Source organism: Pseudomonas sp. ANT_H12B (assembly GCF_008369325.1).
GTDB lineage: Bacteria > Pseudomonadota > Gammaproteobacteria > Pseudomonadales > Pseudomonadaceae > Aquipseudomonas.
Genome location: NZ_VOBI01000024.1, coordinates 1 through 55,735, shown reverse-complemented (window position 1 = coordinate 55,735; position 55,735 = coordinate 1). Strand labels below are relative to the sequence as shown.

Here is a 55,735-nt window from a genome sequence, read left to right as displayed (position 1 = left end):
ATATCGATGGTGTCGCTCAGGGCCCGGCGAGTCAGGCGACGTGACAGGGGTTGATTGCGGATCAAGTGTGCGATGGGGCGACGGAAGCGCAGGATGAACAACCCCGTCGAGATCGCCGCCAGCACGTTGGCGAAAGTCGACGCGGAATGAGCAAGGTGACTGCCGAGGCTGGTGACCAGTCGCGGATCGCTCAGGGCTTCACCGAAGGCTGCGAAACTGCCGATCAGCCACAACGGTCGAAAGGCCTGATGCCGCAGGATATACAAGGCGCGGTGGCGGTGCGGGCCGTCGAGCACGGAAAAGGCAATCACGCAGATTGCCGAAAAACAGGTGCCGACCACCAACGCATAAGCCAGCACCATGGCCAGGCTTTTGCCCAATGACGAGGGCAGGGCATAGCTCATGTAGACCGTGATCACCAAGGCAATCAGCCACGGCCCGAGTTTGCGCAGGGCAAAGCGCAGCATGTCCAGAGCTTTGGGGTGTTGCGGCAGTTCTTCGGTCAGGCCGAAGCGCATCCGTACCCGGTGGCCGAGCCAGATCAGCGCGGCCGCCAGCAGGCTCCAGACCATCAGAATCATGGCGAAAGCAAAGATGATCGGCAGCCATTCATTGGCCGGCAGCACCAGTGCCGACAGTTCATCCTTGGCCAGATCGAATTCATTGGACCAGCGCGTGATAGGGCTGTCGGCGCCGGAAAACTGCTTTTCGAAATTGGCCAGCGTGCCGCCAATCAGACCCAGCACACCTTGTTCGGCGATCGGCTGGGCTTTTTTGGTGACGTCGCGCAGCCTCTTCAAGTCTGCCAGCAGTTGGGTGCGTTGCTGATCGTTTTCCAGCGACTTGATCACTTCATCCAGGGATTGCCCCAAGGGTTCCTGCGCTTCCGGCTGGGTTTTCGCTGAGCCGTTGAGCAAGCTCGGCAGGCCGGCCGCCTGGGCAGGCGGCATCGGCAGCAGCATCATCATGAGGCAGGTAAGGAAGAAGCACGGCAGGGTAAGAAGACGAGCGAACACTAGGCGGTCAACCTCGGGATGAGCGGATCGATCGAGTGTACGAGCCCGTCAAAATCAATGCGAGCCAGGGCTGAGGATTTATTCGTTGAGTTTGGCGAGGATCTTGAACACCACGGTGGCAAGGATCATCAGCATACCGACCCACATCGCGAACACACCGGCGTTCTTGTCACGAAAATTGAAGCCGATAGCCAGCATGATCATCCCGGCGAGAATGGGGATCAGCATGGCGTGAAACGAGGACATCGAGATCATGGCGACTGCCTTGTCGTAGGGGTAACGTAAGTCTAGGTGACTTTTGGGCGACCGGTGGTGAGGTGTATCAGAAATGAATCACCGCAATCATAAAATTTGTGTTGCTGGAACTGACGCCATCGCGGGCAAGCCCGCTCCCACAGGGTTTCGCATTAACCTGTGGGAGTGGGCTTGCTCCGGGCGGCGATCCGACGATGCTCTTCAGGAACTACGGCAACTCGCGGCAGGTGTAAAACGCGCTCAGCACTTTGACCAGGTGTGCCAGGTCATGGCTGCCACACAGCTCGCGGATCGAGTGCATGGCGAATGTCGGTAAGCCGATGTCCACGGTGCGCACGCCCAGGTGGCTGGCGGTGATCGGGCCGATGGTCGAGCCGCAGCCCATGTCGCTGCGTACCACGAAGCTCTGCACCGGCACTTCTTCGGCCATGCACAGATGGCGGAAGAACCCGGCGGTTTCGCTGTTGGTGGCGTAGCGCTGATTGCTGTTGACCTTGATGACCGGGCCGGCGTTGAGTTTCGGGCCGTGGTTGGCGTCGTGCTTGTCGGCGTAGTTGGGGTGCACGCCGTGGGCGTTGTCCGCCGAGACCAGCAGGGATTTCTGAATGGTCCGTACGAATTCATCACCTTCGGGCAACAGGCGACGCAGCGTTTGTTCGAGCATCGGGCCATCGGCACCGCAAGCCGAACAGGAACCGACTTCTTCGTGATCGTTGCATACCAGCACGCAGGTTTCGTCGGTTTCGGTGGTTAGCAACGCTTGCAGGCCGGCGTAGCACGACAACAAATTGTCCAGGCGCGCACCGGCGATGAAATCGCCATGCAGGCCGATGACTGCAGCGCTTTGGGTATCGTAGAAACTCAGCTCGTAATCGAGCACCACGTCGGCGTTCAAGCCGTGTTCGCGGGCGAGCTGGTCGGTGAGCACGGCGCGGAAATCTACGCGCTCGTCACCGGCAAATTGCGCGAGGATCGGCGGCAGTTCGGTCTGGGCATTGATCGCCCAACCCATGTTGGCTTCACGGTTGAGGTGGATGGCCAGGTTCGGAATCGTGGCGATCGGCGCCTTGAAATCGATCAACTGGCTTTCGACCTTGCCGTCACGGCGGAAGGTCACGCGGCCGGCCAGGGACAGGTCACGGTCGAACCACGGCGCCAGCAGTGCGCCGCCATAGACTTCGACGCCCAGTTGCCAAAAACCCTGGCGTTGCAGTTCCGGCTGGGGCTTGACCCGCAGGCACGGGCTATCGGTATGGGCGCCGACCAAACGAATGCCGCCGTGCAGCGGTGAGTGACGGCCCATCTTGAACGCAACGATGGATGAATCGTTGCGGGTGACGTAATAGCGACCATTGGCTTCGGTGGTCCACGGCTCGCGCTCGTCGAGGCGTTGATAGCCCGCCGCTTCCAGCCGCTGAACAAGGCTGGCAGTGGCATGGAACGGGGTAGGGGAGGCCTTGAGGAAGTCGATCAGGCCTTGGTTCAACTCTTCGCGCATAAAAAACTCCAGACAGCAATGGCGCAAGTTTACCGTATTGGCCACAGAATTGGCGGTGGACTGGGGCTGAGGTTGCCCCCGAGATAATGTCCGGAAAAGATCCCCTGTGGGAGCTTGCTCGCGATAGCAGACTCACATTCAACATTAATGTTGGCTGATACACCGCTATCGCGGGCAAGCCCGCTCCCACAGGTTATGTGTGTTCCGCCTAGAACGGTGCCGGGCACTCGAAACGCAAACGTTCACCGGTCTGGGGATGGGTGAAGCTGAGCATGCTGGCGTGCAGGCACAGTCGTGGCCAGGCAGCCAGTGCTTGCTCATGGGCATAGAGCCCGTCACCCAGCAACGGGTGGCCGATGGACAGCATGTGCACGCGCAACTGATGGGAGCGGCCGGTGATCGGCGTCAGTTCAACGCGGCACCAGTCGCCGCAACGCTCCAGCACACGCCAGAAGGTCAGCGCATGTTTGCCGAATTCATGGTCCACCACGTGGCGTGGCTTGGTCGGCGGATCGTAGCGTAATGGCAGATCGATGCTGCCGCTATCCAGTTCCGGCTGACCCCAGCACAGGGCGGTGTAGGCCTTTTCGGTTTCGCGGTCGTGAAATTGCCGAGACAGCTCGCGATGAGTGTCCGGGTCACGAGCCAGCAGGATGATGCCGGAGGTCTCCCAATCCAGTCGATGGACGATTCGCGCTTCCGGGTAGCCGTTTTCTTGCAGGCGGGTGATCAGGCAGTCCTTGTTGTCGTCGGCCCGGCCAGGGACGGAGAGCAACAGGGTCGGTTTATCCACCACGAGTACGGCGGCGTCCTGATGGATGATGCGGATGTTGGACAGCGGCATTAAAACAGCCTCGTAACAAACGCCAACGGCGGCTCAGAACCCTTCCAGTGGCAGAAGGGCCCTGAGCCGCCGTGGCTCCAGCCGAGTCGACTAGCGATCTGGCAGGGTGATATTGAGTTCCAGAATCGAGCAACTGCCCTGGTTTTCAAGAGCGACGTGCACGTCATCGGACCCGATATTGACGTACTTGCGGATCACCTCGACCAGTTCCTTCTGCAAGGCTGGCAGGTAGTCCGGCGTACTGCGTTGGCCGCGTTCATGCGCCACAATGATCTGTAGACGCTCTTTCGCTACCGACGCGGTGCTGACTTTTTTGCTGGCACGAAAGAAGTCGAAAAGATTCATTATCTACCTCCAAACAGGCGCTCGAAGAAGCCCTTCTTCGTCACATCGAGGAAACGATGCTCCACGGTTTTGCCCAGCAGACGATCGACTGCATCGCTGTATGCCTGACCGGCATCGCTCTGGTCGTCGAGAATCACGGGTACGCCCGAGTTGGAAGCTTTAAGTACCGCTTGGGATTCCGGAATGACACCCAACAGGGCGACTGCCAGGATTTCCTTGACGTCTTCGACGCCAAGCATTTCGCCGTCACTGACGCGTTGCGGGTTGTAGCGGGTCAGCAGCAAGTGTTCCTTGATCGCTTCTTCGCCTTTTTCAGCGCGGCGCGATTTGCTGGCCAGCAGGCCCAGCATGCGGTCCGAGTCACGAACCGAAGACACTTCCGGGTTGGTCACGATGATCGCTTCGTCGGCGAAGTACATGGCCAGGTGGGCGCCTTTCTCGATGCCCGCCGGCGAATCGCAGACCACGAATTCGAAGTCTTCTTTCAGCGCCATCAACACTTTTTCCACGCCTTCGACAGTCAGCGCGTCTTTGTCGCGGGTCTGACTGGCGGCCAGTACGTAGAGGTTTTCCAGGCGCTTGTCTTTGATCAGGGCTTGCTGCAGGTTCGCTTCGCCGTTCACAACATTGACGAAGTCATACACCACGCGACGCTCGCAACCCATGATCAGGTCGAGGTTACGCAAACCGACGTCGAAGTCGACGATGACTGTTTTGTGGCCACGCAGAGCGAGGCCGGTACCGATAGCGGCGCTGGTGGTGGTCTTACCCACACCACCCTTGCCGGATGTAACCACGAGAATCTTGGCCAAGGTGTTTCACCCCTAAGGAAAAAGGACATTTAGCCCCTGAAAAACATCTCTTGAAAAACTACTGCAGTCGGACAGCCTTGGCTGGAAGCCGGTTCTGAGCGGCGCTTACCCCCGGTAAACACTGCTTTTTGCCTTTTTCCTACTTCGTTTGAGCCGTTTTCGCTACGTTTTAGAGATGCTTGGAAAATGCGGCAGTATCCGTTAAAGGCGAATGATGTTCAACACATCGCCCGACAAGCTGACCTGTACACCCGCGCCCCACAAGGGGTCGCGACGCAGATCTTCGGAAACCTTGTAATGCCCTGCGATAGAGACCAGTTCAGCGCTCATCTGCTGACAGAAAATCCTGGCTTTCGTGTCGCCTTTGACGCCGGCCAACACACGACCGCGCATCGGGCCGTATACATGGATGTTCCCATCGGCCAGAAGTTCCGCCCCCGGGCTGACCGAGGAGATCACCACCAGATCGCAACCCTGCGCATAAATCTGCTGGCCACCACGTACTGGCGACGTGATGATCTTGGTCGGTTTAATGGTCGGCTCAGGCGGTTTTTCCGGTTTTTTCTTCACCTCGCCTTCGTGCAGGTCCAGCGGACGTTCCCGCGCGCCCGACGGCGGCAGCACCGGCAGGTCGACGGCGATCGCCGCGGCGATGTCTTCAATTCGGCTGGCACGGATCGCCAGGGTGCGCAGACCATGCTGGCGGCAAACGCGCATCAGGCCTGGCAGGTCGACTGCGCCTTCGCTGGCCGGAAGTTTGTCCAGGGCCAGCACCAGCGGCGCGTTACTGAAGAAGTTAGGCGCCTGGGCGACCTTGGCGGCCAGTTGACGATCGAGGTTGTCGAGGTCGTTGCGGGCCAGTTCCAGCACCGTAATGGCGAGCATGCTGCCCTTCAGCTGGAACACGGGATCTTGGTCTAGCGGTTCGGTTTGGCTCATGTCGGCATACAACGGCTTGTCACTAAAAGTGCCGAGACTTATAACGAGAACGCCCGCAAGCCGCAAGCCGGGTCGAACGATGTAGAATGCGCGGCCATTGTCTTTCCGGAACCTTTAATGGATCGCCCGCGTTTTCGAACAGCATTTCTTTCTCCGCGTTTCTGGCCGCTGTGGTGTGGCTTGGGGCTGTTGTGGCTGATTGTTCAGTTGCCATATCCGGCGTTGCTGTTTATCGGTCGACTGCTGGGTGCATTGATGTACCGGGTAGCGGGCGACCGACGGCGCATTGCCAAACGCAATCTTGAACTGTGTTTCCCTGAAAAATCCGCTGCCGAGCGCAAGCGGCTGCTAAAGGAAAACTTCGCCTCCACCGGCATCGCTTTCTTCGAAATGGCCATGAGCTGGTGGTGGGCGCGCGAGCGTCTGGCCAAGCTCGCCCATGTCGAGGGGCTGGAGCATCTGAAAAAGGCCCAGCGCGACGGCAAGGGTGTAATTTTGATGGCCGTGCATTTCACCACGCTGGAAATCGGCGCGGCGTTGCTCGGTCAGCAGCACACCATCGACGGCATGTACCGCGAGCACAAGAACCCGCTGTTCGATTACATCCAGCGCAGTGGCCGCGAGCGGCATAACCTCGACTCGCTGGCGATCGAGCGCGAAGACGTGCGCGGCATGCTCAAACTGCTGCGAGCCGGTCGGGCAATCTGGTACGCACCGGATCAGGACTACGGCGCCAAGCAAAGTATCTTCGTGCCGCTGTTCGGAATTCAGGCCGCTACTGTCACTGCCACCAGCAAATTTGCGCGACTGGGCAAGGCGCTGGTGGTGCCGTTCACCCAAGAACGCATGGCGGACGGCAGTGGCTATCGTCTGATGATCCACGCGCCGCTCGAGAACTTCCCCGGCGATAGCGAAGAAGCGGACTGCCTGCGGATCAACCAATGGATCGAAGGCGTCTTGCGCGAATGCCCGGAGCAATACCTCTGGGCCCATCGCCGGTTCAAAAGCCGTCCGCCGGGCGAGCCGAAGTTGTACAAAAAACGCGGTTGAATCACTGATCCCTTTAAGCACCATGGAGTGTTGCGATGAGTTCTGCTGAACCGGTTACAGGATTGATTCTTTCCGGTGGCGGGGCTCGGGCGGCCTATCAGGTAGGCGTGCTGGCGGCGATTGCCGAGCTGTTACCGGTGGGCTCCAGCAATCCGTTCCCGGTGATCGTCGGCACCTCGGCCGGCGCGATCAACGCGGTCAGCCTCGCCAGTGGGGCGATGGATTTTCGTGGCGCCATCGAGCGTCTGACAGCCTTCTGGCAGGGCTTTCGCAGTCATCTGGTGTTGCGCAGCGACTGGCCGGGCGTTATCCATCAGGCCAGTCGCTTCGTCAGCCACAGCTTGCTGGGCATTGGCGCTCAGGTGCCGGTGGCCTTGCTCAACAGTTCGCCGCTGCGCGGATTGCTCAACGACAAACTGCAGATGACCGGCATCGATGAGGCCATCGCTCAAAAACAGTTGCAGGCTGTGGCGGTCACGGCGTTCGGTTACGAGTCCGGTCAGGCCGTCACGTTCTATCAGGGCGGCGGCGCTATCGACGCCTGGTTGCGTCATCGACGTATTGGCGTTCCGACCCAATTAAGCGTCGAACATCTGCTCGCCAGTTCCGCCATTCCATTGCTGTTCGCTCCGGTGAAAATCGGCGAGGAGTATTTCGGCGACGGCGCGGTACGCCAATCGGCACCGATCAGTCCGGCCCTGCACCTGGGTGCCAACCGCGTTTTGGTGGTGGGCGTCAGCGGCAACCCTCGCGGCGTCGACCCCGAACAACCGCTGCAACGCGCTTACACCGGTCAGCAGCCGACCCTGGCGCAAATCGGCGGGCACATGCTCAACAGTACGTTCATCGACAGCCTGGAAAGTGACATCGAGTTGCTGCAGCGTCTGAATCAGTTCAGTCATCTGCTGCCCGATGGCACGCCGACCCGTGCACTTGGGGTTGCGCCAGTGGAAGTACTGGTGATTTCGCCGAGTCAGCCTATCGATGAAATTGCGGCGCGGCACCGGCAGGAATTGCCAGCAGCGCTGCGCCTGTTTCTGCGCGGGCCGGGGGCGACCAAAACGAGCGGGGCGGGGGTATTGAGTTATCTGCTGTTCGAGGCGGGGTATTGCAGCGAGTTGATTGATCTGGGACGGCGGGATGCATTGGCCAAGCGCGGGGAGCTATGCCGGTTCCTCGGGTTGGCGGAGACTGTGGTTTCGGCTTGAGATTTTTTGTGTTGCGGCCATTCGCGAGCAGGCTCGCTCCCACAGTTGAAATGCATTTCAATGTGGGAGCGAGCCTGCTCGCGATGGCGTCCTTACAGACGCCGCCAGATCAGAAGTGAACCTTGACCAGGAAGCTGGTCACGCTCTGATCAGTCTTGAAACCCTGGCTGTCTTCGATGCCGTACTTGTTTTTCCAGTAGTCATACTCGACGCCGACGTACAACTGCTTTTCGCCAAGGTTCAGCGCCTTGCCCAAGTCGTATTTGACCTGCGGATTGAAGTGCAGGTTGGCGTGGTATTCGCCTTTTTTGTTGACGTCGTTGTCGACCACCCAGTCCATGAAACCGTCGATCAGGATGTTCGAATCACCCACCGGGACGGTGTAGGACCAGACCGGCGTGACCTGCCAGATATTGTCACCGGGGCGGTCGCCTTCGGTATGACGGTTGTAGAAGTTCAGCTGGAAGTAATCGAAGCCCGGGATCGCCAGGTCAAAAGCAGGGCCGATCAGGTACGACTCGGTATCGTCTTCACCGAACTCGTACGTCATGGCCAGCAACACGTCTTTGATCGGGCCGAACGCGAGTTTTTGATCGAAGATCTTGCCGAACGAAAGGCGCGGGCTGATTTCACCGTAATAGGTGTTCTCACCGGCGAAGGAATCTTCCTTGCCGTTGTAGAAGATCTTGTCGACGAACACGAAGTTGTCGCCATATTTCCAGCCATCGGCATGTTCGAAGGTCACCGTCTGCTGAATGCGCGGGTTGACCTGGAAGTCCTTGCCATACAGGTAGGTCAGGCTGTTGTTCTGCCATTGCAGCAAGTCGCCGGCCATGGCCTGGCCCCCGGCCAGCAAGGATCCCGCCAGCATCAGGCTAGTGCACGTACGTTTCATTCGGTTGCTCCCAAAAAGTAGGTGTTCCACGTTATTTTTTTAAGGTCGGCGCTCTGGTGTGGCGCCTTTTTCTGTAGCTGTAAAAAATCATCCAACCGGTCAGCTTCAGTGCTGTTAGCAAGAGCTGCGCCAAGGCTTTTAAAAAACAAAAAAACTCCCGTTCGGCTGCTCGAAAGCAGTCGATTGAGAGGGGTTTTGGAGTGCCTTGGTACTGTCCAGAGCCGGGATAAGTTGGCTTTCTGGTCAGGAATTAAATCCGGGCTTTTTTTTAGACCAGATTCGGGCGGCCGCGGAGAATACTGACTCCTTGGCCAGGTCTCAAGTGCCCCGCAACAGCGCATCGACGACAGGTTTGAAGCACGGTTGCGGGCCATCTTAGAAATGCACCTTCACCAGCAGGCTGGTGGTGTTTTCATTGGTGTCGAGGTTGCCGTTGTTTTCGATGCCGTACTTGTCTTTCCAGTAGCTGTATTCGACGCCGACGTACACCTGTTTCTCCCGCCAGCCCAAGGCCGTGCCCAGGTCATATTTGATCTGCGGGTTCACGTGCAAGTTGGCGTGGTAGGTGCCCTGTGAGTTCTGGTCGTTATCCACGACCCAGTCGATGTAGCCGTCGATCAACAGGTTCGAGTTGCCCAATGGCAGGGTGTAGGACCAGGCCGGCGTGATCTGCCAGACATCGTCGCCGGGGCGCGAACCTTCGGTCTGGCGATAGTAGAAGTTCAAGGTGAAAAAATTGAAGCCCGGTACTGCGAGGTCGAAACCGGGGCCGATCAGATAGGCCTCGGTGTCGTCTTCGCCATTCTCGTAGGTCATGGCCAGCAACACATCCTTGATCGGGCCGAATTCGAAACGGCGGTCGAGGATTTTGCCGAAGGAGAGGCGCGGACTGAACTCGCCGTAATAGGCGTGAACGCCCTTGTTCCGGTCTTTGTCGCCGTTGTAGTAGGTGCTGTCGACGAACAGGAAGTTGTCGCCGTACTTCCAGCGGTCGGCGTGCTCAAAGGTTATCGTCTGCTGGATCGACGGGTTGACCGCGAAATCCTTGCCATACAGATAGCTCAGGCTGTTGGTCTGCCACAGCAGTAAATCGCCGGCCATGGCCTGACTGGCGGCCAATAGACCACCGCCTAACAGCATGTTGGTTTGTGTCCGAATCATCTGTTGCTCCCTCTTGTTTTTATTGTTTGAGGCGCAGGGGTTTCCACTGTGGGAGTGAGCCTGCTCGCGAAGGGGTCATCGGTTTCAACATCACTGTTGACTGATAAACCGCTTTCGCGAGCAGGCTCGCTCCCACAGGTTTTTGTGGCTTTAGTGTGTTAGTGCGGGTGGGCGTGGCAGTCGTTGATGGCCGCGCGTTCGGCGCCGCCGAGGATGTTGAACAGCAGGTTGAGCGACAGCGCACTCAGCGTGGCCATGGCGATTCCACTGTGGGTGATCGGGCTCATCCACATCGGAAGGTGGGCGAAGAATTCCGGACGGACCACCGGGATCAGCCCCATGCCGATGCTCACCGCCACCAGCAACTGGTTGCGACGGTCACCGATGTCGGCTTCCTGAAGAATCTTGATGCCGGTGGCGGCGACCATCCCGAACATCGCAATCGCCGCGCCGCCCAGTACGGCGGGTGGAATCGATGCCACCAGAAACGCCGCTTTCGGCAACAAACTCAACACCACCAGCAAACCGCCAGCAACGATGGTCACCGAGCGGCAACGCACGCCGGTCATCTGCACGAGGCCGATGTTCTGCGCGAAAGAGGAGTGGGTGAAGGTGTTGAAGAAACCGGCGAAGAACGAGGCGCCGGCATCACACAACAAACCGCGACGCAGCATCCGTGGGCAGACGTCCTGGCCGGTGATTTTGCCCAGCGCCAGGAACATCCCGGTGGACTCGACGAAGATGATCACCACCACCAGGCACATGGACAGGATCGGTGCGAGCTCGAACTTCGGCATGCCGAAATGCAACGGGGTCACGAATTGCAGCCACGGCGCCTGAGCCATGCCGCTGAGGTCGACCATGCCGATCAGGCCGCAGACGATGTAGCCCAGGCACATGCCGATCAGCACGGAAATGTTGACCCAGAAACCGCGCATGAAGCGATGGACCAACAGGATGGTTGCCAACACCAGCGCGGCGATGGCCAGGTAAATCGGTGAACCGAATTGAACGGCGCCAGCACCGCCGCCGGCCCAGTTAACGGCCACGGGGAACAGCGACAAACCGATCGAGGTGATGACCGTGCCAGTCACCAGAGGCGGGAAGAAGCGCACAACTCTGGACATGAACGGCGCGATGATCATGCCGAAGAACCCGGCGGCGATGGTCGCACCGAAGATCCCCTGCATACCGATGCCAGGCATGCCGGCCATGGCGACCATGCTGCCGACGGCGGCGAAACTGGCGCCCATCATCACCGGCATGCGGATGCCCATCGGGCCGATACCCATTGATTGCACGATGGTGGCGATCCCGGCAACCAGCAGGTCGGCGTTGATCAGGAAGGCGATTTCTTCACGACTCAGGCCAGCGGCCTGTCCGATGATCAGCGGCACCGCGATGGCTCCGCCGTACATCAGCAGAACGTGTTGCAGACCGACCAGGATCAGTTGCAAAAGGGGCAAGCGTTGAATAGCGGGTGCGTCGGGGATGCGTGCTTCGGATAGCTCGGACATGCAACACCTCGGATCTTTTTTATTCTTGTGATTTTGTGCGTCAGGTAGACCGCAGCGCGGCCAATCGCGGGCAAGCCCGCTCCCACAGGGATCACCTAAAACCTGTGGGAGCTGGCTTGCCTGCGATGCTTTTCAACGATTAATTGGTGGGAGCTCCCTGAACAATCCACGCCCCGATCAGATCACGCTCCTGCTGGGTCATCTGGGTGATGTTGCCCAATGGCATGATCTGGCTGGCAACGGCCTGGGCCTGAATGCGCGGGGCCTGGAGCTTGATCTGCTCGGGGGTATCGAACATCACGCCAGCTGGCGCAGCACTGAACAGCGGGCTGGTTGGTTTGGCCGAATGGCAGACCGAGCAACGTTCCTGGATCACGCTGTGCACCTTGTCGAAACTCGGACCGGCGTTGGACGCCTGGGCCGGTGCGGCTGATGCCTGCGCAGGTTTGGCTTCGGCCGGTTTCAGACCACCGCCCAATGCGGTTTCCGGCTGTGGCTGGTATTCGATCTTCGCTGATGCGCTGGCCACTTCAGGGGCGCTGGACATCGGCTTCGGACCGGATACGTAAGCCAGGCAAATCATGCCCACTGCGGCCACGGGCAAGGTCCAGGCATACTTGTGGCTGTCGTGACGGGTGTTGAAGTAGTGACGCACCAACACCGCCAGCACCGCGATCCCGGCCAGGATCAGCCAGTTGTATTGGCTGCCGTAGGTGCTCGGGAAGTGGTTGCTGATCATGATGAACAGCACCGGCAAGGTGAAGTAGTTGTTGTGACGCGAACGCAGCAGGCCTTTGGCCGGCAGTGCCGGGTCGGGCGTACGGTTTTCGGCAATCGCTGCAACCAGTGCACGTTGTGCCGGCATGATGATGCGGAACACGTTGCCGACCATGATGGTGCCGATGATCGCGCCGACGTGCAGGTACGCACCACGACCGCTGAACACTTTGCTGAAGCCGTAAGCGGCGCCAATGATCAGCACGAACAGGATAAAACCAAGCAGGGCTGGGCGTTTGCCCAGGGCCGAGTCGCAGAGGAAGGAGTAGACGAACCAGCCGACGAACAACGAGGCGATGCCCAGGGCAACACCTTCAGGGCCGGACAGGCTGCTGCCCGGTGCCAGCAGGTACAGCGTCGGGTTGGAGTAGAACACCACGCACAGCAGCGCGACCCCCGACAGCCAGGTGAAGTAGGCTTCCCATTTGAACCAGTGCAGGTTGTCCGGCATGGTCGGTGGGGCCAGTTTGTATTTTTCCAGGTGATAGATACCGCCGCCATGAATCGCCCACAAGTCGCCCGCCAGACCACTTTTCGGGTTGACCCGATTGAGGTTGTTTTCCAGCCAGACGAAATAGAACGACGCGCCGATCCAGGCCACGCCAGTAATCATGTGAACCCAACGCACGCTCAGGTTCAGCCATTCCAACAGATGTGCTTCCACAGTCTTTACCTCTCGCCTGTCACTCTGTTGTCGAGTGATCAGACCTTCTCTTATTGGTGGGGGGCGAGGATCAAACGCTCATCCTCTTTGAAAAAATGCTCATCGCAGTTATTGCCTGTGCCACTGCGATCAACCACCAGGAAGTCATCCCGCTTTTCGATCGTCAGCACCGGATGGTGCCAAACGCCGCGATGGTAATTAATGCCCTGCCTGCCGTTGGTGACGAAGGCGCGGACCAAGCCTGATACAGGTTCATCGCCAAGTGGCGCGACCACGATCAGAAAGGGGTTGCCGAGCAGCGGAATGAAAGCCTGGCTGCCCAGCGGATGACGCTCCAGCATGCTGACGGTCAGCGGCATGTCCTGCGCGTCGGCGCGGAAGATGCTGATGATCGCCTTGTCCTCTGGCGTGGCGGTTTCCACCGTCGCCAGTTTATGGAAGCGCATGGTCGAACCGTTGTTGATCATGAAGTGATCGCTGCCGTCGGTTTCGATCACGTCACCGAAAGGGGCGAAGGCTTCTTTGGTCAGCGGTTCAATCGTCAATGTGCGCATGCTGGTCTTCTTTTCCGAATTCTGTGTTGTTGGTTCTATTGCTATCGCTAGCAGGCTAGCTCTCACATTTGGAATGCATTTCCCTGTGGGAGCCAGCCTGCTGGCGATGGGGTTCAGCGCTTATTTAGCGACCTTGCCCAATACACGCAGGCGACTCACACCGCCATCCGGGAATACGTTCAGACGGATGTGGGTAATCGGCCCCAGCGCCTTGATCTGCTCGGCGAAGGTGTGTTCGGCGTGCATTTCCAGTTTCTGCGCCGGCAGCAGTTCGCGCCAGAACAGCGATTGGGTTTCGATCTGGCTGTCGGTGCCGCCCTTCACGAACGCGCCCTGGATCGAGCACGTATCCGGGTAGTTGCCCTTGAAGTGCAGGGTGTCGACGATGACTTTTTCGATCTCGCCGGCATGACCCAGCGCGACGATGACCCAGTCATTGCCTGGCGTGCGACGACGTGCAGTTTCCCAGCCGTCGCCCATGTTGATGCCACGGCCCGGGTTGAGGATGTTGCTCATGCGGCCGAAGTGTTCGTCGGAGCAGGCGAGGGCGCGGCCACCGTTCAGGGCTGCTGCCAGGTCAACTTGCTCGTTGTCGCCCACAGCGGACCAGTCGCGGAACGGAATACCATAAACACGCAGACGGGCCACGCCACCATCCGGGTAGATGTTGAAGCGCAGGTGACTGAACGCTTTGTCGTTGCTGATTTCGTGGTAGTGGTGGCTGTTGCCTTGCAGCTCGACGGCCGACAGCACTTCAGTCCACTGGGTGTTGTCGTCCGGCTCGCCCGAGGCCAGGAAGCACGCTTCCAGGGAGGCCGACGGCGGGAAGTTGCCGGTGAAGAATGAAGTGTCGATGTCCACGCCTTTGATCGAGCCCGGAACGCCCAGGCGGATCACGGCGCTGTCGTAGCCTTCGAAGCGCTTGCGGCGCGACTCCCAGCCGTCCATCCACTTGCCGTTGTCATCGAACACGCCCTCCTTCCACACAGCCGGGGTTGGCTGGAACAGGCGGTTGGCATCAGCGAACCAGTCATCGGTGACCGAGATGATCTTGGTGCCCAGGCGGGCGTCGGCCAGGTTGACGAACTTCTCGAAAGGTACGGCGTAAGCTTTCATTCTTCTTGTCTGCCTTTAATTAGTTGGCTTGGGATGCTTGCAGGGCCCTGGGCACTTCCGCGTTTGATGGTGCTCGGGCCAAGTTCGCTAGAGAGTCAGTAATCGGAACAGGGCGATCTTGTTGATCTCCGCCAGCGCGCACTTGAATTCGGTATCTGCCGGGTTGTGAATGCGCGTTTCGAACGCCGCGAGGATCTGATGCCGGTTGCTGCCTTTTACCGCCATGATGAAGGGAAACTTGAACTTGGCCTTGTAGGCGTCGTTCAGCTCGGTGAAGCGTTGAAACTCTTCGGCCGTGCATTGGTGAATACCGGCGCCAGCCTGTTCATTGGTGCTGGCTTCGGTTAGTTGGCCCTGGACGGCGGCTTTGCCGGCCAGGTCCGGGTGAGCGTTGATCAGGGCCAATTGGCTTTCGTGATCGGCGCTCAACAGGATGTCGCTCATGCGCTGGTGCAGGGTTTCGATCTCGTCGATCGAAGCGTCCTGGCCCAGGTCGAAGGCCTTCTCGGCCACCCATGGCGAATGTTCGTAGATGTCGGCGAAAGCGGCAACGAAGGTGTCGCGGCTCAGGGTCGATGGCTTCAGTGTCTGGAAGTGGCTCATTTTTCAGCCCCTTGGTACGGGTGGGTTTCATGCCAGTGGCGAGCGATGTCGACGCGACGGCTGAACCACACCTGTTCATGACTTTTAGCGTATTCGATAAAGCGTTTGAGCGAGGCCAGACGCGCCGGACGGCCGATCAGGCGGCAGTGCAGACCGATCGACAACATCTTCGGTGCCTCAGCGCCTTCGGCATACAGCACGTCGAACGCATCTTTGAGGTATTCGAAGAAATCGTCGCCCTTGTTGAAACCCTGGACCTGGGTGAAGCGCATGTCGTTGGTGTCCAGCGTGTACGGAATCACCAAATGCGGCTTGCCGGTCGGGTTGTTCGGTTCCCAGTAGGGCAGGTCGTCGTCGTAGGTGTCGCAGTCGTAGAGAAAACCGCCTTCTTCCATCACCAGTCGACGGGTGTTCGGACCGGTGCGGCCGGTGTACCAGCCCAATGGGCGCTCGCCCGTGATTTCGGTGAGGACGCGGATCGCTTCGAGCATGTGCTCGCGTTCCTGCGCTTCGTCCATGTACTGGTAGTCGATCCAGCGGTAGCCGTGGCTGCAGATCTCGTGGCCGGCGTCGACCATCGCGCGGATCACGTCCGGGTGGCGCTGGGCGGCCATGGCCACGGCGAAGATAGTCAGCGGAATGTCGAATTCCTTGAACAGTTTCAGAATCCGCCAGACGCCGGCACGGCTGCCATACTCGTAAAGCGATTCCATGCTCATATTGCGCGCGCCTTGCAGCGGCTGCGCCGAGACCATTTCAGAGAGGAAAGCTTCGGATTCTTTATCGCCGTGCAGGATATTGCGCTCGCCACCTTCTTCGTAATTGAGCACGAAGGACAAGGCGATGCGGGCATTGCCCGGCCAGTGTGGGTGAGGAGGGTTACTGCCGTAACCGATCAGGTCGCGTGGGTAGTCAGCGCTCACTGCAGTCTTCCTTCTTATTCGTGATGAACGGTTGTGTGGCGGCCTGGCGATCAGATGACAGGCTGGTGTCACAGCGATGGGCTAATTGTATACAACTTTATATCCACTTTGTAAGCCTGTTTTTTTGCATTTTTGATGAACTGTCATCTGCACCTGTTATTGCAAGAAATCTGCCTGATTGGTCAGCTAATGGATGAAAGGTCCGCAGATCTTATGGTTTGGCAGTAGATTCATTGGAAGTTCATGAATGACGGTTCAGGTCGCAAAAATGTCGTTTTTATTGTGTACAATTTTTACTAAAAGTGTCTTAATCAGTCGCTCGCCGCAGCGTTTCGTGCTTTGAAACGGTGCGGTCTCCTTTTCAACTGACTTCGGGAGGCGCGAGGTCTGACTGCTCCACGCAGGCAGGCGCGCAGAATCAATGGGACGTTTGACTACACACGTTTTGGACGCTGCACACGGTTGCCCGGGCAGCTCGATCAAGGTCGAGTTGTACCGCGTTGAAGGCTCGCAGCTGGAATTGGTCGCCAGCGCGATCACCAACGGCGACGGCCGTGTCGATGCACCGCTGCTGCAAGGCGATGACTACCGTTCCGGGGTCTATCAGGTTCAGTTTCATGCGGGCGATTACTACCGCGCCCGTGGCGTTCAGCTTCCTGAACCTGCGTTTCTGGATGTGGTGGTGCTGCGGTTTGGCATCTCTGCCGAGCAGGATCACTACCATGTGCCGTTACTGATTTCGCCGTACAGCTATTCGACCTACAGAGGAAGCTAGACTCCCCCAAGAATCTGCGCATAAAGCTTCTTTGGTCTTTTGCCCGCTCACGCTGCGGGCTTTTTTTGCCTTTGAGAAAGCAGGTGTCGGGTCTGGCGTCATCGCGGGCAAGCCCGCTCCCACAGCTTCTGTGAACGCCACAGTCCACTGTGGGAGCGGGCTTGCCCGCGATGCTTTTGTTTTTAGCGGCTCAACAAGGATGCTGCACCCGCACCACTGAACAACCCCGCACTCACCCGGTTAAACCAACTCTGCCCCTTGCCGCTACGCAGATACCGCGCCGCGCCATGGGCGCCCAGGCCATAAGCCAACTTGCACAGCAAATCCAGAACGGTCCAGGTCACGATCATTACCAGCAACTGCGGCAGGAACGGTTGTTCGGCACTCAAGAACTGCGGCAGGAAAGCGGCAAAGAACAGGATGTCTTTCGGATTGCTGGCGCCCAACACAAACGCGCGCCCGAACAGTGCACGAAAGCGTGGAACCGGCGCTGCCTGGGGTACTTCAGCGCCCACCGATGGCAGACGTGATTGCTGCCAGCTCTGCCAGGCGAGGTAGAACAGGTACAGCGCGCCGACGATTTTCAGTGCGCTGAACAACTGTTCCGAGGCTAGCAGCAAGGCGCCCAAACCCAGTGCCGACGCACTGAGCAAACAGATCGACGCAATCACGCCACCCAGAAACGCCGGGTAAGAACGACGCAAACCGTAATTCAGACTGTTGCTGATCATCAGCAAAGACAGTGGCCCCGGGATCAGGATTACCACCAGCGCAGCGCCGCTGAACAGCAGCCAGGTTTCCAGACTCATCACTTTCCTCCATTTGCACAAAAGCCTCACCCGACGGGGTGAGGCTGTTTTGAAACGTGTACCGCTTGAGGCTTACAAGAAAACAAACTTGGCGATGAAGATCGCGCAGAGCACCCACAGGCTGATGGAAATTTCCTTGTGCTTACCGGTGCAGGCCTTCAGCACGACGTAAGTGATAAAGCCCAGCGCGATGCCATCGGCAACCGAGAAGGTCAGCGGCATCATGATCGCGGTAACGATTGCCGGGATGCTGTCGGTCGCTTCGTCCCATTCGATGTGCTTCATGCCGCCCATCATCAGCATCGCCACATAAATCAGCGCACCGGCGGTTGCATAAGCGGGGATCATGCCAGCCAGCGGTGCGAAAAACATTGCGGCAATAAATAGCACACCTACGGTCACAGCGGTAAGACCAGTCCGACCACCTGCGGCGACACCCGCGGCACTTTCCACGTAGCTGGTGACCGGCGGAACACCCACCATCGCACCGAATACACTGGAAGCACTGTCGGCTTTCAGGGCACGGGAGAGGTTTTCGATCTTGCCGTCAGCGTTCACCAGACCGGCGCGCTGAGCGACACCCATCAAGGTGCCGGCGGTGTCAAACATGTGCACGAAGAGGAAGGCCAGCACCACGCTGATCATGCTGATATTGAATACACCGGCGACATCCATGGCCATCCAGGTCGGTGCCAGGCTCGGCGGTGCGGACATGATGCCCTCGTAATGCACCAGGCCCAGGCCCCAACCCGCCAGGGTGACGGTGATGATGCTGATGAGAATCGCGCCAAACACTTTGTGGTAGCTGAGTACGGCGATCATCAGGAAGCAGATGGCGGCCAGCAGCGGGCCAGGTTCGCGCAGGGAGCCAAGCTTGATCAGGGTGGCCGGGCTATCGACGACGATGCCGGCGGTTTTCAAGCCGATCAGCCCCAGAAACAAGCCCACGCCGGCGCCCATGGCAAAGCGCAAACTCACTGGAATGCTGTTGAGCAGCCATTCACGGATGCGCGAGAAAGTCAGAAACATGAACAACACACCGGAAACAAACACCGCGCCAAGGGCAGTTTCCCAGTTGTAGCCCATGGTGCCGACTACGGTGTAGGTAAAGAAGGCGTTCAAACCCATGCCCGGCGCCAGGCCTACTGGCCAGTTGGCGTAAAGGCCCATCAACAGACAACCCAGCGCGGCGGCGATGCAGGTGGCGACGAACGCGGCACCGTGATCGATCCCGGCATCGGCCATGATGTTGGGGTTAACGAAGATGATGTAAGCCATGGTGATGAAGGTTGTCAGACCGGCAATCAGCTCGGTCTTCACCGTGGTGCCGTGCAAGCTGAGTTTGAAGATGCGCTCCAGCCAGCCATTGCGTAATGGCGGCGAGAGTTCCAGTGGCGGGGCTTCGGATTTGCGGCTTTCCACAGCGAGTACTCCTCAAGAGTTTTATTTTTATTTCCAGGGCCGGACCCATGAGGGTGGCAGCGGCCCTTTGAGGCACTTGCGAATTTGTTGACCGCTTGGTCAGGAACTCGCACGAAATGGATTATGCTTTTGTATACAAATAAAGCAAATAATGTTTTTGATTTTGTAGACGAAAAGTTTGGCAATAGGGATATATCGGCTATAGCCGATCAGCTTGGAAAGACCTGGGCTTTACCCAGCGCCAGATTTACCGCCAGCCACCCATTCACCGCCGTTTCCCCGGCTTCGGCAAACACCCGCTCAAGCAATTTCACCTGTTCACGCCGCAGCGACTGCTCGAAACGCGCGCCATCGTCAGTCAGTTCCAGCAGCCGCTTACGCTTGTCAGTCTCGGACGCAACGCTGTTCACCAAATGCATTTCCACCAATTGGCGCAGCGGAATGTTCAGTGCCTGCTTGGTCACCCCGAGCAAGGCCAGCAGTTCCTTGACGCTCAGGTTCGGGTAACGGGCGATGAAAAACACAATGCGTTGATGCACCCGGCTCAAGCCTCGGCGCTCGAGCATTTCGTCGGCCTTGGCGGTAAAAGCCTGGTAGCCGAAGAAGAACGCTTCCATGGCTTGTTGCTGAGTGCCGGGATTTTTAAGGTCAAGCATATTGACGTATCCGTTCGGGCTGTCGTAATTTCGGTCAACCAGTTTGACTTATTTTTCTCAGGCTTTGCTACCGGTGATCCCCATGGCTTTTTCCGAACGTGTCTCGCGCCTTAAAAGTTCTTTGATCCGTGAAATCCTCGCCGCTGCCCAGCGTCCGCAAGTGATGTCGTTTGCCGGGGGTCTGCCGGCCGAAGCCATGCTGCCGAAAGTCGAGTGGGCTGACATGCCGCTGTCCATGGGCCAATACGGCATGAGCGAAGGCGAGCCTGCGCTGCGTGAAGCCCTGGCAGCCGAAGCCCGGGCGTTGGGTGTGCCATGCGAGGCGAGCCAGGTGCTGGTGGTCAGCGGTTCCCAGCAAACCCTCGATCTGGCGGCCAAGCTCTACATCGACAAAGGCACCGAGATTTTGCTTGAGGCGCCAACCTACCTGGCGGCGTTGCAGATATTCCAGCTGTTCGGCGCGGACTGCATCACCGTCCCGCTGCAAGCCGATGGTCCGAACCTGGCGGAGCTGCGCACCCGCCTGGAAAAACACAAACCCGCCTTCATCTACCTGATCCCGACCTTCCAGAACCCGTCGGCCGTGCGCTACAGCGTAGCCAAGCGCGACGCCGTGGCAGCCTTGCTCGATGAATTCGGTGTGACCCTGATCGAAGACGAGCCTTACCGCGAGCTGACCTTCGATGGCGGCAGCGCCACGCCGATTGTCAGTCGCTTGAAAAAGGCCAGCTGGATCTACACCGGCACTGTGTCGAAAACCCTGCTTCCGGGCCTGCGGGTGGGCTACCTGATCGCCAGCCCGGACCTGTTCGCGCATTTGCTGCGGCTCAAGCAATCGGCCGACCTGCACACCAATCGCGTGGGCCAGTGGCAAGCGCTGCAATGGATCGGCAGCGAGAAATTCCAGCATCACCTCAGCGAATTGCGGGACTTCTACCGGGTTCGTCGGGACGCGTTTCAGTCGGCCCTGGACACTCATTTTTCCGATCTGGCGGATTGGAACGTGCCTCAGGGCGGGCTGTTTTTCTGGCTGACGCTCAAGCAGCCGCTGGATACCCGCACATTGCTCAAGGCTGCTCTGGCAGCGGATGTGGCGTTCATGCCGGGTGAGCCGTTCTTCCCCGATCCGGATAATAATCATGGGCATCTGCGGTTGAACTTCAGTCATATCGACCCGGCGCGGCTGGACGAGGGGCTCAAGCGTTTGGCAGCGGTGGTGCGCCAGGCTCAGGCGGCGGAAGCGGCTTGAGGGGAGGGTAGAAACGAATAAACCGGCGCAAGCGCCGGTTTATTTTTGTCTGGAATTTGTGGTGTTTGATCTGGCCTCATCGCGGGCAAGCCCAGGCAACCCAAATGAATCAGGCCGCGGCGAACCGCTTATCCAGATAATCAATGATTACCTTGGACTCATACATCCACGTGGTCTGCCCATTCTCTTCAATGCGCAAGCAAGGCACCTTGATCTTGCCACCTTGCTCCAGCAGGGTCTGGCGATCCTGCTCGTTGTTCTTAGCATCGCGCAGCGCCACCGGCACATTCAGGCGGCGCAGGGTGCGGCGGGTTTTCACGCAGAACGGGCAGGCGTGGAACTGATACAGGGTCAGGTCCTTGGCGGCCGTCTCGACCTGAGCCTGAGCGGCGGCAGGGCGCTGCTTCTTGCTCGGGCGAGTGAGGAAGTCGATGAAGATGATCAGTTGGCCAAGGCCGACACGAAGCGCTTTTACGAACACGGTATAAGCCTCACGGGGCGAAAGAAGGCGCGCAGCTTACCTGATTTTTCGCGGACGAAAAAAAACCGGCGATGAGCGCCGGTTTTCTTCGTGCTGCGATTTACTTGATCAGGCTGAGAAACTCACTGCGAGTGGCAGCGTTTTCGCGGAACTCACCGAGCATCACCGAGGTGATCATCGACGAATTCTGTTTCTCCACACCGCGCATCATCATGCACATGTGTTTGGCCTCGATCACCACCGCAACGCCCAGGGCGCCGGTGACTTCCTGGACCGCATCAGCGATCTGGCGGCTGAGGTTTTCCTGGATCTGCAGGCGGCGGGCGTACATATCGACGATCCGCGCAACTTTCGACAGCCCCAACACCTTGCCGCTCGGGATGTAAGCGACGTGGGCCTTGCCGATGAACGGCAACAAATGGTGTTCGCACAGCGAGTACAACTCGATGTCCTTCACCAGCACCATTTCGCTGTTATCGGAGCTGAACAAGGCACCGTTGGTGACCTCTTCCAGCGTCTGTTCATAACCGCGGCAGAGGTACTGCATGGCTTTGGCGGCACGTTTTGGCGTGTCGAGCAGGCCCTCGCGGGAGACGTCCTCGCCCAATTGGCCGAGAATCGCGGTGTAATTCTGTTCCAGGGACATGAAACTACCTGTGGGATTTTACGCAAAGGGCAAGGGTACGGTGGCGGACACGGCGCTGCAAGCGTGAAGCGACGGGTTTACTCGTCGCGACCTTCCATCATGGTGCGTTTGAGCATCACATAAACCGCTCCGGCGCCGCCGTGTCTGGCCTGGCACGAGGTGAAGCCGAGCACCTGTGAATGCTGGCGCAGCCAGGTGTTGACGTGGCTCTTGATCATCGGGCGCTTGCCGTCCAGACGCACAGCCTTGCCGTGGGTGACGCGCACGCAGCGGATTTCGAATTTGGTCGCTTCAGCCAGAAAAGCCCAGAGAGTTTCCCGGGCCTTTTCCACGTTCATGCCATGCAGGTCGAGGCTGCCTTCGAACGGGATCTGCCCGATCTTGAGCTTGCGCATCTGGCTTTCCTGAACGCCGTCGCGTGCCCACATCAGCTCGTCTTCCGGGCCTACGTCGATAACGAATTGATCGGACAGCCCGTCGACAGTGGTGGCATCGGTGCGCACGGTGGCGGCCTGACGCAGCTTGGCGATCTGCGCGCGGTCAGCTTTGGGTTTGCCGGTTTCGGCGCGATCGTGCTTGATCGGCTTGACGCCTTGGATCGCGTTTTTGAACAGGGAAAAATCGTCGTCTTGCATGTCAGCCTCCGCGAAGGGCGGCCAGTTTACCCAACTCAAGACGAATCGGGCGCGAGAAAACGCGAAGTGTTCGGCTCAGTCGTGTTTTTTCATCAGGTGCGGGGATATGTTCAGCTCCCTCGACTGACGGGAACGGCGACGGCAACGACGCCACAACCACACGCCGATGTACAAAAAGAACAGGCCAACAGCCAAAATGATTGCCGAGCCCAGCGGGCTTGCATTCAATTCGCCTAGGGCCGGCGGGCGACCCAGCAGGCTGGCGGCACCGGCCATTGCAAGCAATACGCCGAACATCGCCAGCAACGCGGCAAACGCTGCGCCGAATCGAAAACGCCAGTTGCTTTGGCCTTTGGGCCGCAAGCGGCGAGCGTCAAATCCATCGGATAACTTCATTCCGACCTTCCTCAATGGGTATCGGCCCTTCGACCGGGAGTTGACCGGGATGTTCCTGAGGCTAAGACAATTACAGCAAATGAGAGGCCTTTGCGGATGAGCGGCGATATGGACCGCTCATCGCAGGTCGATCAGATCAACTCTTGCGTCAGGGCAACGACTGCAAAATTGTCCGCCATGATTGCCATTTCGGTCTGATGAACGTGCTCAGCGCTGAGGACACCACCTTTGTACGGCAAATCGCGGGTAGCGCAGGCATCTTCAACAAGGGTGCAGCGAAAGCCCAGGTTTTTTGCCGCACGCACGGTAGTGCTGACGCTGGAGTGGCTCATGAAGCCGCATACCACCAGATCCACCGAGCCCAGTTCTTCCAGGCGTTTTTTCAGATCCGTGCCATGGAAAGCACTCGGCAGGATTTTTTCAATTCTGATTTCGCCGGAAAGCGGCTCCAACCCGGGAATGAACTGCCCACGCTCGCCACGTGGATCGAACAGCCCACCGACGGTACCGAGATGGCTGACATGCACAATCGGCCGGCCGGCTGTACGGGCAGCGGCCACCAGTTGCTTGATGTTCGCGACGGCAGCATCCATGCCGCTCAGGGCCAGGGGGCCGCTAAGGTATTCTTTCTGGGCATCGATAATGACAAGGGTCGCATGGCTCAGTTTGGCTGCTGCATAACCGCGGCCGCTGAGTTGAAACATCGTTTGTGGAACGGGCATTCTGGGGCTCCTTCGGGTGGGGCTTTTGCGACATTGTCCTCTGGCTGAGCGCTTCTGTGAATCGCTACCATCGTAGGCGCCGTGATTGCTGGCGCGCAGCCTTGTCAATATGCCTGTTTTGTTTAACAACCATCCGTAAAAATAGAATAGTCCTACATCTGGTCCGGTATTTTTCCCGCGTCGTCGTAAGGCGTTTTGGCTGTTAGAATCGCCAGTCGTTTTTTCAGGAGTTTGCACCCGTGATCACTTCCCGACTTCGTACCCTGCGTGACCATATCCGTTGGGCCGTCAGCCGCTTCCATGGGGAGGATCTGTTTTTCGGCCATGGGACCGACAACGCCTGGGACGAAGCCCGTCAACTGGTGTTGGGTGCGCTGCACTTGCCGTGGGAAATTGCTGACAGCTACCTCGATTGCAATCTGGAAGAGGACGAACTGGTCAACGTGCAGCGCCTGCTCAAGCGCCGCATCGAGGAACGTATTCCTACCGCTTACCTGCTGGGTGAAGCCTGGTTCTGTGGCATGTCGTTCATTGTCGACGAACGCGTATTGATCCCGCGTTCACCGATAGGCGAGCTGATTGAAAAGCGCTTCGAACCGTGGCTGGGCGCCGAGCCTGCGCGGGTTCTCGACTTGTGCACCGGCTCGGGCTGCATCGGTATCGCCTGTGCCTACGAATTCCAGAACGCCGAAGTGGTGTTGGCCGACCTGTCGTTCGAAGCCCTGGAAGTGGCCAACCAGAACATCGAGCGCCACGGCGTCGATGAGCGGGTGTACACGGTGCAGGGCGACGGTTTCGATGGTTTGCCGGGTCAGCGTTTCGACTTGATCGTGTCGAACCCGCCTTACGTCGACGCGGAAGATTTCGCCGACATGCCGGACGAATACCAGCACGAGCCGGAGCTGGGCCTGGCCTGCGGTGATGATGGTTTGAACCTGGTGCGTCGAATGCTCGCTGAAGCGGCGGATCATCTGACCGAGAAGGGCTTGCTGATTGTCGAGGTGGGCAACAGCCAGGTTCACGTCGAAACGCTGTACCCGGAAGTCGACTTCGCCTGGCTCGACTTCGAGCGCGGGGGGCATGGTGTATTCATGCTGACGGCGGAGCAGTGCCGCGATCATCAGGCATTGTTCGCGTCCCGCGTTTAACCCGTAATGATCGTTCCCACGCTCTGCGTGGGAATGCAGCCCGGGACGCTCCGCGTCCCAAAAGCGGACGCAGAGCGTCCATTGAGGCATTCCCACGCGGAGCGTGGGAACGATCAAGAGCTGTTACCGGTGCGTAGCAATCCAGATCAGCAACCCCGCCTGAAACATCGCAAACGCCACCAGACACGTAATGGTAAAACGCAGCCCAGCGTCCTCACGCTTGTACTTGCTGACTTTTTCTTCGTGTTTCTTGAGTTTGACTTCCTGCTCGGCCAGATTCTGCTCGGCCTGCTGAAGCATCTGCGCCGCCTCAAGGATTTCCACAACCTGCAGTTTTTCGCTGTTCCAGTCACCCAGCAAGTCGCTGACTTGAACCTCTTTGACGCTACCCTTCAAATGCTGGGCGTCGGCGTAGACCACGTCAAAACCATGCATGCGCAAAAAGTGATCGCGGCGCAGGCGCGTGTCTTCGTTCAGCGCATCCTTGTTGTTCAGGTCGGTGCCGTCGACGGTGTAACCGGGCCATCTTTTCTTCGCCCAATTAACGCCCTGAGCTGCCATGAAGCGGCCGATGCCCCGGTTCATCGGCTCGATCTGCAGGCCGCTGTCAGGTCCGAAGCGAACGCGTTTGGCGGTGTGATCGACCCACACGTCCAGATGATTCTGTTCCTTGCGCACGCGCTGGCCGGGCAGCGAGATGCTCATGCGCATCAGGCTGTGTTTCTTGTCATTGCGTTCGGCATAACCGAATTCGACAAAGCGTAGAGGGCGTCCACCGGTGTTGCGGTCGGTCTGCAATGGCGCCAGACGGAGCATCTTGTGGTGCTCGACATGGACGTCCGCCCACGGCAGCTCAACCGCTGGCGGCGCCTCTTTTTCAGCGGTGGTGTCGGGTGAAGTCTGGGTATCAGTCATAACGGCGAGATCCTGTCCAAGCTCTGCTTGCCGCCAGTCATAGCGCTGGCGACAAAGGCTTATCGGCCGTTTTTTTCAGGACTGGAGGGCAAACAACGCTTAACTGGCGCGAAGTCCGTCAATAAACCCGAGGATTCGCGTGCCCAATTCGGCCGCCAACGGCAATTGTGGATCCTTATAAGAGGCCATTTGCCGTTTTACGTCGTTGGGCACGATGCGCATCACGTGGTTCATGCCTTCAATCAGCGCCAGTTCGGCGTCCGGTTTGGCGGCTTTCAGCATCTTGGCGTCCCCGACACCCACCTGGATGTCGTTACTGCCCTGGATGATCAGCGCCGGCATCTTCAACTTGGCGAACGCCGCCGCCGGGTCCTGGCGGAACAGCGAAATCAGGTATGGCTGCACGCTCGGGCGGAAAATCACCTGCAACTGCGGCGGCACGTTGTCGTCGGTTTTTCCGGCCTTGAGGCTGTCGAGCAATTCATTGCTGCGCAGCATCAGCGGTGGCGGCAGGCGATTGCTCAATTGCTGGCGCAACACTTGGTCGATCGGCCGGGCGCTGCCGGACATGGAAATCACCGCCGCCGCGTCGAGGTTCGGTGCCGCGAGGCTGGCGATCAGCGCGCCTTCGCTGTGCCCCAGCAAAATCAGCTGGCCGAAGCGTGGATCGGCTTTGAGTTTCTGACCCCAGGCCTCGGCGTCGGCCACATAAGCCTCCACCGACAGATTGCGTTCGTCCGGGGTCGCCGCAAGGCTCGCCGCCACGCCGCGTTTGTCATAGCGCACGCTGGCGATGTTGTGTTTGGCCAGCACCCAGGCCAGCCGCTTGAGGCTGTCGTTGCGTCCGCCGTCGGAGTTGTTTCCGTCGCGATCCGTCGGACCGGAGCCGGAAATGATCAGGACAACCGGTACCGGCGTGTCGGACTTGGGCAGCAGCAACGAGCCGAAAAGCTCCCCGGTGCCGGTATCCAAAGTGATCGGGCGTTGCAGGACAGTGGCCTGTACAAAACCGGTAAACAGGGTAAGGCTCAAGGCTAGAACTCGCAGCATCATCACGCCATCATGAACAAGATGCCGGTTGGACTCGCAGGCACCCATAAGGTTCGAGGATGAACTAGTTGGGTAGCCTGCGTATACTGGCGCGCATTACGTATTTGGTTCGATTTCACGGAGCGTCCTGCATGTCCGGCAATACCTACGGCAAGCTGTTCACTGTCACCACCGCGGGCGAAAGCCATGGCCCGGCGTTGGTCGCCATTGTCGACGGCTGCCCGCCGGGTCTGGAGATTTCTCTGGAGGACCTGCAACGCGACCTCGATCGCCGCAAACCTGGCACCAGCCGCCATACGACGCAGCGCCAGGAAGCCGACGAAGTCGAAATCCTCTCCGGCATATTCGAAGGTCGCACCACCGGTTGCTCCATCGGCCTGTTGATCCGCAACACCGACCAGAAGTCCAAGGACTACTCGGCAATCAAGGATCTGTTCCGCCCGGCCCACGCCGATTACACCTACCATCACAAATACGGCGAGCGCGATTACCGCGGCGGTGGTCGCAGTTCGGCCCGTGAAACCGCCATGCGCGTGGCTGCCGGTGCGATTGCGAAAAAATACCTGGCCACTCAGGGCATCGTCATTCGTGGCTACATGAGCCAGCTCGGCCCGATCGAAATCCCCTTCAAGACCTGGGATTCGGTGGAAGAAAACGCCTTCTTCAGCCCTGATCCGGACAAGGTCCCGGAACTGGAAGCCTACATGGACCAGTTGCGCCGAGACCAGGATTCGGTCGGCGCGAAGATCACCGTGGTCGCCGAAGGCGTGATGCCCGGCCTCGGTGAGCCGATCTTCGACCGCCTCGACGCCGAGCTGGCCCATGCGCTGATGAGCATCAACGCGGTCAAGGGCGTGGAAATCGGTGCCGGTTTCGCCAGCGTCGCCCAGCGCGGCACTGAACACCGCGATGAAATGACCCCGCAAGGTTTCCTCAGCAACAACGCTGGCGGAATCCTCGGTGGCATCTCGTCCGGCCAGCCGATTGTCGCGCACCTGGCGCTGAAGCCAACCTCAAGCATCACCACGCCGGGCCGTTCCATCGACATCCATGGCAACCCGGTGGAAGTCGTCACCAAGGGCCGTCACGACCCGTGCGTCGGCATTCGCGCTACACCGATTGCCGAAGCCATGATGGCCATCGTGCTGATGGATCACTTGCTGCGTCACCGTGGGCAGAACGCCGATGTGCGCGTTAGCACGCCGGTGCTGGGTCAGCTTTAATGGCTGACCTCACAGCCGCTGCGGTCTAAGGACAGTGGCGGCGCTCCCGTACTGGCGGCTCTCCAGTTTCTATCTGTTCTATTTCGCCTTGCTCGGTTCGACGGCGCCGTTTCTGGCGCTGTACTTCGATCACCTGGGCTTTTCCAGTGCGCGCATTGGCGAACTGGTGGCGATCCCGATGCTGATGCGCTGCGTGGCACCCAACATCTGGGGCTGGCTCGGTGACTACACCGGCCGACGCCTGGCCATCGTGCGTTTCGGCGCGGTCTGCACGTTACTCACGTTCTCACTGATTTTCGTCAGCAAGACCTACGCCTGGCTGGCGATGGTCATGGCCCTGCACGCATTTTTCTGGCACGCGGTGCTGCCGCAATTCGAAGTCATCACCCTGGCGCATTTGAAGGGGCAGACGTCGCGCTACAGTCAGATCCGCCTCTGGGGTTCAATCGGTTTCATCATTACCGTGGTTGCGCTGGGCCGGCTGTTTGATTGGCTCAGCCTGGACATTTATCCGGTGGCGCTGTTGCTGATCATGGCCGGGATTGTAGTCAGCAGCTTGTGGGTGCCGAATGCTCAACCGGTGCAGAGCGATCGGGTGACGGGGGAGGGTTTCCTCAAGCAATTGCGCAGCCCCGGCGTATTGGCGTTTTACGCGTGCGTGGCGCTGATGCAGATGAGTCACGGTCCGTATTACACCTTCTTGACGCTGCACCTTGAGCGACTCGGTTACAGCCGCGGGTTGATTGGCATGCTCTGGGCGGTCGGTGTGGTTGCCGAAGTGTTGATGTTCCTGGCCATGAGCAAGATTCTTGCGCGTTTCTCGGTGCGTCGGGTGCTGCTGGCGAGTTTCCTGTTGGCGGCGCTGCGTTGGTTGCTGCTCGGTTCGTTCGCCGAATTTCTCTGGGTGCTGTTGTTCGCCCAGATCCTGCACGCGGCGACGTTCGGTAGCTTTCACGCGGCTGCCATCCAGTTTGTGCAACGTAGTTTCGGCGCTCGCCAGCAAGGGCAGGGCCAGGCGCTTTATGCGGCGCTGGCCGGCACCGGCGGCGCACTGGGCGCATTGTATTCCGGCTATAGCTGGAACGCTCTCGGCGCCACATTGACCTTTAGTATTGCCAGCCTCGCAGCCTTCGCAGCAGCCGTTATCATTGCGACATGCATGCAAGAAGACCGGCCATGAGCCTGACCCGTGAGCCCCTCGCCCAGAAAATTATGAATTTTTGTTCGAGTGCGAGTTGAAGACGCGCTCCCTCTTGAACCGTTAAGGAGTTGCCGCCATGAGCAGCCTGTCCGTTTATCACCTCTCCAGCCCCGAAATACCCAACAAGGTGCTGACCCATTTCGAAGACATCGTTTCGACCCTGGCCGAGCAAGGCGTGGGTTTCGACCGTTGGCAAGCTACGGTGAAAATCCAGCCGGGTGCCAGCCAGGAAGAAGCGATCGCCGCTTACCAGGCGCAAATCGACCAACTGATGACCGAGCGCGGTTACATCACAGTTGATGTCATCAGCGTAAACAGCGATCACCCGCAAAAAGCCGAACTGCGCGCCAGCTTCCTCGACGAACACCGCTATGGTGAAGATGAAGTACGATTTTTCGTCGCTGGCCGTGGGTTGTTTAGCCTGCACATCGACGATTACGTCTATGCCGTGCTCTGCGAAAGAAATGACCTGATCTCGATGCCGGCCGGTACGAAGCACTGGTTCGACATGGGGGAGCATCCGTACCTTATTGCGATCCGGCTGTTCAAGAATCCTGAGGGAAGGGCGGCCAGCTTCACCGGCGATGACATTGCCAGCCGTTTCCCGCTTCTGGAGGATTGAGTCGGCATTGGCGAGCCACGATTGCGCGATTTCAGAAACAACTCAGGCCGTGAAGCGAAAGCTTTCACGGCCTGATCGTTTACAGCGAGTGACGATTTACAACGAGTGGTAAGTCGGCAAAGCAAACCGCTGCTGGCTTTGCAGCATGGAGATCTGCGGCAGTTCGCTGGCCTGTTCGGCGAGGTCACGGCGAATCGCGCTGATCACCCAGGACAACTGATCACCAGCATGCAATTGCTGGTAGGAAATCGAACGTTTAAAGACTTTGCCTTCGGTGCTGCACAGGGTCAGCAGGATGCCACCGTCAGGTCGGGCCTGGGTGGTCACTTCGAAGTTGGAAAACAGCGACGAAAATTTTTCTTGGATCAGGCTCATGTCTATCAGCTCCGTTAGCTCATGAAATGGCAAGCATGCAGAGGTAGTTGCAGTGATTGTGCCAGCACCTGATTTATTTAAAATCGTTATGAATCAATAAGTTAGTTTTATGGTCATTTTTTGTTTTCGTGCAATCTGCATGAATGGCCATCGTGCATCCTGCATTTTGCGTGGTCGGCCACAATTCGATGGAACCAATTGCCGGGTGCAGGTTCCCGATTTCCAGTGCCCTTGGCCGTGGATACAAAACATTTCAAAAACCGCGTGTACAGCTCAAGAACCGCTGACGTATTTTCGGGTTCAATCAACGCCGCCCGACAATAAAAAGATCGAACGGGAGCAACATGAGCCGCACGCCGAACGACACGATTACCTGGGGCATGATGCTCCGCAAGCTGCCTTCTATTGCCAAGGCCATTCCCCGAGTGGTCAAGGGCATGAAAGTCGCCAACGTCAAGGACCCGACCCAACCGTGTGGCCTGGGCTGGAGCTTCGAGCAAGCGACTTTGCGCAATCCCGATGGCCCGGCATTGCTGCAGGGCGAGGTGGTACTGACTTATACACAGGTCAACCAGTGGGCTAATCGCATCGCCCATCACCTGATTGCCCAAGGCATCAACAAAGGTGACGTGGTGGCGATCTTTATCGAGAACCGCCCGGAACTGTTGGTGACGATTCTGGCGGTGGCCAAGGTCGGCGCGATCAGTGCCTTGCTCAATACTTCACAGACCCGCGATACCCTGGCCCATAGCCTGAGCCTGGTGGCGCCAGCGGCGATCATTGTCGGTGAAGAGCTGGTCCCGGCGTTTTCAGCGGTCCGTGAGCGGGTGTCGATCGAGCCGTCGCGCACCTGGTTTGTCGCTGATCAAAACACCTTCGACCATCCGGGCATTTCGCCCGACGGTTTCATCAATCTGATGACCGCCAGTGTCGATGGCGCCAGCGATAACCCCACCAACAGCCAGCAGATTTTCTTCGACGATCCTTGCTTCTTTATCTACACCTCGGGCACCACCGGTTTGCCCAAGGCCGGCATCTTCAAACACGGCCGCTGGATGCGCAGCTCTGCGAGCTTTGGCATGATCGCGCTGGATATGCGTCCGGAGGATGTCGTCTATTGCACCTTGCCGCTCTATCACGCCACCGGGCTCTGCGTGTGCTGGGGCTCGGCCATCAGCGGCGCCTCGGGGTTTGCCATCCGCCGCAAATTCAGCGCCAGTCAGTTCTGGAGCGACGTGCGCAAGTACCGGGCGACCACCCTCGGGTACGTCGGCGAATTATGCCGCTATCTGGTGGATCAACCGACCAGCGCCGACGACAGTAAACACGGCGTGAAAAAGATGATCGGCAATGGCCTGCGTCCTGGTGCGTGGGCTGAATTCAAGACACGATTTGCGGTGGAGCACATTTGCGAGCTCTACGCCGCCAGCGACGGCAATATCGGCTTCACCAACATTCTTAATTTCGACAATACCGTCGGTTTTTCCCTGATGTCCTGGGAGTTGGCGGCATACGACCACGACAGCGGCGCGCCGCTTCGCGATGCCAAAGGCTTCATGCGCAAAGTCGCCAAAGGCGAGCAGGGGTTGTTGCTGGCGAAAATCGATGACAAGGCACCGCTGGACGGCTACACCGATCCGCAGAAGACCGAAAAAGTCGTGATCCACGACGTGTTCGAGAAGGGCGACCGTTATTTCAATACCGGTGACCTGCTGCGCAACATCGGTTTTGGTCACGCCCAGTTCGTCGACAGATTGGGCGACACTTATCGCTGGAAGGGCGAGAACGTCTCGACCACCGAAGTCGAGAACATCCTCCTGCAACACCCGAATATTTCCGAGGCCGTGGCTTATGGCGTGGAAATCTGCAACACCAACGGACGCGCCGGGATGGCAGCAATCACGCCAGCCGAGTCCCTGGCGACCCTGGATTTCAGCGAGTTGCTGGCCTTCGCCCGTCAGCAGATGCCAGCCTATGCGGTGCCATTGTTCCTGCGGGTGAAAGTCAAAATGGAAACCACCGGGACCTTCAAATATCAGAAGACCCGACTCAAGGATGAAGCCTTCGACCCGAATAAAACCGGCGATGATCCGATCTACGCCTGGCTGCCGGGTACCCAGACTTACGTGCAGGTCACCGAGCAGTTACTGGAGGACATTCACAGCGGCAAGTACCGCTATTGAATGTGGCTATGGCGCTCTATGAGAAAAAAGAAGTGACAGTTTTGGTACTGCTCGGGAAACTGTCGGCTTTGCGAATAACCGAACGTGGAGCACCCAATGTCAGACCAAAGCCACCAGATGACCCCCGAAGAAGCCGCTGAATTTGCCGAGCAGGTATTCAACAAAGCGCGCGAGGGCGATGCGGCCATGATGGCTGCGCTGCTGACCAAAGGCCTGCCGCCAAACCTGCGCAATCACAAGGGCGACACCTTGCTGATGCTGGCCGCTTACCACGGCCATGTGGAGACGGTAAAAGTCCTGCTCGAACACAAGGCCGACCCGGAAATCCGCAACGACAACGGCCAGAGCCCGATTGCCGGCGCGGCGTTCAAGGGTGATCTGGCGGTGGTAAAGGCACTGGTTGAAGGCGGCGCGCAAGTGGAAGGTTCGTCCTTCGACGGTCGCACTGCGCTGATGATGGCGGCGATGTTCAACCGCGTCGAAATCGTCGACTACCTGATCAGCAAAGGCGCGGATCCGAAAGCCAAGGACGCCAATGGCGTCTCTGCGCTGGACGCCGCCAAGACCCTGGGCGCCGTCGATACCACCGCGCAGCTGCAGAAATTGCTCGGCTGACAATCAGCCTTCGCGGGCAAGCCCGCTCCCACAGGGATTTGTGTCGGTCGAAAGTTATCGTCCCAGGCAAAATCCAAGGTGGGAGCGAGCCTGCTCGCGAATGGGCCAAACGCGATCAATGCGCTATCCTTCGCGCCCTCAAAATTCACTCGCTACAGGATCTGCCCCATGAAAGCCGCACTCGTCGAACTCATCAGCAAAATCAGCTCCGGGTGCATGAGCGATGACGAAATCCTGAACATCGCTGAAGAAGCGGCACAGGCCTACGCTGATCCCGAGGCTTTCCTGACGGCTAATCCAGACATCAACTACGACGACACCTTCCCGATGCCTCTGGGTGAATGGGTGGTGGTGGGAAGTTTGCCGGAGACCGTGTTGTTTCAGGCCGACACCTACATCGACCTGTTCGCGCAGATCGTCGCCTCATTCGGCCCCGGTGTTGATTTCAATATCAAACCCAAGCAACTGGCCAAGACCGAAGCCCTGACCGCGCTCAATCGCATTCAGGTGCAGATGAGCAGCATGAACAAGGAAAACGGCGGCTACGAGCTGGTGAATTTCAGTCAGTTGCTCGACGACGAACTGCAAGTGGTGCTGGTGTACGGCAACGACGTTCCACGCGTGCTCGAATTGTGCGCCGAAGTCGGCATCGCTGCCGCGCCATCCCTGGAAGCCCTGAAAGTGGCGATCCACGTCTGAAGCCTCCAGGGGCGTTAATAAAACGGAACCCTCGCAACGGCCGGCTATCCTAAGAGTGCACACCACTCTTAGGGAGCGTCACCATGGGTTCCACGTTTAACGGTCTGATCGGGCTGATCATTCTTGTCCTGGACATCTGGGCAATCATCAACGTGCTGAAAAGTGGCGCCGATACCGGTATGAAAATCATCTGGGTGCTGCTCATCCTGCTACTGCCGGTTCTCGGCCTTATCATCTGGGCCATCGCCGGGCCACGGGGCAATGTCCGTATCTGACTCGTTTCCTTGAAGCACCACCGACCCTGTGGGAACGTGGCTTGCCCGCGACACAGGATCACCGCGGTGTAGCTGACAGACCGCAGCGTCTGCATCGCGGGCAAGCCACGCTCCCACAGGTTTTTCATACCTGCGCGCTGTAATCCGTTTGAACGATCAGTCGGGGCAAAAGTCCAGATAGTTGTAAGCCCTTTTGCGGGTTTTATCGAGGAGGCACTGATGCAAAAGTGGAAAATCACTTTCGTGGATGATCACGGTGAAACAGTCGATGAAGTCTTTGAGTGCGAGGAGTGCCCGGATAATGAGCACGCCGCCAAACTCATCAAGGCACGACTCCTTCCTGTCGCCGCCGAACTGGATCTGAATGATCTGGAGGGGCGAACCGATGATGCGAGCGTCAAAAGTCTTAAAACCCAGAACAGCATACAAATCCTCGGCATTACTCCCGTCTGATACACCTCTTGTCACATTCACAACCAGACCTTGGCAGCGGCTCTGTCTAGAGGCTACTCTGCAATCGAGATCAGCGAACGGATCGCTAAGGTCTGGTCTTGTCAGCTACATGCTTGCTTCCCACCGGCAACGTCGTTGCCGCATCGCTCGCACCATCCGGTTGCGAGTGCCGGGAATACGGAAAGTCTATCCATCAGTATGAGGGGGACGTTTCATGAGCACAGCCTATCAAGAAGACATCAGCAGCAGCGTGCTGCGCCGCATGAAAGAAGGCGGTTTTGACTTTTCACGATTCCATCCGATCGAGTTCTACGCCATTTTCCCGGACGAGGAGCGGGCACGCAGGGCGGCAGGGCATTACTGTGGTGAATCCTTGAATGCACAAATCAGCGTGCGCGATGACGGCGCGTGGTATCTGGAACTGAGCAAAGTGATGTACGCCACCTATGACGGCATCGGTGACTTTGAGCAGGATTTCGAGGCAGTGGTCGAGCCTTTGGGCGGCATCATTGAAGGATGGGGCGTCAAGCAGGAGGTACGAGGGCGACTCGCATAACCTATGAACAGCGATAACACTCAGCAACGGCTGGCCTTCGGGTTGGCCGTTTTCGTTTGTGTTTTTGCTTCATAACGTTTCAAGGAAGCAAAAAAAACCGCCTGAGCAGGCGGCTAAGGCGTCGTCGGCTCCGGTCATGCGTTTCTTGCCTGTGCCCGCAGCCTGGGCATTCCGGCGCGCTATGTGTCGGGGTATTTGTACAGCGAGAACAGCGAGCATCGGGTCTGCCATGCGTGGGCCGTAGCCTGGCTCGATGACGCCTGGTACAGCTTCGATGTGATCAACGAACTGGCACGTCCCGAGCGCCACTTGAAACTGGCGGTGGGCCTGGATTATCTGGACGCCTGCCCGGTGTGCGGCTTTCGCCGTGGCGGTGGTTGTGAGCAGATGCATGCGAAGGTGTTTGTTTCGCCAACACCGATGCCTCTGCCGATTATTTCGGTGCAACAACAGTAAATCGGGACGCTGCAGAACCTGTGGGAGCGGGCTTGCCCGCGATGGCTGCATGGGTGTCTGAAATATTGCAATCGCGGGCAAGCCCGCTCCCACAGGATTATCAATGAGCACAATATGTGTGTTTTGCACCGGACCATTGTGGGAGTGAGCGTGCTCGCGAAGAGGCCCACCCAGGCAACATAAGGCTAGGGTTTAACTTTGCGCCCAGCCATATGCTTTAAATACCCCACCAGCATTTCCATATCCCCATCCGGCAAAACCTGCGCCGTAAACCCCGGCATCTTCGCCTGCGGCCATTGACGCAAACTCTGCGGATCACGGATGTAGCGCTTAAGAAAATCCACCCCAAAATACTCGGTCGGATTGAACGGAATATTCAGATCCGGCCCGAACTGGGAATCCCCCGCACCATTGAGTCGATGGCATGCCAGGCAGTTCTTCTGAAACAGTGCAAAACCCTTATTAACAGGATCGTCCGCCTTCAATGCAGGATCAGGCAGCAGGGCAGGGAAGCGCTCGGCCACCGGCGCCATGCGCTTGATGCTCGCCACTTCGAACGGCCATTGCTCGGGGCTGATATTGCCTGCTTGCGGATCCGTCCAGACCAGATAAAACGGCCCGGCGCTGTGCTTGCCTTCCGACAATGCCGGCCATGGCTTGCCCGGGTCTTCAATCGCCAGCCACGCCCGCGCACCCTTGTCATTGAGCAACGGTGCTGCGGCCAACTCGGCGGCAAACCCGTCCAACGCCACAGCTTGCAGATGATCTTCAGGCTTGATGCCTGTCAATAACGCCGCCAACGGAACAGCGCGATAGCTCATGTCCCGTTTGTAGGAAACGTCGTTATTGATGGTGATGGTCTGAATCTGAGGATGCTTGAGCAACTCCTCGGTCTGCCAGGTGCGATTGCTCGCGCCCAGCTCCAGATTCAGCTGTGCAGCATACAGGGGCGTGCTGAGCAGCAAAGCCCCGAACAGAATGAGCATTTTCAAAATGATCGCCGTCCATGTCGTGGAAGTGCCGCAAAGGTTGGCACACCCACGCTGGCCCGGGTAGCGAGCCAGTCACATTTTTAAGAGGGCGATATAAAAACCTGCGCCGTATTTTTTAAAGGCCGACTAGCCGATCACCTTGGTCAGGTTCGGCAAAATCAACAACAGCGTAGTGGCGAATAGAATGAGCCCGGCTTGACGTACTTTCGATTGTTTGAACATGGCTTGACCGCCTTTATTGTTATTTCCTGATGCCTGCCTGCATTTCTCCATGTCGGCAGAGCGTTGCACTTCCTGTTTGACGAGCGCCTCGGCAAAACCCGACGACAACTTCGTACAAGTTCACCTTAGAGCCCGCGTCACGCTTGGTTTAGACCCATTTCGTATGGTGTGTACGTAAATTGCTATTAAAAAGGCATGAGGCCTATTGCCAGCTTCTTGGGCGCCCGTTTGCTAGACAGCTTGGTGTCATGAAACGGTTAATCCGGTCGTCGACTACCGTCCGTCTGAGCGTCGCCGTCAACGTTAGTGAGCGCTGCGGTCATTGAATCCATGGCTGCTCGGCCTAAGGTGGGAACATCGCATTTACTCCCGCTCAGGTTCGAGGACGTCATGACCCAAGCTTTGATTTTCGACGCAATACGCACGCCCCGTGGCAAAGGCAAGGCCGATGGCGCGCTGCACAGTGTCAAACCGGTGAACCTGGTGGCCGGGCTGCTCACCGCGCTGCAACAGCGCACGTCTCTCGACACCAGCCAGGTCGATGACGTGGTGCTCGGTTGTGTAACGCCGATCGGTGATCAAGGTTCGGATATCGCCAAAACCTCGGCACAAGTTGCCGATTGGGATGTCAGCGTCTCCGGTGTGCAAATCAATCGTTTCTGCGCCTCCGGGCTGGAAGCCGTGAACCTCGGTGCAATGAAAGTGCGTTCCGGTTTCGAAGACCTGGTGGTGGTCGGCGGTGTCGAGTCCATGTCCCGCGTGCCCATGGGCAGCGACGGTGGCCCTTGGGCGCTCGACCCGGAAACCAATCTGCACAGCCATTTCACCCCTCAAGGCGTGGGTGCCGACCTGATTGCCACGATTGAAGGCTTCAGTCGGCAGGACGTCGATGCCTACGCGCTGCATTCTCAACAGAAGGCTGCGCGGGCGCGGGCGGACGGTTCGTTCAACAAGTCGTTGGTGCCGGTGCAGGACCAGAACGGCATCATCCTGCTCGATCACGATGAGTTCATTCGCGCAGAGTCGACTATGGAGGGCCTCGGTAAGCTCAAGCCGAGCTTCGAGATGATGGGGCAAATGGGCTTCGACGCCACCGCGCTCAGGGTCTACAGCCATGTGGAGCGAATCAACCACGTCCACACGCCGGGCAACAGCTCCGGGATCGTCGATGGTGCGGCGCTGATGCTGATCGGTTCCGAAGCCAAGGGCCGGGCGCTGGGCTTGCAGCCACGGGCGCGGATCGTCGCCACGGCGGTCACCAGCACCGATCCGACCATCATGCTCACCGGCCCCGCGCCGGCCACTCGCAAGGCCTTGGCCAAGGCTGGGCTGCGGGTCGAAGACATCGACCTGTTTGAGGTCAACGAAGCGTTTGCGTCCGTGGTGCTGAAATTCATCAAAGACATGGCCATCGACCCGGACAAGGTCAACGTCAACGGCGGTTCCATCGCCATGGGCCACCCGCTGGGCGCCACTGGTTGCGCGATCCTCGGCACGCTGCTTGATGAACTGGAAACCCGGCGCTTGCGCTATGGCCTCGCGACGCTGTGTGTCGGCGGCGGCATGGGCATTGCCACCATCATCGAACGCCTCTGAACCCCGACTTCAAGGAATTACCTTCATGACCGAAGCCATCCGTTACGAGAAGGGTCAGGACCAGATCGTCGTCCTGACCATCGATATGCCGGGCCAGAGCGCCAACATCATGAACGCGGTCTACCGCGAGGCCATGGCGACCTGCGTCGCCCGACTGGTGGCCGAGAAGGATGCCATCGCCGGCGTCATCATCACTTCAGCCAAGAAAACCTTCTTCGCCGGCGGCGACCTCAATGAATTGATCAAGGTCGGCAAACCTGAAGCCAAAGCTTTTTACGACATGGTGCTGACCCTCAAGGGCCAGCTGCGCACCCTGGAAACCCTCGGCAAACCGGTGGTCGCAGCGATCAATGGCGCGGCGTTGGGCGGTGGTTGGGAAATCTGCCTGGCGTGCCATCACCGCGTGGCGCTGGACAATCCATCCGTACAGCTCGGCCTGCCGGAAGTCACCCTCGGCCTGTTGCCGGGCGGCGGCGGGGTAGTGCGCATGGTGCGGATGTTGGGTATCGAAAAAGCCTTGCCCTATCTGCTCGAAGGCAAAAAGGTCCGGCCGCAACAGGCGCTTCAGGCGGGCTTGATCGATGAACTTGCAGCGGATCGCGATGAACTGATGAGCAAGGCTCGCGCCTGGATCATTGCCAACCCTTCGGTTGCGCAGCGCTGGGACGTGAAGGGTTATCAGATTCCAGGTGGCACGCCATTGAACCCGAAAGTCGCGCAGATGCTGGCCATCGCGCCATCGATCCTGCGCAGTAAAACCCAGGGCTGCATGCCCGCGCCGGAGAAAATCCTCTGCGCCGCGGTGGAAGGTGCCCAGGTGGATTTCGACACGGCGCACTTGATCGAAACCCGCTACTTCACTGAATTGACCACAGGGCAGGTGTCGAAAAACCTGATCGGCACGTTCTGGTTCCAGCTCAATGAGATCAATGCAGGCGGCTCGCGGCCCCAGGGTTTTGCGCCGTATGTGACGCAAAAAGTTGGTGTGCTTGGCGCCGGGATGATGGGCGCGGGCATCGCTTTCGTCAGCGCATCGGCGGGTATCGAGGTGGTTCTCAAGGACATCAGTCTCGCCGCAGCGGAGAACGGCAAGGCTCACTCGGCGGCGCTGCTGGACAAGAAAGTTGCTCGCGGCCAACTGAGCGTTGAGCAGCGTGAAGCGACGCTGGCGCGGATTCATGCCACCGAAAGCGATGCCGACCTGGCCGGTTGCGACCTGATCATTGAAGCAGTGTTCGAAGACCGTGAGCTGAAAGCCAAAGTCTCCTCGGCAGCGCAAAAAATCGTCGGCCCGGATGCGGTGATCGCTTCCAATACCTCGACCTTGCCAATCAACGGCCTGGCCACCGCCGTGCCGGACCAGAGCAAGTTCATCGGTCTGCATTTCTTCAGCCCGGTGGAGAAAATGCCGCTGGTGGAAATCATCAAAGGCGCCAATACCAGCGACGAAACCCTGGCTCGCGGGTTCGATTTCGTACTGCAAATCAAGAAAACCCCGATTGTGGTCAACGATAGCCGCGGCTTCTTTACCTCGCGGGTGTTCGGCACGTTCACCAACGAAGGCATCGCCATGCTCGGCGAAGGCGTGAGCGCGCCGATGATCGAGACCGAAGCGCGCAAGGCCGGGATGCCCATCGGGCCACTGGCGATCTCCGACGAAGTTTCCCTCAGCCTGATGAGCCATATCCGTCAGCAAACCGCCAAAGACCTGCAGGCAGAAAGGAAACCGCTGATTGATCACCCGGCGTTCGCCGTGATTGACTTGCTGCTCAACGAATACAAGCGCCCGGGCAAGGCCGCTGGCGGTGGTTTTTACGTTTACCCGGCTGGTGGCCAGAAGCATCTGTGGCCAGAGCTGAAAACCCGCTTCGAAAAAGCTGATGGGCAGATTTCGCCGAAGGACGTGCGTGATCGGCTGCTGTTCGTGCAAGCCATCGAAACCGTGCGCTGCGTGGAGGAGGGCGTGTTGACGTCGACGGCGGACGCCAACATCGGCTCGATCTTCGGTATCGGCTTTGCAGCCTGGACCGGCGGCGCGCTGCAGTTCATCAACCAGTACGGCGTGAACGATTTTATCGCCCGCGCCCAGTACCTGGCCGAGCAGTATGGCGAGCGATTCGCGCCACCCGCGCTGCTGCTGGAAAAAGCCGCCAAAGGGGAGGTGTTTTAAGGGACGGATGACGCACTCCGGGGCTTGCCTTGCCACCGTGTTTCAAGGCAGGCTCTGGGGTGTGCATTATTCCCATCACGTGTCAGGTATTTTTTATGTCGTTACGCATCTGCATTCTGGAAACCGACATCCTGCGTCCGGAACTGGTCGATGAATATCAGGGTTACGGGCAGATGTTCCAGCGTCTGTTTTCGCAGCAACCCATTGCTGCCGAATTCACTGTCTACAACGTGATGCAGGGTGAGTATCCGAGCGATGAGTTGACCTTCGACGCCTATCTGGTCACGGGTAGCAAGGCCGATTCCTTCGGCACCGACCCTTGGATCGAAACCCTCAGGACTTACCTGCTGAACCGCTATGAGCGCGGCGACAAACTGCTGGGCGTGTGCTTCGGCCACCAACTGTTGGCGCTGCTGCTGGGCGGCAAGAGCGAACGTGCGACTCAAGGCTGGGGCGTCGGCACCCACAACTACAAACTCGCCGCCAAAGCGCCGTGGATGAGTCCTGTAGTGGAAGAGCTGACGCTTTTGATCAGCCATCAGGATCAGGTGACAGCGCTACCGGAAAACGCCACGGTAATTGCTTCCAGCGATTTCTGCCCGTTCGCCGCGTACCACATCAACGATCAGGTGCTGTGCTTCCAGGGGCATCCGGAATTTATCCACGATTATTCGCGGGCGTTGCTGGAGATTCGTCAGCAAGCGCTGGGCGAGCAGATTTATCAGAAGGGCGTGGCGAGCCTTGAGCATCAGCACCATGGCGCCACGGTTGCGGAGTGGATGATGCGGTTTGTGGCGCACAAGCCTGCGGCCGGGGCGGTTTAAAACCAAGCGCTCGCTCCTGCAGGCGTCCTCAGTCCTGTGGGAGCATGGCTTGCCCGCGATCGAGTGCGAAGCACTCGCCATGGATCTACAACCAACCCGACTTTTTGAAACTCGCCCACAAACCCACACATCCCACCGCAATAAACCCCAATACCGCGAAATACCCGTAATGCCACGTCAACTCCGGCATGTTCTGGAAGTTCATCCCGTAAATCCCCGCCACCGCCGTCGGGAACGCCAGAATCGCCGCCCACGCCGCAAACTTGCGCTGCACCACGCTTTGGCGTGACGCCTCCAGCAATACCCCGACCTCAATGGTCTGGCTGGCAATATCCGCCAGGGTCGTCAGGTCTTCCATCTGCCGCGTTACGTGGATCTGCACATCGCGAAAGTACGGACGCATGTTTTTGTCGATGAACGGAAAGCTGAGTTTTTGCAGTTCCTCACCAATTTCCACCATCGGCGCTGCATAACGACGCAGGCGTAGTACGTCGCGGCGCAAGCTGTGGAGTTTTTGAATGTCGCGCTCATTCAGGGAGCTGCACATGACGTTGCGTTCCAGCTCATCGATCTCGGCATGGATCGCTTCGCCCATTGGCTGGTAGTTTTCAATTACAAAATCGAGGATGGCATAGAGTACGAAATCTTCTCCGTGCTCCAGCAATATCGGACGCGCCTCACAGCGCTGTCGGACATAGGCGTAGGACGCCGAGTGCCCATTGCGTGCGGTGATGATGTAACCATTGCCGGCAAAGATATGAGTCTCGATGAACTCCAGTTTGCCGTCAGTGCGGATAGGCGAATACGTGACGATGAACAGCGCATCACCAAAGGTTTCCAGCTTCGGTCGACTGTGTTTTTCCAGGGCGTCTTCGATGGCCAGTTCGTGCAGGTTGAACTGGCGTTGCAGATTGGTCAGCTCCAGAGCATTCGGCTCTTCGAGGCCGATCCAGACAAAGTGGCCAGGCTTTGCAGCCCAGGCAGCGCCTTCGTCGAGAGTGATATCAGTGACTTTCTTACCGGCGCTGTAAACCGCAGCAGCAACAACTCTACCCATGATGGTAATTCACTTCTTATTGGCAGCTATTTATTGGCAGCTTTCTGTTGGTAACGCATGGCAGCGCCAGGCAGTGTCCAGCTTAGCCTTGTCTGCTGCTTGAGAGTCAGCAAAATCTGCAGAGTTCATGGGCAAAAGAAAACCCGCACAGGGCGGGTTCTTTTACGCGGCTTGCAGTTGCCGGTCCATCGAAGCGATGCATTCGCGCATCTGCTCGCGGCACTGGGCGATCAGCATGGGCATGTCATCCAGACTCAATCCCGCTGTTGGAATCGCCGGCAACGAACGGATCAGAATCTTCCCACTGCGCCAGCGGTTCAACCGCATATGTTTGACGTAACTGCTGACGCACACCGGCACGATTGGCACGCCCGCCGCGATCGCCATCTGGAAGGCGCCTTTCTTGAACGGCAGTAACTCTTCGCCCAGGTTGCGAGTGCCTTCCGGGAACACCCAGATCGAGGTGTCTTCATGTTGCAAAGTGTGGGTTGTGGTCAACATCGACGTGCGCGCCTTCTGCGCATTGCCGCGGTCTATCAACACATTGCCCGCCAGCCAGAACAACTGCCCGAAAAGCGGCACCCACTTCAGGCTCTTCTTGCCGATACAGACGGTACGGCGAGGCACCACGTTGCCGAACACAAACAGATCGTAGTTGGACTGGTGGTTAGCGATGATTACGCAGCTGTCGGGTTTATTCATCAACGGCCCGACTTCGGCCTTCACCCGCAGACGCAAAATACACATCGCCGGTAGCGCATACAGACGCGCGCACAAACGGCTGTTGTCCGGGTTGAAGGGCCGGCACAATCCTAAAATCACCCCGAGCACACCCGCTACAATAAAGTGCAGGCCCATCAATAACATACGAAACATAAACAGCATTTACAGGCCCCGCCGGGACAAAAGGTGGCGCAGTGTACGGATGTGCACTGTCTTCGGCAATTGCCGTTATAGAGGTGGGAGATAGGCGAAGTTTGAGCGCATGTTTCCGAATTGTAGGTCAGACGCGATCTAGAGCGGTTGTAGGCTTTTAAACCGAACAGGTAAGAAAAAGCCCGACACGACGGTCGGGCTTTTCGGCATTGCAGATTTGGGTTTAACCCAAATGCTCCTGATCCTCGATGATCGCGTTGTCGAGGGTCTCCAGCAGCGCTTTTCGCACTTTCAGCTTGGTGTTCTTGTGAGCGGTCATGTTGATCTTCTTCAACTGACGAGCCGCTGCCAGCGCGGCACCTTGCAACTCCTCGGCAGACACCACCACATCAAGGAAGCCGGCATCTACAGCGCTCTGCGGATTAAACATTTCACCGTTGATAACGGAACGGTGGAACGCCGATTTGCGCAGGCGATCGCGCGCGATCTCGATACCCGCGTGGTGCATGGTCATGCCGATCTGCACTTCGTTCAGACCAATGCTGAACGGGCCATCGACGCCAATGCGGTAATCCGCCGACAGCAGCAGGAACGCACCCTTTGCTACCGCATGCCCAGGGCAAGCAACGATCACCGGGAACGGATGCGACAACAGGCGACGAGCCAGCGTTGACCCCGCAGTCACCAGCGCCACGGCCTCTTTCGGGCCGGACGTCATCACCTTCAAGTCATAACCGCCCGACAGAATCCCGGGCGTACCGGTAATGATCACCACGGCACGATCAGTCACCGCCTGATCCAGCGCAGCGTTAAACGCAGCAATCACGTCCGGGGAGATAGCATTGACCTTGCCATTGCTCAAGGTCAGGGTCGCGATACCGTCTTCGAGATGGTAGGAAATCAACTCACTCATGACGCTATTCCTTTCAATTAAGTAGGGCAGACGTTACTCACCGTCGCAGGCCAGGTAAAGCGCCGTGACTGACCCACCAGTCACCCTTTACCGGCTCGCCAAGCGTAGCCCGCCATGCCCACCGCGCATTCCCCTCTATATAGAAGCGGGCGCGAAGCCGGAGATTGGCAAGTTTGCCATGGCCTGGAATGACCTCAAAGGGTTTATCGAGATAACCGCATGAAAATTCTGAAAAAAATGTTTGCCATCAGAAAAGCTTTCGACTACATTAGCGCGCCTCGACAGACTGAATATGTTTGACGAGATACGGTGAAGTGTCCGAGTGGCTTAAGGAGCACGCCTGGAAAGTGTGTATACAAGAAATTGTATCGAGAGTTCGAATCTCTCCTTCACCGCCATATTTTTAACCTAAAGGCCCCGTTTTACGGGGCTTTTTTGTATCCGTCGTATTCTGTTCCCCCATTTGTTCCCCCACCTGGATTTTCAGTATTTCCTACGAATTTCATGGGGAAATCAACGCCTATGACTGGTCAGTTGTGATGCAGATGGGGGGCAAGTCCGTGCAACTCCAAAAGCCCAGCCGCCCGCTGGGCTTTTCACTGCCCGCTCATCTGCTCAGTCGCACACTTTTCACCTGCCAAATTCAAACTATTACGGCCCAGAAAAGCTGGACCTCATTGGTGAGGTGGGTATGTCTACCGATTCGAGTTTTCAAAACCAAACACAAGGTTCTGTTCCATCCAAGCCTGAGCCAGGTTCAGATGAGCCGACGCTAGATCCAGACGATCCGAACAAATACGATCCGTTGAAAAATCCAAGCGATGATCGTCCAGAAGACTGGAAGGATCCTGGTGAGAGGACTACTCCAGAGGCGGATGAACAGACACCGCTTTCAGACGATAGGAGATAGGAGAGAAAGCCCGGCCAGTGAGCCGGGTTTTTCTTCTCCGTTCGTCCACTGCGCTGCACTTGTAACGCTTTGCCGTTTCTCATGTTCAAGCACGGACATCCCGCGCATCAGTACGAAGGTTCAGCATGGACATTGACGAGAACGCACCTGGCAACAAATCACAGCAGCCCGAAACGCGCACGACGGACAACGAAACCGGCCATGACCCCAAGAGGGATGAACCCGAAGTTCCGCTGCCTCCAGACGACGAGGCTCCTGTCGACGAAGACATGATTGACGTGGATGCAAATAACTCGGTATCGAGTGAGCATCCAGAAGCTGGACGGAGCGGTCGAGTCGATAACCCTGACGCCGACTCACAGATGGACGATCAGGACGAAAACGATAAGGAGGCTCGCGATATGCCTGCGAGTGACCCTGAATCAGGTGCCTGAATTAGTTCGGATGATTTCCGATGCCCGCTCAACGCGGGCTTTTTACGCCTCGAGTTTACCTGTAGCCAGGGCAGCCCTTGGAAAGGCCTGGACGTCGATGGCCGGATAGTGCGACGTACGGAATCAACACCGGCGACCCCCGCACCCTGACCTCACATGCTTTCGGGTGGTGCGAGACGGGATCAGCGAGACCGATGCAATAGGGCGTCGGCACCGTGAACGTCTTCGGCAGACAGCGGGATTTAGAGCAGTGAATAGCCGCTGGGTTCGTACACGCGTCTAAGGCCTGCTTTTGGCCGTTTTCAGCCGGTTGCGATAGGCTGAAATCGCCTAAAACGGTCATTCACTAGATCCGTGACGAGGCGGTTTGTGAAGACACGCATAAGACCATCGATTACCAAGTATTCGGGTAGGTCATTGATTTCCGGTAGCCTGGGTCAAAACCGCATCAGCGCCAACATCTCTGATTCATCATTGCTCTCCCGTAACCCGTGTTTTGCTCTTCGTCAAAGCCAGGCTCAACAGTACCGAAATCAATATGATGCCGCCGACTGTGGTCAGCGACCATTGGATCGGCATGTGCCACCACGGCGCGACCAGCATCTTGCCGCCGATGAACACCAGTACGATGGCCAGGCCATATTTGAGCAAGTGGAAGCGGTAGGCCATGTCGGCAAGCAGAAAATACAGTGCGCGCAGGCCCATGATGGCGAAGATGTTGGAGGTGAACACGATGAAGGGGTCGGTGGTGACGGCGAAGATAGCCGGGATACTGTCGACCGCGAACACCAGGTCGCTGGCCTCAATCAGTACCAGCACCAGGAACATCGGCGTCGCCCAGCGCAGACCGTTCTGGCGCACGAAGAAGCGCTCGCCGTGAAAGCCGTCGGTGATGCGAAGATGGCTACGCAGCCAGCGCAGCAAAGGGTTTTTTTCGAGGTCTGGCTGCTGGTTGGCGAAGATCAGCATCTTGATGCCGGTGATGACGAGGAAAGCGCCAAAGATATAGAGTAGCCAGGCAAACTCCTGCACCAGCCAGACACCGGCGAAAATCATTCCGGCGCGCATGATGATGGCGCCGAGCACGCCATAGAGCAGGACGCGGCGCTGCAACTCTGGTGGCACGGCGAAGTAGCCGAAGATCATCACGAAAACGAACATGTTGTCGATCGACAGCGACTGCTCGATCAGGTAGCCCGTCAGGAATTCGAGCGTTGTATGCTGGGCCACTTCGGCGCCGAACATGCTGCGCAGATACCACCAGAGCAGGACGGCGAAGACCAACGCCAAACTGGTCCAGGTGATGACCCAAGTCAGCGCTTCGCGCACCGAAACACGATGCGCCTTGCGTCCGCCAAAGACGAACAGATCGAGCGCCAGCATGGCAAGGACGAACAGGATGAAGGCGGCCCACATCCAGGATTGGCCGACGCTGATGGCGGTCATTTTCTGTCTCCGCATGACTCAGCAATAGGCTGGAGGAGTCATGCTAACGAGCCTGTTACATCAACAAAAATCGTTTATTCGTTGCGAATAGTTCGTTTTTTACGAAGTACTGATTCAGGTGCTCAACTACCGGCAATCGCATTGGTTCTGCTCCGTGGTCAAGGCGGGTGGCATGGCGCGCGGTTCCAGCAGTCCCGTCTCCTGCTCGATCGTGATGAAAAAGTCTGCTACACCCTTCGACAGGCTTGGCAACTGGTAAGCCGGTGATGCAGGCGTATATTGATAGTGTCGATCCAGGTAGTTGAGGCGATAAAAGATCGTCAATGGAGGGACAAGCGAGAGTGCTGGGGGCGCTAGCGGATAACCCAGAACGTTTGGAGGTGTCACATGAGGCAGTATCAACGACTCTTTCTGATCGCAGGTCCAACCATGCGTCACTCGCCGGCGATGGAGCGGGCAATCGCACTTGCCGATGCCACAGGCGCAGCGCTGCGTATTGCGGTGTTCATCGAAGACTTCGACCTTATGCGGTTAATGAGCAACAGTGAACAACTTCGTGAGAGTTGCCGGCAGGAGAACCTGCAGTGGTTGACGGATGAGGCCGAACTCATGCGCAGGAAGGGCATCAATGTGACCACCGAAGTTGCATTGACCCGTGACCCGCTGCAAGAGATCCTTAGGCATGTGGCTGAAATGCAGCCGGACCTGATTATCAAGGACGTACATCATGAGTCAGCGCTCAAACGCGTATTCGTCACGCCTTTGGATTGGCAATTGTTGCGCGAATGTCCGACCCCCATACATCTGGTCAGCGAAGTCAGGTGTCCGCTTCCTCGGGTGATTGTGGCGGCGGTTGATCCATCGCATCCAGAGGGTCAGATCAGTGGAATCAACGATAGCGTCATTCAGGCGGCGAACGAATTGGCGACGCAATGTGATGCTGAATTGCACATGCTGTATGCCTATGAGCTGACACACACACATTTCTCTGATGCAGGTGCGGGCGCCGTGACGATGCCAGGCTTCAGCAACGACGTGCGCCGGTCACTTGAAAAGTGCTTCATTGCCTTGGCTGGACGCCACGGAGTGCCACCTGAGCGACAACACTTCATTGCAGGGCCGCCAACCAAAGCGATGGCCGACTTTGCCACTCATACTCGAGCGGATGTCTTCGTAATGGGAAATACCCATCACAAAGGGGTGGACAAGCTGATTGGCAGTACCACGGAACATGTTCTGTATCAGGTGCCCTGCAGCGTTTTGGCTATCAAGGGATAAGCGGATCAATAAACGAAAGCCGCCACTACCGCAGCCGGCTGTCGGTGCTGATAAGGTTTTGACCCAAGCTGCTGCCGGTCACTTGGATCAAAAATCGCATCAGCGCCAACAACCGTCGTTATCAGGAAAAATGCTCGGCGACTATTTGGCCAACGGTATGGGGCTCCGTGGCGTGGCTCTGTCTACAGATACCCTCTTATTCTGAAGCCAGAGCATGATCTAAGTAGATGCCCTGCTGGTGGTGCAGTGTTCGATGACGAGTTTGTCATCGGTATAGATGCCCCTTAAAACCGATAACCCTGACCGCAATCGTCTTAAACATTAATTGTAAGAGGTTGTTTCCAAGGGAATACCTTATTACATACAAGATTCCAACTACATTCAGTCATCCCCCTCCAAATGCCAGTTTTCTGCCTAGACTTGCTCTTGTCCGCCGTGCACATGCTTTTCAGAGCATGGAACTGTACGAAAAACTAAAACAAGAGGAATCCCCCCAATGTTCAAACCTATGTGGAAAGCAGTTGCCTGCGCCCTTGCCCTTGGCACCATGAGCATGGCCATGGCTGCAGACCCGGTGATTATAAAATTCTCCCACGTCGTTGCAGAGCAGACTCCCAAAGGTCAGGGCGCCCTGTTGTTCAAGAAACTGGTGGAAGAACGCTTGCCCGGCAAGGTCAAGGTCGAGGTCTACCCCAACTCCTCATTGTTTGGCGATGGCAAAGAGATGGAGGCCTTACTGCTCGGGGACGTACAGATGATTGCACCGTCGCTGGCCAAGTTCGAGCACTACACCAAGACCGTTCAACTGTTTGACCTGCCTTTCCTGTTTGATGACATCACCGCTGTTGACCGCTTCCAGCTGAGCCCGCAGGGCCAGGGGCTGCTCAAGTCCATGGAAGACAAAAACATCACTGGACTGGCCTATTGGCACAACGGGATGAAACAACTGTCCGCGAACAAAGCGCTACGAGTGCCGGGGGATGCCCGTGGCCTGAAGTTCCGGGTGCAGGCCTCTGCCGTGCTCGAGGAGCAGTTCAAGGTCATACGCGCCAATCCGCGCAAGATGAGCTTCGCCGAGGTTTATCAGGGCTTGCAGACCGGTGTCGTCAACGGCGCGGAGAATCCTTACTCGAACATCTACAGCCAGAAAATGCATGAAGTACAGAAGTACATCACCGAATCCAATCACGGCGTACTGGACTACATGCTGATCACCAACACCAAGTTCTGGAACGGTTTGTCGCCGGAGCTTCGCAGCGAGCTGGACAAGATCCTCGTCGAAGTCACCGCGCATGTGAACAAAGAGGCCGAGCAACTGAATCAGAACGCCAAGCAGAGCATCATTGCGGCCAAAACCACCGAGATCATTACCCTGACGCCTGAGCAACGCGAACAATGGCGTGTCGCGATGAAACCGGTGTGGAAAAAATTCGAAGGCGATATCGGCGCCGAGCTGATCACTGCCGCTGAAGCTGCCAACCAGGCCCAATGATCGGTCGTCGGCAGGTGTTGCCGCCCTGGCAACACCTGCCTGTCGTCCGCTACAGGAGATGCCATCCATGAATGCTCTTCGGCGCATCTGGGAACACTTCGAGGAAGGTTTCATCGTCTTCCTTTTGGCCGCAATGACGTTGGTAACATTCGTCTACGTTGTCCTCAACAACCTCTACACCCTGTTCTACCGCCTCGCCGAGAGCTGGGAAGGCGCCAGCGAGTCGCTGTTCGCAATCGGCGACGGCGTCATGGGTATGGCACAGGCCATGACCTGGAGTACCTCACTGACCAAGGCCTTGTTTGGCTGGCTGATTTTTTTCGGGCTGTCGTACGGCGTACGCACGGCCGGCCATATCGGCGTTGATGCGCTGGTCAGAATGGCCAGCAAATCGGTGCAACGGCTCATTGGCATCATTGCCTGTCTTTTCTGCCTGACTTATGCCGGATTGCTCAGCATTGCCAGTTTCGGGTGGATCCAGACCCTGATGATTGCGCGCATAGGTGCCGAAGACTTGGGCCAGTACGGGATCATGCAATGGCACATCGGGTTGATCGTCCCCGTAGGGTTCGCCTTGGTCTTCATCCGTTTCGCTGAAATTCTCGTGCGCATCCTGCAAAACAGGCAGACCGGTCTGGGCTTGGCCGATGAAGCCGCAGATGCGATGAAACTGACTGAACACGAGGATGACAAGTCATGACCATTGCCTTCCTGTTTGCATCACTGTTCGTGCTGATGTTGATCGGCGTTCCCATTGCTATCTCCCTGGGGTTGGCGGGCTCACTGACCATCGTTTTTTTCAGCCCGGACTCCGTGCGCTCACTGGCGATCAAACTGTTCGAGACGTCGGAGCACTACACGCTGTTGGCCATCCCGTTCTTTCTGCTCGCGGGGGCCTTCATGACCACCGGTGGCGTCGCTCGGCGGCTGATTGACTTTGCCAATGCCTGTGTCGGCCATATCCGTGGTGGTCTGGCTATTGCTGCCGTGTTGGCGTGCATGTTGTTCGCTGCCCTTTCCGGATCGAGCCCAGCCACTGTAGCGGCGGTGGGTTCAATTGCCATTGCTGGCATGGTCCGCTCCGGTTATCCGCAGGCCTTCGGTGCGGGGATCGTCTGTAACGCCGGGACCTTGGGTATCCTGATTCCACCCTCGATCGTCATGGTGGTCTACGCAGCCGCAACCGAAACGTCTGTCGGCAAACTGTTTATGGCTGGAGTGTTACCAGGCCTGCTGCTGGGGCTGGCGTTGATGGTCGCGATCTACATCGTCGCCGTGAAGAAAAAGCTGCCCGCCATGCCGCGCGCGACGTTCCGTGAATGGCTTAGCACGGCACGCAAGGCGATCTGGGGTCTACTGCTGATGTTCATCATCTTGGGAGGTATCTACTCCGGGATGTTTACCCCGACCGAAGCTGCGGCGGTGGCGGCCGTGTACTCGGCCTTCATCGCCTTGTTCGTCTACAAAGATTTAACGTTCCGCGAAACGCCAAAGGTCCTGCTGGACTCGGCCAAGCTGAGCATCATGCTGATGTTCATTATTGCCAACGCCATGCTCTTCGCGCATGTGCTGACGACCGAGCAGCTACCGCAACAGATCACCGCGTGGGTGATTGAAGCGGGGCTGACACCGGTGATGTTCCTGCTGGTGGTGAACATTGTGCTGTTGATTGCAGGGGCCTTTATGGAACCCTCGGCCATCATCCTGATCCTGGCACCGATCCTCTTCCCCATCGCCATGAAGCTGGGTATCGATCCCATTCACCTGGGCATCATTATGGTGGTGAATCTGGAAATCGGCTTGATCACTCCACCTGTGGGCCTGAACCTGTTCGTGACCTCTGCTGTGACGGGTATGACACTGCCGGCAACCATCAGAGCCGCCATGCCGTGGCTGATGATTCTGGTCCTGTTCCTGATCCTGATTACCTACGTGTCTTGGATCTCCCTGGCGTTACCAAACTGGCTGGGCATGAGCTGATGCCTGCCTGTCCGGCTACTGGACGTTCGTATCCGGACAGGGCTTTCACGTTTGTGCTTCTGGCCACTTATTGTTGTTCTGAGTCCGTCACGCAACTCCATAGCTCCACTGAGGACGGATTACTGACAGGTGGTCCCAGCCACTCGCTCATCTCATGACATTGCTGATCGAAGCATAGCTGGTAGTCACCTGCTTGCGGGGTACGTCCCAGGTTCAGCGGTTGCAAGGGCGGCAGTTGGCGCTGATAGTGCCAACTGCCTTTTTCCAACCTGGCCCCAGGGGGAATTTCCATGCCTGCGCCATTCCCTTTGACCCTGGCCTCGGTGAGCACAAGTCCCTGTTCCGAGATGCGGTAGTCTTCTTCCCAACGAACTTTTTCAATTGTGTGATTCCAGGCCAGTGTAAAGCTTGAGATTGGGAGTTGGGCCAAGGCGACTCCCGCCAGACCCAGGCACAAGCCGATCATGCTCTGGCCAGTCCGCCACGGCGAGACCGCCAGACATGCTGAAGTATCAGCAACACACCCAGCACAAAACCGATTTCGTCGGTCAACGGCATCGCAACGACCAACAAAGCACCTGCCGCGAAACACAATAAACGCTCCCAAACCGGCATCTTCTGTTGCAGATAACCTGTGGACGCCATTCCCCAAAGGCCAACGGCCAAAACCGTCTTCACCAACATATAGGCCGTCATCCACAAATTGTCGCCTTGCATCATGAGCGCAGGGTTGTAGACCGCCATGAACGGAATGACGAAGCCTGCCAGTGCAATACGAACCGCCCACAGACTGATCTTGAATCCTGTTTCCTTGGCGATGGGCGCTGCGGCAAAGCATGCCAAAGCGACCGGTGGAGTAAGGTCGGCAAGAATTCCGAAATAGAAAACGAACATGTGCGACACAATCAGCGGCACACCCAACTCAAGCAAAGCGGGTGCTGCAATCGAACTGGTGATGATGTAGTTGGGAATCGTCGGGATACCCATACCCAACACCAGGCAGGTAACCATCGTCAGTATGAGTGACAACAACAAGTTATCCCTGCCAATGGCCAGTATGTAACCGGCGAAGGTCGAGGCTATGCCCGTCAATGACACTACTCCGATGATGATTCCCACTAGAGCGCAAGCAATCCCGACCGGCACAGCATGACGAGCACCTTCGACCAAAGCGTGCAGGCAAATACTCAGGGTTTCTCGTCCTCCCTGGATGAACCAGCAGATGACCACTAACGTGGCGATCACCGCAAAGATCACGCCGATACCCAGCTGGAAAAAACCGACGCAGAGGACACCAAGAGCGATCCAAAAAGCACATCGCAACGCGAAACTGGACACCCGAAGAATGATTGCCGAACCGAGAATAACGATGGCTGTCAGCGCCAGACCCACCATCCCGGAGAACAGCGGGGTACGTCCGGAAAACAGCAGGTAGACCAGGACAAAAAGCGGAATCAGCAAATACCAGCTTTCCTTTACCGCCCCCCATGCACTGGGACATTGGTCTTTGGGTAGCCCTTTAAGGTCGGAGCGTTTTGCCTCAAGGTGAACCATCCAGAACACCGAACCGAAATACAGGATGGCTGGAATTAACGCAGCTTTGGCGATCTCTACGAACGGGACATTAATTGTTTCCGCCATAATGAAGGCGACAGCCCCCATCACAGGCGGCATCAGTTGGCTGCCCATGCTCGAAGTCGCCTCTACGCCGCCAGCAAATGCTGCCTTGTAGCCGAAGCGCTTCATCAATGGAATCGTGAACTGTCCGGTCGTGACAACGTTTGCAATGCCTGAGCCTGTGATTGTCCCCATCAAAGCCGATGACGCGACCGATACTTTTGCCGGCCCCCCGAGTTTGTGGCCAAACAATCCCATGGCGAAGTCAGTGAACAATTTGATCATTCCCGCCTGTTCGAGAAAGGAACCGAACAAAATGAACAGGAAAATATAGGTAGCGGAAACGTAGGTTGGTGTGCCGTAGAGCCCCTCTGTGCCGAATGACAACTGGTTGACGATTTGATCGAATCCGTAGCCTCGATGTGCCAGGTCGCCTGGCAGGTATTCACCCAATAAACCGTATGCCAAAAACAGTCCACAGATGACAGGCAACGCGATCCCCATCACCCGACGAGCCGCCTCAAACACCAATGCGATCAATACCAGCCCAACCACCATGTCTGCAGATGTCAGGTCACCTGAACGCTGGATCAAATCCGCCTCGAAGAACCATTGATACAAGGCAGTGGTAATCCCGGCGAGGCTCAATATCCAGGCCAACGGCTGCCAAGGACGTGCTCTGCCATACGCCGGGTAACTCAGAAACACCACCCACAGCAGGAAACCAACGTGCACCGCGCGCAGCACCTGGCTGGAAACAGGCGCAAACGCAGCGGTGACAATCTGGAAAACTGAAAACAACAACGCCACGTAGAACAGCGTCTTAGGCCAGTCGCGTGGGTTGGCGGCGATGCCATGATGATCTTCGCTCATTGGGTACCTGCCTCAAAACTACATAGAAGGGTACGAACCGCTCTATCGCTCTAGCGACCATCCCCGTGGCGCATTTTTGGATTACAGCGCTCCAGCTTCCTTGTAGTAGCGCTCGGCACCGGGGTGAAGTGGAATGGGCAGATTCTTGGCAGCATTTTGCAACTTGATGTCCTTGGCGGCTGAGTGAGAATTACCTAAACGAGTGAGGTTTTCGAACATCAGCTTGGTCATCTGGTAGGCAACGTCATCCGAGACATCCTCGCGCGTCACCAAAATATTAGTGATCGCCACCGTGGGCACTGACTCAGGCTGTCCGTCATAGGTATTGGCTGGAATTTGTGCAGGCTGATACGCGGCATTGCCGATTTTCGAAACCACATCAGGAGGGATGGAGACGTAGTTCAATGGCATGGTTGAGGAAAGGTCGCGGATGGCCGCCATTCCTAACCCCGAGGACTGAAGCGTGGCATCTAACTGACGGTTTTTGATCAGCTCGACCGACTCCGCAAAGGGTAGGTATTGGACTTTGCTCATGTCTTCGTACGTCAATCCCGCCGCTTTGAAGATTGCACGCGCGTTCAGCTCGGTACCGGACTTGGGGGCGCCGACGGAGATGGTTTTCCCTTTCAGATCCGCCAAGGTTTTGATGCCGGACTCTTTGTTCGCCACAATTTGAATGTAATTCGGATAGGCGCCTGCAATTGCTCGCAACTTCGTCAGCGGGGCCTTGAACCCGGCATCTTCCACGCCGTTTTTTGCATCAGCCACAGAGTCCCCAAGCGCCAGAGCGAGCTCCCCACGACCAGCTTGTAAAAGGTTGAGATTTTCCACCGAGGCTTTGGTCGCTTGGACAGAAGTCTTCGCCCCCGGTATTCCATCGCTGTATATCTGTGACAGCCCAACCCCAATGGGGTAATAAACCCCGCTAGTACCACCGGTAAGGATGTTTATGAACACAGGTGCGGCGTTAGCTGCGCATGAGACTGTCAACGCAGCGGTGGCCGCAAAGAGACTAAAGCGTTTGTTTACTCGCATGGAAAACTCTCCGTCTTGTTATGGCTTTATGCAGAGTCTTTCTACTGTAGTCGAAACCAACGCCTTGAGTGGGAAGCTGAGTTAGCCTAATAATTTTGGGCTTCTCAATCGGTCGCTGCGATGACGCCAATCGGGATTCTCACCCCCAAAAAAAATGGTTCTTCACGGAATCCCGGGAAACACAGAAACAAGAACGCCGATTTGATTGATGATGTTCGTGCGAGCAAACACATCTAACAAACCGGCGTTCTTATGCGCGATATTAATACTTTCCTTCCTTT

The 55,735-nt window shown here is 57.6% G+C and carries 58 protein-coding genes, 1 tRNA gene and 2 pseudogenes (1 of these 61 cut by a window edge); 26 read left to right on the top strand and 35 right to left on the bottom strand.

Annotated elements, in window-relative coordinates; genetic code table 11:
* From FQ185_RS27035 to minC, 7 genes are all read right to left on the bottom strand, one after another.
* Positions 1-1,016, bottom strand: partial view of a mechanosensitive ion channel family protein gene (locus FQ185_RS27035; protein WP_149420129.1) — the 5' end (the start) only. It extends 1,144 nt beyond the left edge of the window; only the first 1,016 of its 2,160 coding nucleotides appear in the window; the start codon lies at positions 1,014-1,016; its stop codon lies off the left edge, out of view.
* A gap of 78 nt (positions 1,017-1,094) precedes the next feature.
* Positions 1,095-1,271, bottom strand: coding sequence for a hypothetical protein (locus FQ185_RS30290; protein WP_178113610.1), 177 nt, complete (start codon positions 1,269-1,271; stop codon positions 1,095-1,097).
* Positions 1,272-1,479: 208 nt separating this feature from the next.
* Positions 1,480-2,769 carry a M18 family aminopeptidase gene (locus tag FQ185_RS27030; RefSeq protein ID WP_149420128.1) on the bottom strand — a complete coding sequence of 430 codons (1,290 nt, stop codon included), beginning with the start codon at positions 2,767-2,769 and terminating at the stop codon, positions 1,480-1,482.
* Positions 2,770-2,977: 208 nt separating this feature from the next.
* Positions 2,978-3,613, bottom strand: coding sequence for an RluA family pseudouridine synthase (locus FQ185_RS27020; protein WP_030131660.1), 636 nt, complete (start codon positions 3,611-3,613; stop codon positions 2,978-2,980).
* 90 nt (positions 3,614-3,703) lie between these two features.
* A complete protein-coding gene (gene minE, locus FQ185_RS27015) occupies positions 3,704-3,958 on the bottom strand; it encodes a cell division topological specificity factor MinE (protein ID WP_007898843.1) in 255 nt (84 codons plus the stop codon).
* On the bottom strand, positions 3,958-4,770 hold the full coding sequence (minD, locus tag FQ185_RS27010) for a septum site-determining protein MinD (protein WP_149420126.1): 813 nt from the start codon (positions 4,768-4,770) through the stop codon (positions 3,958-3,960). Before minD ends, minE begins: the two co-directional genes overlap by 1 nt.
* A 201-nt stretch (positions 4,771-4,971) precedes the next feature.
* Positions 4,972-5,709, bottom strand: a complete 738-nt coding sequence (gene minC, locus FQ185_RS27005; RefSeq protein ID WP_149420125.1) for a septum site-determining protein MinC — start codon at positions 5,707-5,709, stop codon at positions 4,972-4,974.
* A gap of 117 nt (positions 5,710-5,826) precedes the next feature.
* Between minC and FQ185_RS27000 the strand changes: the two genes are divergently transcribed.
* A complete protein-coding gene (locus FQ185_RS27000) occupies positions 5,827-6,759 on the top strand; it encodes a lipid A biosynthesis lauroyl acyltransferase (protein ID WP_149420124.1) in 933 nt (310 codons plus the stop codon).
* 35 nt (positions 6,760-6,794) lie between these two features.
* Positions 6,795-7,967: a patatin-like phospholipase family protein gene (locus FQ185_RS26995; protein WP_149420123.1), complete on the top strand. Its 1,173-nt coding sequence runs from the start codon at positions 6,795-6,797 to the stop codon at positions 7,965-7,967.
* Between the two features lie 109 nt (positions 7,968-8,076).
* On the opposite strand, the gene FQ185_RS26990 is transcribed toward FQ185_RS26995, so the two are convergent.
* The 9 genes from FQ185_RS26990 to puuE form a co-directional block, all read right to left on the bottom strand.
* On the bottom strand, positions 8,077-8,862 hold the full coding sequence (locus FQ185_RS26990) for an outer membrane protein OmpK (RefSeq protein ID WP_149420122.1): 786 nt from the start codon (positions 8,860-8,862) through the stop codon (positions 8,077-8,079).
* Positions 8,859-9,236: a hypothetical protein gene (locus FQ185_RS26985; protein ID WP_149420121.1), complete on the bottom strand. Its 378-nt coding sequence runs from the start codon at positions 9,234-9,236 to the stop codon at positions 8,859-8,861. The genes FQ185_RS26990 and FQ185_RS26985 overlap by 4 nt, the downstream gene beginning before the upstream one ends.
* Before the next feature lies 1 nt (position 9,237).
* Positions 9,238-10,023, bottom strand: a complete 786-nt coding sequence (locus FQ185_RS26980; RefSeq protein WP_149420120.1) for an outer membrane protein OmpK — start codon at positions 10,021-10,023, stop codon at positions 9,238-9,240.
* Between the two features lie 158 nt (positions 10,024-10,181).
* Entirely contained in the window at positions 10,182-11,540 is a 1,359-nt protein-coding gene (locus tag FQ185_RS26975) for a nucleobase:cation symporter-2 family protein (RefSeq protein ID WP_149420119.1), read from the bottom strand.
* A gap of 139 nt (positions 11,541-11,679) precedes the next feature.
* Positions 11,680-12,981, bottom strand: coding sequence for a urate hydroxylase PuuD (locus FQ185_RS26970; protein ID WP_149420118.1), 1,302 nt, complete (start codon positions 12,979-12,981; stop codon positions 11,680-11,682).
* Positions 12,982-13,031: 50 nt separating this feature from the next.
* Positions 13,032-13,535 (bottom strand): ureidoglycolate lyase, encoded by a 504-nt coding sequence (locus tag FQ185_RS26965; protein WP_007988150.1) that lies wholly within the window; start codon positions 13,533-13,535, stop codon positions 13,032-13,034.
* Between the two features lie 120 nt (positions 13,536-13,655).
* Positions 13,656-14,651, bottom strand: a complete 996-nt coding sequence (alc, locus tag FQ185_RS26960; RefSeq protein WP_076027963.1) for an allantoicase — start codon at positions 14,649-14,651, stop codon at positions 13,656-13,658.
* 87 nt (positions 14,652-14,738) lie between these two features.
* Positions 14,739-15,254, bottom strand: a complete 516-nt coding sequence (gene uraD, locus FQ185_RS26955) for a 2-oxo-4-hydroxy-4-carboxy-5-ureidoimidazoline decarboxylase (protein WP_149420117.1) — start codon at positions 15,252-15,254, stop codon at positions 14,739-14,741.
* The gene (gene puuE, locus FQ185_RS26950) at positions 15,251-16,177 is read right to left on the bottom strand and encodes an allantoinase PuuE (RefSeq protein ID WP_149420116.1); all 927 of its coding nucleotides are present in this window, start codon (positions 16,175-16,177) and stop codon (positions 15,251-15,253) included. The genes uraD and puuE overlap by 4 nt, the downstream gene beginning before the upstream one ends.
* A 421-nt stretch (positions 16,178-16,598) precedes the next feature.
* Here puuE and uraH point away from each other — a divergent pair, with 421 nt between their 5' ends.
* Positions 16,599-16,952 carry a hydroxyisourate hydrolase gene (uraH, locus tag FQ185_RS26940; protein ID WP_149420114.1) on the top strand — a complete coding sequence of 118 codons (354 nt, stop codon included), beginning with the start codon at positions 16,599-16,601 and terminating at the stop codon, positions 16,950-16,952.
* A gap of 182 nt (positions 16,953-17,134) precedes the next feature.
* On the opposite strand, the gene FQ185_RS26935 is transcribed toward uraH, so the two are convergent.
* From FQ185_RS26935 to FQ185_RS26925, 3 genes are all read right to left on the bottom strand, one after another.
* Positions 17,135-17,761: a LysE family translocator gene (locus tag FQ185_RS26935; protein WP_149420113.1), complete on the bottom strand. Its 627-nt coding sequence runs from the start codon at positions 17,759-17,761 to the stop codon at positions 17,135-17,137.
* Between the two features lie 72 nt (positions 17,762-17,833).
* Positions 17,834-19,183: an NCS2 family permease gene (locus FQ185_RS26930; protein ID WP_149420112.1), complete on the bottom strand. Its 1,350-nt coding sequence runs from the start codon at positions 19,181-19,183 to the stop codon at positions 17,834-17,836.
* A gap of 209 nt (positions 19,184-19,392) precedes the next feature.
* Entirely contained in the window at positions 19,393-19,839 is a 447-nt protein-coding gene (locus FQ185_RS26925) for a MarR family winged helix-turn-helix transcriptional regulator (protein ID WP_149420111.1), read from the bottom strand.
* 82 nt (positions 19,840-19,921) lie between these two features.
* Between FQ185_RS26925 and FQ185_RS26920 the strand changes: the two genes are divergently transcribed.
* Entirely contained in the window at positions 19,922-21,088 is a 1,167-nt protein-coding gene (locus FQ185_RS26920) for a PLP-dependent aminotransferase family protein (RefSeq protein ID WP_149420110.1), read from the top strand.
* A gap of 109 nt (positions 21,089-21,197) precedes the next feature.
* Here the strand turns inward: FQ185_RS26920 and FQ185_RS26915 are convergent, their stop codons facing one another.
* From FQ185_RS26915 to FQ185_RS26895, 5 genes are all read right to left on the bottom strand, one after another.
* Positions 21,198-21,569 (bottom strand): glutathione S-transferase N-terminal domain-containing protein, encoded by a 372-nt coding sequence (locus tag FQ185_RS26915; protein ID WP_149420109.1) that lies wholly within the window; start codon positions 21,567-21,569, stop codon positions 21,198-21,200.
* A 100-nt stretch (positions 21,570-21,669) separates the two neighbouring features.
* A complete protein-coding gene (gene folE / locus FQ185_RS26910) occupies positions 21,670-22,215 on the bottom strand; it encodes a GTP cyclohydrolase I FolE (RefSeq protein WP_128871843.1) in 546 nt (181 codons plus the stop codon).
* Between the two features lie 77 nt (positions 22,216-22,292).
* The gene (locus FQ185_RS26905; protein ID WP_149420108.1) at positions 22,293-22,850 is read right to left on the bottom strand and encodes a Smr/MutS family protein; all 558 of its coding nucleotides are present in this window, start codon (positions 22,848-22,850) and stop codon (positions 22,293-22,295) included.
* Positions 22,851-22,925: 75 nt separating this feature from the next.
* Entirely contained in the window at positions 22,926-23,246 is a 321-nt protein-coding gene (locus FQ185_RS26900; protein ID WP_149420107.1) for a hypothetical protein, read from the bottom strand.
* A gap of 131 nt (positions 23,247-23,377) precedes the next feature.
* A complete protein-coding gene (locus FQ185_RS26895; protein ID WP_149420106.1) occupies positions 23,378-23,968 on the bottom strand; it encodes a cysteine hydrolase family protein in 591 nt (196 codons plus the stop codon).
* Positions 23,969-24,207: 239 nt separating this feature from the next.
* On the opposite strand from FQ185_RS26895, the gene prmB reads away from it, so the two are divergent.
* A complete protein-coding gene (prmB, locus tag FQ185_RS26890; protein ID WP_149420105.1) occupies positions 24,208-25,116 on the top strand; it encodes a 50S ribosomal protein L3 N(5)-glutamine methyltransferase in 909 nt (302 codons plus the stop codon).
* A gap of 123 nt (positions 25,117-25,239) precedes the next feature.
* On the opposite strand, the gene FQ185_RS26885 is transcribed toward prmB, so the two are convergent.
* Together FQ185_RS26885 and FQ185_RS26880 are read right to left on the bottom strand one after the other, a co-directional pair.
* Entirely contained in the window at positions 25,240-26,031 is a 792-nt protein-coding gene (locus FQ185_RS26885) for a hypothetical protein (protein WP_149420104.1), read from the bottom strand.
* A 99-nt stretch (positions 26,032-26,130) separates the two neighbouring features.
* Positions 26,131-27,129 carry an alpha/beta hydrolase gene (locus FQ185_RS26880; RefSeq protein ID WP_149420103.1) on the bottom strand — a complete coding sequence of 333 codons (999 nt, stop codon included), beginning with the start codon at positions 27,127-27,129 and terminating at the stop codon, positions 26,131-26,133.
* A gap of 83 nt (positions 27,130-27,212) precedes the next feature.
* On the opposite strand from FQ185_RS26880, the gene aroC reads away from it, so the two are divergent.
* The 3 genes from aroC (at position 27,213) to FQ185_RS26865 (ending at position 30,127) form a co-directional block, all read left to right on the top strand.
* The gene (gene aroC / locus FQ185_RS26875) at positions 27,213-28,304 is read left to right on the top strand and encodes a chorismate synthase (RefSeq protein WP_149420102.1); all 1,092 of its coding nucleotides are present in this window, start codon (positions 27,213-27,215) and stop codon (positions 28,302-28,304) included.
* 34 nt (positions 28,305-28,338) lie between these two features.
* Positions 28,339-29,484, top strand: a complete 1,146-nt coding sequence (locus FQ185_RS26870) for an MFS transporter (protein WP_149420101.1) — start codon at positions 28,339-28,341, stop codon at positions 29,482-29,484.
* Between the two features lie 97 nt (positions 29,485-29,581).
* Positions 29,582-30,127 carry an acireductone dioxygenase gene (locus FQ185_RS26865; protein ID WP_149420100.1) on the top strand — a complete coding sequence of 182 codons (546 nt, stop codon included), beginning with the start codon at positions 29,582-29,584 and terminating at the stop codon, positions 30,125-30,127.
* Between the two features lie 96 nt (positions 30,128-30,223).
* On the opposite strand, the gene FQ185_RS26860 is transcribed toward FQ185_RS26865, so the two are convergent.
* A complete protein-coding gene (locus tag FQ185_RS26860) occupies positions 30,224-30,502 on the bottom strand; it encodes a DUF3509 domain-containing protein (RefSeq protein WP_149420099.1) in 279 nt (92 codons plus the stop codon).
* Between the two features lie 344 nt (positions 30,503-30,846).
* Here FQ185_RS26860 and FQ185_RS26855 point away from each other — a divergent pair, with 344 nt between their 5' ends.
* The 7 genes and pseudogenes from FQ185_RS26855 to FQ185_RS26825 form a co-directional block, all read left to right on the top strand.
* Positions 30,847-32,685 carry a long-chain-acyl-CoA synthetase gene (locus FQ185_RS26855; RefSeq protein WP_149420098.1) on the top strand — a complete coding sequence of 613 codons (1,839 nt, stop codon included), beginning with the start codon at positions 30,847-30,849 and terminating at the stop codon, positions 32,683-32,685.
* Between the two features lie 96 nt (positions 32,686-32,781).
* A complete protein-coding gene (locus tag FQ185_RS26850; RefSeq protein ID WP_149420097.1) occupies positions 32,782-33,300 on the top strand; it encodes an ankyrin repeat domain-containing protein in 519 nt (172 codons plus the stop codon).
* Positions 33,301-33,468: 168 nt separating this feature from the next.
* Entirely contained in the window at positions 33,469-33,999 is a 531-nt protein-coding gene (locus tag FQ185_RS26845) for a hypothetical protein (RefSeq protein WP_149420096.1), read from the top strand.
* An 83-nt stretch (positions 34,000-34,082) separates the two neighbouring features.
* Positions 34,083-34,274 carry a PLDc N-terminal domain-containing protein gene (locus FQ185_RS26840; RefSeq protein WP_010456621.1) on the top strand — a complete coding sequence of 64 codons (192 nt, stop codon included), beginning with the start codon at positions 34,083-34,085 and terminating at the stop codon, positions 34,272-34,274.
* 219 nt (positions 34,275-34,493) lie between these two features.
* Entirely contained in the window at positions 34,494-34,727 is a 234-nt protein-coding gene (locus tag FQ185_RS26835; protein WP_149420095.1) for a hypothetical protein, read from the top strand.
* Between the two features lie 214 nt (positions 34,728-34,941).
* Complete coding sequence (locus FQ185_RS26830) at positions 34,942-35,283, top strand: ribonuclease E inhibitor RraB (RefSeq protein ID WP_064678940.1); 342 nt, start codon at positions 34,942-34,944, stop codon at positions 35,281-35,283.
* A gap of 135 nt (positions 35,284-35,418) precedes the next feature.
* Positions 35,419-35,739 (top strand): annotated as a pseudogene (locus FQ185_RS26825) (transglutaminase family protein); the annotation flags it as partial.
* 185 nt (positions 35,740-35,924) lie between these two features.
* Here FQ185_RS26825 and FQ185_RS26820 read toward each other — a convergent pair.
* A pseudogene (locus FQ185_RS26820) lies at positions 35,925-36,747 on the bottom strand (cytochrome c).
* Between the two features lie 596 nt (positions 36,748-37,343).
* On the opposite strand from FQ185_RS26820, the gene FQ185_RS26815 reads away from it, so the two are divergent.
* The 3 genes from FQ185_RS26815 to FQ185_RS26805 all read left to right on the top strand — a co-directional run bounded on the left by FQ185_RS26815 (position 37,344) and on the right by FQ185_RS26805 (position 41,543).
* Entirely contained in the window at positions 37,344-38,549 is a 1,206-nt protein-coding gene (locus FQ185_RS26815) for an acetyl-CoA C-acetyltransferase (protein WP_149420093.1), read from the top strand.
* A 25-nt stretch (positions 38,550-38,574) separates the two neighbouring features.
* The gene (locus FQ185_RS26810) at positions 38,575-40,719 is read left to right on the top strand and encodes a 3-hydroxyacyl-CoA dehydrogenase NAD-binding domain-containing protein (protein ID WP_149420092.1); all 2,145 of its coding nucleotides are present in this window, start codon (positions 38,575-38,577) and stop codon (positions 40,717-40,719) included.
* Between the two features lie 95 nt (positions 40,720-40,814).
* The gene (locus FQ185_RS26805) at positions 40,815-41,543 is read left to right on the top strand and encodes an amidotransferase (RefSeq protein WP_149420091.1); all 729 of its coding nucleotides are present in this window, start codon (positions 40,815-40,817) and stop codon (positions 41,541-41,543) included.
* Positions 41,544-41,628: 85 nt separating this feature from the next.
* On the opposite strand, the gene FQ185_RS26800 is transcribed toward FQ185_RS26805, so the two are convergent.
* From FQ185_RS26800 to FQ185_RS26790, 3 genes are all read right to left on the bottom strand, one after another.
* The gene (locus FQ185_RS26800) at positions 41,629-42,600 is read right to left on the bottom strand and encodes a magnesium and cobalt transport protein CorA (protein WP_149420090.1); all 972 of its coding nucleotides are present in this window, start codon (positions 42,598-42,600) and stop codon (positions 41,629-41,631) included.
* Between the two features lie 162 nt (positions 42,601-42,762).
* Positions 42,763-43,485, bottom strand: coding sequence for a 1-acylglycerol-3-phosphate O-acyltransferase (locus FQ185_RS26795; RefSeq protein WP_149420089.1), 723 nt, complete (start codon positions 43,483-43,485; stop codon positions 42,763-42,765).
* Positions 43,486-43,699: 214 nt separating this feature from the next.
* Entirely contained in the window at positions 43,700-44,389 is a 690-nt protein-coding gene (locus FQ185_RS26790; RefSeq protein WP_149420088.1) for a crotonase/enoyl-CoA hydratase family protein, read from the bottom strand.
* 64 nt (positions 44,390-44,453) lie between these two features.
* On the opposite strand from FQ185_RS26790, the gene FQ185_RS30285 reads away from it, so the two are divergent.
* From FQ185_RS30285 to FQ185_RS31235, 4 genes are all read left to right on the top strand, one after another.
* Positions 44,454-44,612: a hypothetical protein gene (locus FQ185_RS30285; protein ID WP_178113609.1), complete on the top strand. Its 159-nt coding sequence runs from the start codon at positions 44,454-44,456 to the stop codon at positions 44,610-44,612.
* Positions 44,613-44,697: 85 nt separating this feature from the next.
* Positions 44,698-44,787: transfer RNA gene (locus FQ185_RS26785), tRNA-Ser, on the top strand.
* A gap of 293 nt (positions 44,788-45,080) precedes the next feature.
* Entirely contained in the window at positions 45,081-45,299 is a 219-nt protein-coding gene (locus FQ185_RS26780; RefSeq protein WP_109636033.1) for a hypothetical protein, read from the top strand.
* Positions 45,300-45,424: 125 nt separating this feature from the next.
* Positions 45,425-45,733, top strand: a complete 309-nt coding sequence (locus tag FQ185_RS31235) for a hypothetical protein (protein WP_149420087.1) — start codon at positions 45,425-45,427, stop codon at positions 45,731-45,733.
* Positions 45,734-46,204: 471 nt separating this feature from the next.
* On the opposite strand, the gene FQ185_RS26770 is transcribed toward FQ185_RS31235, so the two are convergent.
* Positions 46,205-47,179, bottom strand: coding sequence for a TerC family protein (locus tag FQ185_RS26770; RefSeq protein ID WP_149420086.1), 975 nt, complete (start codon positions 47,177-47,179; stop codon positions 46,205-46,207).
* A 387-nt stretch (positions 47,180-47,566) separates the two neighbouring features.
* On the opposite strand from FQ185_RS26770, the gene FQ185_RS26765 reads away from it, so the two are divergent.
* The 4 genes from FQ185_RS26765 (at position 47,567) to dctM (ending at position 51,929) form a co-directional block, all read left to right on the top strand.
* Positions 47,567-48,457 carry a universal stress protein gene (locus tag FQ185_RS26765; RefSeq protein WP_149420085.1) on the top strand — a complete coding sequence of 297 codons (891 nt, stop codon included), beginning with the start codon at positions 47,567-47,569 and terminating at the stop codon, positions 48,455-48,457.
* Between the two features lie 496 nt (positions 48,458-48,953).
* Positions 48,954-49,949: a TRAP transporter substrate-binding protein gene (locus tag FQ185_RS26760; RefSeq protein ID WP_149420084.1), complete on the top strand. Its 996-nt coding sequence runs from the start codon at positions 48,954-48,956 to the stop codon at positions 49,947-49,949.
* 67 nt (positions 49,950-50,016) lie between these two features.
* On the top strand, positions 50,017-50,649 hold the full coding sequence (locus FQ185_RS26755; RefSeq protein ID WP_149420083.1) for a TRAP transporter small permease: 633 nt from the start codon (positions 50,017-50,019) through the stop codon (positions 50,647-50,649).
* Positions 50,646-51,929 carry a C4-dicarboxylate TRAP transporter large permease protein DctM gene (gene dctM, locus FQ185_RS26750; protein WP_149420082.1) on the top strand — a complete coding sequence of 428 codons (1,284 nt, stop codon included), beginning with the start codon at positions 50,646-50,648 and terminating at the stop codon, positions 51,927-51,929. Before FQ185_RS26755 ends, dctM begins: the two co-directional genes overlap by 4 nt.
* A 67-nt stretch (positions 51,930-51,996) precedes the next feature.
* Here dctM and FQ185_RS26745 read toward each other — a convergent pair whose 3' ends face one another.
* The 3 genes from FQ185_RS26745 to FQ185_RS26735 all read right to left on the bottom strand — a co-directional run bounded on the left by FQ185_RS26745 (position 51,997) and on the right by FQ185_RS26735 (position 55,454).
* The gene (locus tag FQ185_RS26745; RefSeq protein ID WP_149420081.1) at positions 51,997-52,395 is read right to left on the bottom strand and encodes a DUF1850 domain-containing protein; all 399 of its coding nucleotides are present in this window, start codon (positions 52,393-52,395) and stop codon (positions 51,997-51,999) included.
* Positions 52,392-54,419 (bottom strand): TRAP transporter permease, encoded by a 2,028-nt coding sequence (locus tag FQ185_RS26740; RefSeq protein ID WP_149420080.1) that lies wholly within the window; start codon positions 54,417-54,419, stop codon positions 52,392-52,394. Before FQ185_RS26740 ends, FQ185_RS26745 begins: the two co-directional genes overlap by 4 nt.
* An 81-nt stretch (positions 54,420-54,500) precedes the next feature.
* The gene (locus FQ185_RS26735) at positions 54,501-55,454 is read right to left on the bottom strand and encodes a TAXI family TRAP transporter solute-binding subunit (protein ID WP_030128979.1); all 954 of its coding nucleotides are present in this window, start codon (positions 55,452-55,454) and stop codon (positions 54,501-54,503) included.
* Between the last annotated feature and the right edge of the window lie 281 nt (positions 55,455-55,735).

Bases quoted from the DNA above. Each gene is read 5' to 3' on its own strand.
- FQ185_RS26885 (WP_149420104.1), bottom strand. From the start codon at position 26,031: ATGACTGATACCCAGACTTCACCCGACACCACCGCTGAAAAAGAGGCG.
- FQ185_RS26980 (WP_149420120.1), bottom strand. From the start codon at position 10,023: ATGATTCGGACACAAACCAACATGCTGTTAGGCGGTGGTCTATTGGCC.
- FQ185_RS26760 (WP_149420084.1), top strand. From the start codon at position 48,954: ATGTTCAAACCTATGTGGAAAGCAGTTGCCTGCGCCCTTGCCCTTGGC.
- FQ185_RS26810 (WP_149420092.1), top strand. From the start codon at position 38,575: ATGACCGAAGCCATCCGTTACGAGAAGGGTCAGGACCAGATCGTCGTC.
- FQ185_RS26740 (WP_149420080.1), bottom strand. From the start codon at position 54,419: ATGAGCGAAGATCATCATGGCATCGCCGCCAACCCACGCGACTGGCCT.
- FQ185_RS26815 (WP_149420093.1), top strand. From the start codon at position 37,344: ATGACCCAAGCTTTGATTTTCGACGCAATACGCACGCCCCGTGGCAAA.
- FQ185_RS26780 (WP_109636033.1), top strand. From the start codon at position 45,081: ATGTCTACCGATTCGAGTTTTCAAAACCAAACACAAGGTTCTGTTCCA.
- dctM (WP_149420082.1), top strand. From the start codon at position 50,646: ATGACCATTGCCTTCCTGTTTGCATCACTGTTCGTGCTGATGTTGATC.
- FQ185_RS26995 (WP_149420123.1), top strand. From the start codon at position 6,795: ATGAGTTCTGCTGAACCGGTTACAGGATTGATTCTTTCCGGTGGCGGG.
- FQ185_RS26845 (WP_149420096.1), top strand. From the start codon at position 33,469: ATGAAAGCCGCACTCGTCGAACTCATCAGCAAAATCAGCTCCGGGTGC.
- folE (WP_128871843.1), bottom strand. From the start codon at position 22,215: ATGTCCCTGGAACAGAATTACACCGCGATTCTCGGCCAATTGGGCGAG.
- FQ185_RS26800 (WP_149420090.1), bottom strand. From the start codon at position 42,600: ATGGGTAGAGTTGTTGCTGCTGCGGTTTACAGCGCCGGTAAGAAAGTC.
- FQ185_RS26835 (WP_149420095.1), top strand. From the start codon at position 34,494: ATGCAAAAGTGGAAAATCACTTTCGTGGATGATCACGGTGAAACAGTC.
- FQ185_RS26865 (WP_149420100.1), top strand. From the start codon at position 29,582: ATGAGCAGCCTGTCCGTTTATCACCTCTCCAGCCCCGAAATACCCAAC.
- minC (WP_149420125.1), bottom strand. From the start codon at position 5,709: ATGAGCCAAACCGAACCGCTAGACCAAGATCCCGTGTTCCAGCTGAAG.
- uraD (WP_149420117.1), bottom strand. From the start codon at position 15,254: ATGAGCCACTTCCAGACACTGAAGCCATCGACCCTGAGCCGCGACACC.
- FQ185_RS26965 (WP_007988150.1), bottom strand. From the start codon at position 13,535: ATGCGCACATTGACGATTGAACCGCTGACCAAAGAAGCCTTCGCCCCT.
- FQ185_RS27000 (WP_149420124.1), top strand. From the start codon at position 5,827: ATGGATCGCCCGCGTTTTCGAACAGCATTTCTTTCTCCGCGTTTCTGG.
- uraH (WP_149420114.1), top strand. From the start codon at position 16,599: ATGGGACGTTTGACTACACACGTTTTGGACGCTGCACACGGTTGCCCG.
- minE (WP_007898843.1), bottom strand. From the start codon at position 3,958: ATGAATCTTTTCGACTTCTTTCGTGCCAGCAAAAAAGTCAGCACCGCG.
- FQ185_RS26860 (WP_149420099.1), bottom strand. From the start codon at position 30,502: ATGAGCCTGATCCAAGAAAAATTTTCGTCGCTGTTTTCCAACTTCGAA.
- FQ185_RS27020 (WP_030131660.1), bottom strand. From the start codon at position 3,613: ATGCCGCTGTCCAACATCCGCATCATCCATCAGGACGCCGCCGTACTC.
- FQ185_RS26745 (WP_149420081.1), bottom strand. From the start codon at position 52,395: ATGATCGGCTTGTGCCTGGGTCTGGCGGGAGTCGCCTTGGCCCAACTC.
- alc (WP_076027963.1), bottom strand. From the start codon at position 14,651: ATGAAAGCTTACGCCGTACCTTTCGAGAAGTTCGTCAACCTGGCCGAC.
- FQ185_RS26735 (WP_030128979.1), bottom strand. From the start codon at position 55,454: ATGCGAGTAAACAAACGCTTTAGTCTCTTTGCGGCCACCGCTGCGTTG.
- FQ185_RS27030 (WP_149420128.1), bottom strand. From the start codon at position 2,769: ATGCGCGAAGAGTTGAACCAAGGCCTGATCGACTTCCTCAAGGCCTCC.
- FQ185_RS26905 (WP_149420108.1), bottom strand. From the start codon at position 22,850: ATGCAAGACGACGATTTTTCCCTGTTCAAAAACGCGATCCAAGGCGTC.
- FQ185_RS26935 (WP_149420113.1), bottom strand. From the start codon at position 17,761: ATGAGTCTGGAAACCTGGCTGCTGTTCAGCGGCGCTGCGCTGGTGGTA.
- FQ185_RS26770 (WP_149420086.1), bottom strand. From the start codon at position 47,179: ATGACCGCCATCAGCGTCGGCCAATCCTGGATGTGGGCCGCCTTCATC.
- FQ185_RS26920 (WP_149420110.1), top strand. From the start codon at position 19,922: ATGGCTTTTTCCGAACGTGTCTCGCGCCTTAAAAGTTCTTTGATCCGT.
- FQ185_RS26850 (WP_149420097.1), top strand. From the start codon at position 32,782: ATGTCAGACCAAAGCCACCAGATGACCCCCGAAGAAGCCGCTGAATTT.
- FQ185_RS26925 (WP_149420111.1), bottom strand. From the start codon at position 19,839: ATGCTTGACCTTAAAAATCCCGGCACTCAGCAACAAGCCATGGAAGCG.
- FQ185_RS26830 (WP_064678940.1), top strand. From the start codon at position 34,942: ATGAGCACAGCCTATCAAGAAGACATCAGCAGCAGCGTGCTGCGCCGC.
- FQ185_RS26985 (WP_149420121.1), bottom strand. From the start codon at position 9,236: ATGGCCCGCAACCGTGCTTCAAACCTGTCGTCGATGCGCTGTTGCGGG.
- FQ185_RS26795 (WP_149420089.1), bottom strand. From the start codon at position 43,485: ATGCTGTTTATGTTTCGTATGTTATTGATGGGCCTGCACTTTATTGTA.
- FQ185_RS26895 (WP_149420106.1), bottom strand. From the start codon at position 23,968: ATGCCCGTTCCACAAACGATGTTTCAACTCAGCGGCCGCGGTTATGCA.
- FQ185_RS26755 (WP_149420083.1), top strand. From the start codon at position 50,017: ATGAATGCTCTTCGGCGCATCTGGGAACACTTCGAGGAAGGTTTCATC.
- FQ185_RS30290 (WP_178113610.1), bottom strand. From the start codon at position 1,271: ATGATCTCGATGTCCTCGTTTCACGCCATGCTGATCCCCATTCTCGCC.
- FQ185_RS26855 (WP_149420098.1), top strand. From the start codon at position 30,847: ATGAGCCGCACGCCGAACGACACGATTACCTGGGGCATGATGCTCCGC.
- aroC (WP_149420102.1), top strand. From the start codon at position 27,213: ATGTCCGGCAATACCTACGGCAAGCTGTTCACTGTCACCACCGCGGGC.
- FQ185_RS26880 (WP_149420103.1), bottom strand. From the start codon at position 27,129: ATGGGTGCCTGCGAGTCCAACCGGCATCTTGTTCATGATGGCGTGATG.
- FQ185_RS26805 (WP_149420091.1), top strand. From the start codon at position 40,815: ATGTCGTTACGCATCTGCATTCTGGAAACCGACATCCTGCGTCCGGAA.
- FQ185_RS26900 (WP_149420107.1), bottom strand. From the start codon at position 23,246: ATGAAGTTATCCGATGGATTTGACGCTCGCCGCTTGCGGCCCAAAGGC.
- FQ185_RS26765 (WP_149420085.1), top strand. From the start codon at position 47,567: ATGAGGCAGTATCAACGACTCTTTCTGATCGCAGGTCCAACCATGCGT.
- FQ185_RS26840 (WP_010456621.1), top strand. From the start codon at position 34,083: ATGGGTTCCACGTTTAACGGTCTGATCGGGCTGATCATTCTTGTCCTG.
- FQ185_RS31235 (WP_149420087.1), top strand. From the start codon at position 45,425: ATGGACATTGACGAGAACGCACCTGGCAACAAATCACAGCAGCCCGAA.
- FQ185_RS26975 (WP_149420119.1), bottom strand. From the start codon at position 11,540: ATGTCCGAGCTATCCGAAGCACGCATCCCCGACGCACCCGCTATTCAA.
- FQ185_RS26990 (WP_149420122.1), bottom strand. From the start codon at position 8,862: ATGAAACGTACGTGCACTAGCCTGATGCTGGCGGGATCCTTGCTGGCC.
- FQ185_RS26790 (WP_149420088.1), bottom strand. From the start codon at position 44,389: ATGAGTGAGTTGATTTCCTACCATCTCGAAGACGGTATCGCGACCCTG.